The organism is Nocardioides soli (genome assembly GCF_014191495.1).
Classification (GTDB): Bacteria; Actinomycetota; Actinomycetes; order Propionibacteriales; family Nocardioidaceae; genus Nocardioides; species Nocardioides soli.
In genome coordinates, this window is sequence record NZ_JACHWR010000007.1 from 1 (window position 1) to 44,696 (window position 44,696).

The window sequence follows — 44,696 nt, forward strand, 5'->3', positions numbered from 1 at the left end:
GCCCGTCCGGGTCGGCGTGGTCGAGGGGGACCGCGGCGGTGTGGTCGGTGACCCGGTAGCCCGGGACGAGGTAGCGCGCCGGCATCGCCGCAGTCTGTCATGCATACGTGGTATACATACCGAGTATCCATCCGTCACGGGGGCGGATGGCGAACGGGGGAGGCCAGCATGTCGGTGCGGCAGGCGCTGCTCGCGCTGCTGGAGGAGGGGCCGCGCTACGGCTACCAGCTGCGCGCGCAGTTCGAGCAGCGGACGGGTGCGACCTGGCCGCTCAACGTCGGGCAGGTCTACACGACGCTGACCCGGCTCGAGCGCGACGGCCTCGTCGAGGGCGCCGGCGACGACGGCGCGGGGCACGTGGTCTACCGGATCACCGAGGCCGGCAGCGACGAGGTGGCGACCTGGTTCACGACGCCGGTCGAGCGCGCCCAGCCGCCGCGCGACGAGCTGGCGATCAAGCTCGCGCTGGCCGTCACCGTGCCGGGGGTCGACGTCGGGACGGTCATCCAGCAGCAGCGCACGGCGACGATGTCCGCGCTCCAGGACTACACCCGGCTCAAGCGCCGGGCCGCCGACGGGCAGTCGCGCGAGGACCTCGCGTGGACGCTGGTGCTGGACTCGCTGGTCTTCGGCGCCGAGGCCGAGATCCGGTGGCTCGACCACTGCGAGGCGCGCCTGCGGCGCGCCCAGCTGGAGCGGCCGGAGGCCGCCCCAGCGACGCCGGCCGCCGTCGAGCGGGAGGCGTCGCGATGACCGCGAGCGTGACCATCGAGCAGGCGCAGCGCCTGCGCGAGGCCGAGACGCGCTGGCTGCGGCAGAGCGCCGACCGGCTCCGCGCCGCCCATGCCCGACCCGCCGCGGCGCGGACCGAGCGCCAGGAGGACGAGTCGTGACCGCCGTGCTCCAGCTGCGAGAGGTGACCCGGGTGCACGGTGCGGGCGAGACCGAGGTGCACGCGCTCCGGTCGGTCTCCTTCGCCGCCCATCCCGGCGAGCTGGTCGCGGTGATGGGCCCGTCGGGCTCGGGCAAGTCGACGCTGCTCACCCTGGCCGGCGGCCTGGACACGCCGACCGCCGGCACGGTGACGGTCGAGGGCCAGGACCTCGCCGCGCTCGGCGCCGCCGGCCGCGCGCGGGCCCGGCGTACGTCGATCGGCTTCGTCTTCCAGGACTTCAACCTGATCCCCGCCCTCACCGCGGTCGAGAACGTCGCCCTCCCGCTCGAGCTCGACGGCGTCCGCAGTCGGACCGCCCGGGCCACCGCGCGGCGGGCGCTCGAGGAGGTCGGCATCGCCGACCTCGCCGACCGGTTCCCCGACCACATGTCCGGCGGCCAGCAGCAGCGGGTCGCGATCGCCCGCGCGGTCGTCGGCGACCGGCGGCTGATCCTGGCCGACGAGCCGACCGGCGCGCTCGACAGCGAGACCGGCGAGAGCATCCTGCGGCTGCTCCGCGCGCGCTGTGACGCGGGCGCGGCCGGCGTACTCGTCACCCACGAGGCGCGGCACGCCGCCTGGGCGGACCGGGTCGTCTTCCTGCGCGACGGCGTCGTCGTCGACGAGACCGGCGCCGACCGGGCCGACGCGCTGCTCGACGCGGGCGCCACGCAGTGAGCGGGCTGACCTCCTGGCGACTGGCGCTCCGCCTCGCCGGGCGCGACGCCCTGCGTCACCGGGGCCGCTCGGTGCTCGTGCTCGTGATGATCGCCCTGCCCGTGCTGGCGGTGACGGCCGCGGACGTGATCATCCGGACCCAGGACGTCAGCAGTGTCGAGGGGCTCGACCGGCGGCTCGGGTCGGCCGACGCCCAGCTCGAGGTGCCGGCGGGCGGGGCGCCGGTGCTCCAGGCCTTCGACCCGCTCGACGGCAACACTTCGACGGGTGGGGCCGACCGCGTCCCGACCGCGCAGCAGCTGGCCGACGCCCTGGGAGGAGCCCGGCTCGTCGAGCAGCGCGAGGGCGACCTCCTGGTCCGCACCGAGGACGGCGTGACGTACGCCGCCGGCACCGAGGTCGACCTGCGGGACCCGATGACCGACGGCCTCTTCGAGCTCGCCTCCGGCCGGTGGCCGGCCGTCGACGACGAGGCGGTCGTCAACCAGGCGATGCTCGATCGGGGTTACGCCGTGGGCGACCGCCTCGACCTGGTCGTCGACGGCGCGCCGTCGCCCGTCATCGTCGGCGTGGCGGAGTCCACGGCCTCGCGCGGCTACCCGCTGGCGGCCGGTCGGCTCGGCAGCCTCGGCATCGAGGTCAGCCGCGCCGCGTGGGGCATGGGGCCGGCGTACCTCGCCGCCGGTGGCCCGGTCTCGTGGGAGACGGTGCAGGAGCTCAACGCCCTCGGCGCGACGGTGCTGTCGCGGGCGGTGCTCACCGATCCGCCACCCGACTCGGAGATCCCGGACGAGATCCGTGGCTGGAGCGGCGGCACCGACGACGCGATGATCGCGGTCATCGTGCTGGTCGTGGCGATGGCCCTACTGGAGGTCGTGCTCCTCGCCGGCCCGGCGTTCGCCGTCACGGCCCGACGCCAGTCGCGCACGCTGGCCCTGATGGCCGCCAGCGGCGGCACCCCCGCCCAGAGCCGCCGGGTGGTCGTCGGCGGTGGTGTCGTGCTCGGTGTGGTCGCCGCGGTGAGCGGCGTCCTGCTCGGCATCGCGGTCGGCTGGCTGCTCGTGCCCGTGGTGCAGCACTGGTCGAGCGAACGGTTCGGTCCGTTCGACGTGCCGTGGCCGCACCTCGTGGGCATCATGCTCTTCGGTCTCGTCAGCGCCGTGCTGGCCGCCGTGGTGCCGGCCTGGATCGCATCCCGCCAGGACGTCGTGGCGGTGCTGGCCGGACGCCGTGCCGACCGACGCCCGTCGCTGCGGTCGCCGCTCCTCGGCGTCGGCCTGCTCGGCGCCGGGATCGCCGGCTCGGCGTACGGCGCCACCTCGGCGTCGAGCGGCGAGTTCACGATCGCCGCCTCGGCGGTCGTCGCGGTGCTCGGGATGATCCTGCTGGTCCCGGTCGTCGTCGTGGCCCTGGCCCGGCTGGCCGGCCGGCTGCCGCTGTCGCCGCGCTACGCCACGCGCGACGCGGCGCGGCACCGTACCCGCACGGTGCCCGCGGTGGCCGCCGTGGCCGCGACGGTCGCCGGGGTGGTCGCGCTCGGCATCGGCGTGACCAGCGACGAGGCGGAGAACCGCGGCACCTACCAGGCGATGCTGCCGATGGGCGACGGCGCCGTCACCGCCCCAGGGCTGACCGATGAGCAGTGGTCGCGCCTCCAGGACACCGTCGCCGGCAAGCTGCCCGGCGCCGACCTCACGCCGATCGTGGGTGTCCCCGAGAGCTCCCCGATCGCCGACCCCGAGGCGCGGTCCTACTACGTCGAGGCGCACCTGCCCGGCAAGCGCGACGGCGAGCCGCTGCTCGACGGGTGGGGGTCGTCGTACGGCTCGTCGATCCTCGCGGGGGACCGGCTGCCGTCGATCGTCCGTGGCATCTCCCTCGGTGACCGCGACCGCGCCGACGCGGCGCTCGCGACGGGCCGGGCGGTGATCTTCACCGACCACCCGGTCGACGCCGGCGAGGTCGTCCTGCGCGCCTCGTGGTGGACGCCCGGCGATGGCGACGAGCTGCCGCCGGTGACCGTGCCGGCGGCGTTCGTGTCGTACACCGGGACCGACCGGGTCGCGACGATGGTGCTGCCGCACGACGTCCTCCGGCAGCTCGACGTGCCGACCGCGAGGGTCGGGCTGGCGGTCGGCGGCGTCGGGATCTCCGCCGAGAGCGAGCGCGCCGTCGCCGACGCCGCGCGGTCCGTCACGAGCGACGCCGGGTTCTACGTCGAGCGGGGCTACCAGATGCCCGACGAGACGATGATCGCGCAGCTGGTGCTCGCCGGTCTCGGCGGCGTGCTGATGCTCGGCGGCACGCTGACCGCGACCTTCCTGGCCCTCTCCGACGCGCGTCCGGACCTCGCCACGCTCGCCTCCGTCGGCGCCTCGCCGCGGCGACGGCGCTCGATCGCCGCGTCGTACGCGCTCGTGATCGGCTTCGTCGGTGCCACCCTCGGCGCCCTGGTGGGCTTCATTCCGGGCATCGCGGTCAGCTACCCGCTCACCCGCGGCTACGCCGAGGTCCGCGCGCACTACCTCGACATCCCCTGGCTGATGATCCTCGGCCTGGTCGTGGCGCTGCCCCTCCTCACCGCCGCCATCGTCGGGCTCTGCGCCCGGTCCCGACTGCCCCTGGTCACCCGGGTCGACTGAGCCTGGCCGGGTCGGCCGGGGTCGGCCGGGGTCGGTCGGGATCGGTCGGGGTCGGTCGGGGTTGTGGAGACGTCGGGATAGTCCGTCACGTTCTGGTTGCCGTCACCGGCGATCCGCATCCGGAACGTGACGGACTATCCCGGTCGGTCCCACCTTCAATAAAAAGTCAGGCTTGACTGTTTGTTAGTACGCCGAGCATGCTGGGCGGCATGCCGACCACGACCCGCGTGCCCCAGGAGGAGCGGACCCGGGTGATGCGGGCGCGGCTGCTCGAGGCCACGATCGAGTGCCTGGTGGAGCGCGGGTTCGCGGGAACGTCGACCACGCTGGTGTCCGAGCGGGCCGGGGTGAGTCGGGGGGCCCAGCTGCACCACTTCCCCACGAAGAACGACCTGGTCGTCGCCGCGGTCGAGCACCTCACCGAGAAGCGGGGCGTCGAGCTCGTCGCGGCGGCGGACGCGCTGCCGGACGGGCCGCGGCACACCCGCGCGGTGCTGGACATGCTGGCCGACCACTTCACCGGGGCCGTCTTCGCGGCGGCGCTGGAGCTCTGGGTCGCGGCCCGTACCGACGCCTCCCTGCTCGCGGCCGTCGAGCCGCTGGAGCAGCGCATCGGCCGCGAGACCCACCGCCTGACGGTCGAGCTGCTCGGTCTCGACGAGTCCATGCCCGGCAACCGCGAGCTGGCCCAGGCCACCCTCGACCTCGTGCGCGGTCTCGGGCTGGCCGACACGATCACCGACGACAGCCGCCGGCGCGCGGCGATCCTCGACCGCTGGGCCGACGTGCTGGACAAGGAGCTCGGATGACCCTCCTCGACGACCTGCTCGCCGACCTCACCGTCGAGGGCGACCGGCTCTGGGCCGCCGTCGCCGGCCTCGACGCCGACGGCTGGGCGACGCCCACCCCCGCTGCCGGGTGGACGGTCGCCACCCAGATCGCCCACCTCGCCTGGACCGACGAGGTCGCCACCGTCGCCGCGACCGACCAGGACGCCTGGGAAGCGATCGTCCTCGATGCGGTCGCGGACCCGATGGGCTACGTCGATGCGCAGGCGCTCGAGGTCGCCCGGCTCGCCCCGGAGGCGCTGCTCGCGCGCTGGGGCGCGGCACGCGACGGGCTGCGGGCGGCGCTGCGCGACCACCCGGCCCGGGAGCGGATGCCGTGGTTCGGCCCGCCGATGTCCCCGGCGTCGATGGCGACCGCGCGGTTCATGGAGACCTGGGCCCACGCGCTCGACGTGTACGCCGCGCTGGGCGTCGACCCCGAGCCGACCGACCGGATTCGGCACGTCGCGCACCTCGGCGTCCGCACCCGGGACTTCGCGTTCGGCGTCCACGCCCTCGAGCCGCCGGCCGGGGAGTTCCGCACCGACCTCGTGGCCCCCTCGGGTGACCAGTGGTCGTGGGGACCCGAGGACGCCGCCCAGACCGTCACCGGGAGCGCGTGGGACTTCTGCCTGCTGGTCACCCAGCGGGTGCATCGCGACGACACCGACCTCGTCGCGACCGGCGCCGACGCCGAGCGGTGGCTGACGATCGCGCAGGCGTTCGCCGGCCCGGCGGGCGAAGGGCGGCCGCCGCGGTGAGGATCGGCAACTGCTCGGGCTTCTACGGTGACCGGCTCCCCGCGATGCGGGAGATGCTGGAGGGACGCCAGGAGGATGGGCAGAGTCTGGACTACCTGACCGGCGACTACCTCGCCGAGCTGACCATGCTGATCCTCGGCAGGGACACGATGAAGGACCCGTCGCTGGGCTACGCGAAGACCTTCGTGCGCCAGGTCGAGGACTGCCTGGGCCTGGCGCTGGAGCGCGGCGTCCGGATCGTCAGCAACGCGGGCGGGCTCAACCCGGCGGGCCTCGCCGACCGGCTCCGCGAGGTCGCGCGCGGGCTGGGCCTCGACCCGGCGATCGCGCACGTCGAGGGCGACGACGTCCGGTCGCTCGGCTTCCCGAACGCACTGACCGCCAACGCCTACCTCGGCGGCTTCGGCATCGCGGCCGCGCTCCTCGCAGGGGCCGACGTCGTCGTCACCGGTCGCGTCACCGACGCCAGCCTGGTGGTCGGACCCGCCGTCGCCCATCACGGGTGGACGCCCACGTCGTACGACGAGCTGGCCGGCGCCGTCGTGGCCGGACACGTGCTGGAGTGCGGCTGCCAGGCCACCGGCGGCAACTTCTCCGGCTTCACGACGCTCCCGAACCGAGACCTGCCTCTCGGCTTCCCGCTCGCCGAGATAGCCGCCGACGGCGGCAGCGTGATCACCAAGCACCCCGGCACCGGCGGGGCGGTCACCGTCGACACGGTCACCGCGCAGCTGCTCTACGAGATCCAGTCGACCCGCTACCTCAACCCCGACGTCACCACTCGCCTCGACAGCGTCGAGCTGAGCCAGGTCGGCCCCGACCGCGTCTCGATCAGCGGGGCACGCGGCGAGCCGCCGCCGGAGCGGCTCAAGGTCTGCGTCAACGAGCTGGGCGGCTTCCGCAACACGGTCGAGCTCGTGCTCACCGGGCTCGACATCGACGCCAAGGCCGACTGGGTGCGCGACCAGCTCGATCCGGCGCTGGTCGCGGCCGAGGTGAGCTGGACCCGCACCGCGCTGCCGTCCGTCGACGCCGACACCGAGGAGGGCGCGTCGGCGCTGCTGCGCTGCACGGTGAAGGACCCGACGCCCGACCCGGTCGGCCGTGCCTTCACCGGCGCGGCGGTCGAGCTCGCGCTCGCGTCGTACCCCGGCTTCACGATGACCGCGCCGCCGGCCGCGCCCGCGCCGTACGGCATCTACCGCGCGGAGTACGTCGACCGCTCGGCCGTCACCCACACGGTGGTGCACGGGGACGGACGTCGCGAGGTCGTCGCGGACCCGACCGCCTTCGGCGAGGCCGACCACCGCGGTGGCCTGCGTCCGTCGCCCTACCCGGCGCCCACCGACTCGCTGACCCGCCGCGCACCGCTCGGGTCGTTCGTGCACGCCCGCTCGGGCGACAAGGGCGGCGATGCCAACCTCGGCCTCTGGGTGATGCACGACGGGTCCGACAAGTATGACGCGCGGGTCACGTGGCTGACGAAGCTGATCACGCCGCGCAAGGTGCGCGAGCTGGTGCCGGAGGCGGCCGATCTCGTCGTCGAGGTGCACGTGCTGCCCAACCTGGGTGGTGTCAACGTGCTGATCCGCGGGCTGCTCGGCGAGGGCGTCGCCGCGTCGACGCGCTTCGACCCGCAGGCCAAGGGGCTCGGCGAGTGGGTGCGCTCGCGCATGGTCAACATCGAGGAGCGGCTGCTGTGAGTGGTTTCGAGGCTCGCTTCGCTCGCACCTCAACCACCGAGTTGAACGAGCTGGGTGCCGAGTTCGTCCGCCGCGAGGTCGCGCCGCACCTCCAGGAGTGGGAGGACGCCGGCGAGGTCCCGCGGTCGGTCCACCTCGCGGCAGCGAAGCAGGGCCTGCTCGGCCTGTCGTTCCCCGAGGACGTCGGCGGCGAGGGCGGCGACGTCCTCGACACGGTCGACCTCCAGGAGGGGATGCTGTCAGCGGGGGCGTCGAGCGGCTTCCTGGCCGCGCTCTTCACCGGCGGCATCGCACTGCCGCACATCGCCTCGTCCGGCAACGCGGACCTGGTCGACCGCTTCGTCCGCCCGACCCTGGCCGGCGAGATGATCGGCGCGCTCGGCATCACCGAGCCCGGCGGCGGCTCCGACGTCGGCGGCATCCGCACCACCGCCGTCCGCCAAAAATCGACACAGGGCGACGAGTACGTGGTCAACGGAGCCAAGACCTTCATCACCAGCGGGGTGCGCGCCGACTTCGTCACCACGGCCGTGCGCACCGGTGGCCCGGGCGCGGAAGGTGTCAGCCTGCTCGTCGTCGAGAAGGGCACGCCCGGCTTCACCGTCGACCGGTCGCTGCGCAAGATGGGCTGGCACTGCTCCGACACCGCCGAGCTGTCGTTCGTCGACGCGCGGGTGCCGGCCGCCAACCTCGTGGGCGAGGAGGGCACCGGCTTCGCCCAGATCGCCCAGCAGTTCGTGGTCGAGCGGCTCGCGCTGGCGGTGCACGCCTACGGCATCGCCGGCCGCTCGCTCGACCTCACCGCGGCGTACTGCCGCGACCGCGACACCTTCGGCAAACCGCTCATCGCTCGGCAGGTGGTGCGGCACAAGCTCGTCGAGATGCGGCGGCAGGTCGAGGTCGCGCGCACCTACACGCGTGAGGTCGCCCGTCGGCACGCCGCCGGGGAGCAGGTCGTCGCCGAGGCCTGCCTGGCGAAGCAGACCGCGGTCGACTGCGCGACGTACGTCTGCGACCAGGCCGTCCAGCTGCACGGCGGGACGGGATACCTGCACGGGACCGAGGTCGAGCGGCACTACCGCGACGCCCGGATCCTGCCGATCGGAGGAGGGGCCAGCGAAGTGCTGACCGATCTCGCAGCCAAGCTGCTGGGCTACGCATGACCTCGACCGGCGGAGGGGACCGATGACGAATCGCGAGGCGATGCTGGACAAGCTCGCCGAGCTCGACGCCGAGCACGCCAAGGCCGTCGCCGGCGGCGGGCCGAAGTACGTCGACCGCCACCACGCCCGCGGCAAGCTGCTGCCCCGCGAGCGGATCGAGCTGCTCGTCGACGAGGGCTCGGCGTTCCTCGAGCTGTCGCCGTTGGCCGGCTGGGGCTCGGACTTCACCGTCGGTGCCTCGGTCGTCACCGGCATCGGCGTGGTCGAGGGCGTCGAGTGCATGATCACCGCCAACGACCCGACGGTGAAGGGCGGCGCCTCCAACCCCTGGACGGTGAAGAAGATCTTCCGCGCCGCGCAGATCGCCGAGGAGAACGGGCTCCCGACGATCTCGCTCGTCGAGTCCGGCGGCGCCGACCTGCCCACCCAGAAGGAGATCTTCATCCCGGGCGGCAGGCTCTTCCGCGACCTCACCCGAGCGTCCGCGCGCAAGGAGCAGACGATCGCGCTGGTGTTCGGCAACTCGACCGCCGGCGGCGCCTACGTGCCCGGCATGTCCGACTACACGGTGATGGTGCGCGAGCAGGCCAAGGTGTTCCTGGGCGGCCCGCCGCTGGTGAAGATGGCGACCGGCGAGGAGTCCGACGACGAGTCGCTCGGCGGGGCGGAGATGCACGCCCGGATCAGCGGCCTCGCCGACTACCTGGCCGAGGACGAGCGGGACGCGATCCGGATCGGCCGGCGGATCGTCGCGCGGCTGAACTGGCGCAAGGCCGCCGCCGGGACGTCATACGGACGGAGCAAAGGGACACACTCACCGTATGACGTCCCGGCGTACGCCGAGCCGGACGAGGACCCGGAGGGTCTGCTCGACCTGATCCCGAGCGACCTCAGGGAGCCGTTCGACCCGCGCGAGGTGATCCGCCGCATCTGCGATGGCGTCTCGAACACGAACGGCGCGGTCTTCGACGAGTTCAAGCCGCTCTACGGCACCTCGCTCGTGACCGGCTGGGCCAAGCTGCACGGCCGGCCGATCGGCATCCTCGCCAACGCGCAGGGCGTGCTCTTCTCCGAGGAGGCGCAGAAGGCGACGCAGTTCATCCAGCTCGCCAACCAGACGGACACCCCGCTGCTCTTCCTGCACAACACGACCGGCTACATGGTCGGCCAGGAGTACGAGCAGGGCGGCATCATCAAGCACGGCGCGATGATGATCAACGCGGTCAGCAACTCGACCGTCCCGCACCTCACGGTGATCATGGGCGCGTCGTACGGCGCCGGCAACTACGGCATGAACGGCCGCGCCTACGACCCGCGCTTCCTCTTCACCTGGCCGTCCGCGAAGTCCGCGGTCATGGGCCCGGCCCAGCTCGCCGGGGTCCTCTCGATCGTCGCGCGCGCCGCCGCCGAGTCGCGCGGCACGGAGTACGACGAGGAGGCCGACGCCGGCATGCGCGCCTTCGTCGAGCAGTCGGTCGAGGAGCAGTCGCTGCCGTTCTTCCTGTCCGGGATGGTCTACGACGACGGCGTCATCGACCCGCGCGACACCCGCACGGTCCTCGGCATCTGCCTGTCCGTCATCGAGAACAAGCCCGTCGTGGGCACCGACCGATTCGGGGTGTTCCGGCCGTGACCCGACGAACCATCACTCGCCTGCTGGTGACCAATCGCGCCGAGATCGCCTCGCGCGTCTTCCGCACCTGCCGCGCGCTCGGCATCGAGACCGTCGCCGTCCACTCCGATGTCGACGCCGACCTGCCCTACGTGCGCGAGGCCGACGCCGCGGTGCGCCTCCCCGGCGACGCGCCGTCGGAGACCTACCTCCGTGCCGACCTCGTCATCGAGGCGGCGAGGAGGTCGGGGGCCGACGCGATCCACCCCGGTTACGGCTTCCTCTCGGAGAACGCCGACTTCGCCCGGGCGGTCATCGACGCCGGCCTGATCTGGGTGGGCCCGTCGCCGGAGTCGATCGAGGCGATGGGCTCGAAGATCGAGGCGAAGCGGATCATGAAGGCCGCCGGCGTTCCGGTGCTCGAGGCGCCGGCGCAGACCACGGAGGCCGACCTGCCGCTGCTCGTGAAGGCGTCGGCCGGTGGCGGCGGGCGCGGCATGCGCGTCGTCCGTCGCCTCGAGGACCTCGCCGGCGAGGTCGCCAAGGCAGAGGCCGAGGCGCTGTCGGCGTTCGGCGACGGGACCGTCTTCGTCGAGCCGTACGTCGAGCGCGGTCGCCACGTCGAGGTCCAGGTCGTCGACTCGGTCGTGTACGGCGAGCGCGACTGCTCGCTCCAGCGCCGCCACCAGAAGGTGGTCGAGGAGGCGCCGGCGCCGAACCTCCCTGACGAGGTCCGCACCGCGCTGCACCAAGCCGCCCGCAGGGCGGCCGAGGCGGTGCGGTACCGCGGCGCCGGCACCGTCGAGTTCCTCTACGACCCGGCGACCGAGCGGTTCTTCTTCCTGGAGATGAACACCCGGCTCCAGGTCGAGCACCCGGTCACCGAGCTGGTCCACGACGTCGATCTCGTCCACCTGCAGCTCCGCTCGGCCGAGGCGAGCTGGTTCATGGGCTGGACCGATCCGCCGGAAGGCCACGCGATCGAGGTCCGCCTGTACGCCGAGGACCCCGGCGCCGACTACCAGCCGCAGAGCGGCCGGCTCGACGCGTTCGAGATCCCGCTCGAGGACGGCGTCCGGGTCGACGCCGGCTTCGAGTCCGGCAGCGTGGTGTCGACGCACTACGACGCCATGCTCGCCAAGGTGATCGCGCACGCCGACTCCCGCGAGGCCGCCGCCCGCAAGCTCGCCGGCGTGCTGTCCCGCGCGAAGATCCACGGGCTGGTGACCAACCGGGACCTGCTGGTCGCGGTCCTGCGCGACGAGCGGTTCCTCGCTGGAGAGGTCAGCACGGACTTCCTGGGTGGTTTCGAGACAGGCGCTAGCGCGCCTTCCTCGACCACCGCCTCGGCCGTGGCGGCGGCGATCGCGCTGGCGGAGCGGGCCCAGGCGGCACGGACCGTGCAGCGCGGCATCCCCGTCGCCTGGCGCAACGTGGTCTCGCAGCCCCAGCGCACGGTGTTCGAGGAGGCGACGGTCGACTGGCTGGCTTGTCGTGGAGTGGGCGCCTACCGGGTCGACGGCCACGAGGTGGTCGCCGCGAGTCCCGACAGCGTCACCCTGGAGACCGACGGCGTGCGCACGACGTACGCCGTCGCGGTCCACGGCGACGCGGTCTACGTGGACAGCTCCCGCGGACACGTCCGGCTGACCCGGGTGCCGCGCTTCGTCGACCCGGCCGAGCAGGTCGCGAGCGGCAGCCTGCTGGCGCCGATGCCCGGGACGGTCGTCAGCGTGGCGGTCGAGGCGGGCCAGCGGGTCGAGTCCGGGCAGCCGGTGCTGGTGCTCGAGGCGATGAAGATGCAGCACCCGGTCGCTGCGCCGCACGCCGGCACGGTGACCGAGATCGACGTGAAGCCCGGGGCGCAGGTCGCCGCCGGGGAGGTCCTGGCAGTGGTGGAGGAAGAGGAGCAGGCGTGAGCAGCTTCAGCGAGTCCGAGGAGCGTCAGGAGCTCCGCAAGGCCGTCGCCCGGCTGGCCGGGAAGTACGGCCGCGAGTGGTTCACCGCGAAGGCCCGCAGCGGCGAGAAGACCACCGAGCTCTGGTTGGAGATCGGCCGCAACGGCTACCTCGGCATCAATATCCCGGAGGAGTACGGCGGCGGGGGCGGCGGCATCGGCGACATCGCGGCGGTGTGCGAGGAGCTCGCCGCCCAGGGCTGCCCGCTGCTGCTCATGGTCGTCAGCCCCGCGATCTGCGGCACGATCATCACCCGCTACGGCACCGACGAGCAGAAGCGCCGCTGGCTGCCGGGCATCTGCGACGGCACCTCGACGATGGCCTTCGCGATCACCGAGCCCGACGCCGGCACCAACACCCACAACATCACCACCACCGCCCGCAGGGACGGCGACGAGTGGGTGCTCAACGGCCGCAAGATCTACATCTCCGGCGTCGACGAGGCCGACCACGTGCTCGTCGTCGCCCGGGCCGAGGCTCTGACATCGGATGGGCAGAAGACCGGCAAGGTGAAGCCGGTGCTCTTCGTGGTGCCGACCGATGTCGAGGGCTTCGAGTACCGGCACATCCCGATGGAGATCGTCAGCCCCGAGCTGCAGTTCCAGGTGTTCATCGACGATGTCCGACTGCCCGGCGACGCGCTGGTCGGCGACGAGGACGGCGGGCTGGTGCAGCTCTTCGCGGGGCTCAACCCCGAGCGGATCATGGCCGCGTCGTTCTCCACCGGCCTGGCCCGCTACGCGATCGACAAGGCGGCGGCGTACGCGAAGGAGCGCACGGTCTTCCGGGGCGCCATCGGCTCCCACCAGGCCATCGCGCACCCCCTCGCCGAGGTGCACATCGAGACCGAGATGGCCCGGCTGATGACCCAGAAGGCGGCCGCGCTCTACGACGCCGGCGACGACATGGGTGCCGGCGAGGCCGCCAACATGGCCAAGTACGCCGCCGCCGAGGCCGCCTGCCGCGCCGCCGACGTCGCCGTGCAGACCCACGGCGGCAACGGCATCACCCAGGAGTACGGCGTGGCCGGGCTGCTGGTCGCCACCCGGGCCGGCCGGATCGCCCCGGTGAGCCGCGAGATGATCCTCAACTTCGTGGCGATGCACTCCCTGGGGCTGCCCAAGTCCTACTGAGCACGCTGGGATAGTCCGTCACGTTCCGGTTGCCCGTTCCCCGGATCGACAACCGGAACGTGACGGACTATGCCTCCAGGCGGCTTGCCATGATCGAACAGATGTTCGATCATGGAGCGTGGCGCGGATCCGGAGCAGCGAGGCGGGTACGGCGGGCATCCTGCACGCCGATCTCGACTCGTTCTTCGCCTCGGTCGAGCAGCGCGACGACCCGCGGCTGCGGGGCCGCCCGGTCATCGTCGGCGGCGGCGTGGTGCTGGCGGCCAGCTACGAGGCGAAGGCCTGCGGCGTCCGCTCGGCGATGGGAGGGCGGCAGGCGATGCGGCTGTGCCCCGAAGCGTTGGTGGTGCCGCCGCGGTTCTCGGCGTACGTCGAGGCGAGCCGCCGGGTCTTCGCGATCTTCGAGGACACCACCCCGCTGGTCGAGGGGCTCTCGATCGACGAGGCGTTCCTCGACGTCGGCGGCCTGCTCCGGCTGGTGGGGCCACCCGAGCAGGTCGGCGCCGACCTGCGCCGCCGGGTGCGCGACGAGGTCGGGCTGCCGATCTCGGTCGGCATCGCCCGCACGAAGTACCTCGCCAAGGTGGCCAGCGCGGTCTCCAAGCCCGACGGCCTGCTGCGGGTGCCGCCGGACGCCGAGCGCGAGTTCCTGCATCCGCTGCCCGTCGAGCGGCTGTGGGGTGTCGGGAAGGTGACCGCGGCCAAGCTGCACGCCGACGGCATCCGCACGATCGGCGAGCTGGCCCGGCGCGAGGAGCTCGAGCTGACGATGCGCGTCGGCGCGGCGGCCGGTCGACACCTGTGGGCGCTGGCCAACCTGCGCGACCCGCGGCCCGTCGAGGTCGGGCGCCGACGGCGCTCGATCGGCTCGCAGTGCGCGATCGGCCGGGCCGGCCGACCGAAGGGCCGCGACGAGCTCGACGCGCTGCTGGCCGGGCTCGTCGACCGGGTCGCGCGCCGGTTGCGCGGCGGCGAGCGGATCGGTCGGACCTTCACGCTGCGGCTCCGCTTCGACGACTTCACCCGCGCCACCCGCTCGACGACGATCCCGCACTCGACCGCGGCGACCGCCTCCTGGCTCGAGACCGGCCGCCGTCTGCTCGAGGCGGCCTGGCCGCTGATCGAGGAGCGCGGCTGCACGCTGCTCGGCATCACCATCTCCGGGCTCGTCGACGCCCACGGGGCCGAGCAGCTCGAGCTGCCGCTGTTCGCCCAGGAGGCGGCGTCCGGCAGCCTCGACGTCGCGCTCGACCGGGTCCGTTCGCGGTACGGCGGCAGCGCCGTCACCCGGGGCAGCCTGGTGGGTCGGCGCACCGGACTGGAGATGCCGACCCTGCCCGACCACGTACCGCCCCGGAGTCCGGTCCGACACGCCGGGTGACCCGGCGACCGCACCGGCCACCTCACCACCGTGGGCGCCGAACCCCGATAGCGTGGCCCGGTGGCCAAGGTCGTCGACGCTGCCGATCGCGCCCAGCGTCGGTGGTCGGTGCTGGGCTACCCGATCGCGGTGATCTACAAGTACTTCGACGATCAGGGCAACTATCTCGCCGCGATCATCACCTACTACGCGTTCATCGCGATCTTCCCGCTCCTGCTGCTCGGCTCGTCGATCCTCGGCTTCTTCCTCCAGGACAACCCCGAGCTGCAGCAGGACCTGCTCGACACGGCCCTGGCGCAGTTCCCGATCATCGGCGACCAGCTCGGCCGTCCCGGCGGGCTGCAGGGGTCGACCGAGGCGATTGTGATCGGTGGTCTGGTCGCCCTCTACGGTGCGCTCGGGCTCGGCCAGGCGCTGCAGAACGCGCTCAACATCGCCTGGTCGGTGCCGCGCAACAGCCGGCCCAACCCGGTGCTGCTCCGGCTCAAGAGCCTCTTCCTGCTGCTGACGGCCGGCGTCGCGGTGCTCGCGGTCTCGGTGCTCTCGACGCTCGCGGCCAACACCGAGGTCTTCGGTGAGACCGTCTCGTCGTACCGCTGGCCGATCACGGTGGCGACGATCGTCATCAACACCCTGGTGCTGACCGCGCTCTTCCGGGTGGGCGCGGCGCGCAGTCACAGCATCTGGACCGGCTCGGTCCCCGGCGCCGTCACGGCGTCGCTGCTGTGGATCGGGCTGCAGAAGGTCGGCACGCTCTACGTCACCAACGTGCTCACCGAGACCAGTGCGATGAACCAGACCTTCGGCCTGGTCCTCGGCCTGATCGGCATCATCTGGCTCACCGCGGTGATCGGCGTGCTCGGCATCGAGGTCAATGTGGTGCTGGAGCGTCGCCTCTGGCCGCGCGCGCTGCTCACGCCGTTCACCGACCGGGTCGAGCTCACGGAGGCCGACCGGCGCGCCTACACGAGCTATGCGAGAGCCCAGCGCCACAAGGGCTTCGAGACCGTCGAGGTCACCTTCACCGACACCCAGAAGCTCCGGCTGCGCAGCGCCGAGGTCGAGGACGACCAGGCCGACCACGTGCCGTAGCGGGCCGCTGGGTCAGCGCAGCCGCTCCCGCAGCGCTCCCAGCACGTCGCCGTCGAGACCCAGCCCGTCGCGCAGGTAGCCGTCGACCGAGCCGTACAGCTCCGCGACCGCGTCGTACGCCGACCCCAGGAACGACGCGTCGACGACCATCGTCGGCTCGTAGACGGCGACCTTGTCGGCGCCCAGGTGCTCGGCGATCAGCGCGAGATACTTCTCGCGGGTCGTCGAGGAGACCTCGTTGGTGAGCAGGTAGTCCGCCACGATCGTGTCGCGGTCGACCCCGGCGATCTCCAGCAGCAGCACCGCGGCCCAACCGGTGCGGTCCTTGCCCGCGGTGCAGTGGAAGAGCTGTGGCGCCGACCGCGTCGCGAGGTCGCCGAGCAGGGCGGCGTACGACGCGCGCGCGTCGGGCGAGCGGACGAACGCGTCGTACACCTGCCGCATCACGCGGGTCGCCGCATCGGCGTCCGCGAGCCCCGACACCAGCTCCATGGGGATGCCCGACACCTCGACGTGGTGCCAGACGGCGCCCGGCACGTCGACGTCGGGGTGCGCGTCGACCTCCATCTGGCTGCGCAGGTCGTGGATCCGGGTGATCCCGAGCCCGGCGAGGACGCCCGCGTCGGCCTCGGTCAGCTGCAGCTCGTTGGAGCGGTAGAAGACACCCCGGCGGACCCGGCGCCCGTCCGTCGTCGGATAGCCCGCACCCGTGCCGGCCACGTCGCGGAAGTTGTCGGCGGAGGCCAGGCGGGTCAGCCGTCGCGGGACGGACTCCTCGCCGGTCAGCGGGTCGCTCACCCGGCGAGCATAGGTGGCCCGGCCGGGTGTCCGCGCTGGTCGCTCAGCGCAGCGGCACGAACCGGTAGTGGCCGTGCCGGGTGATCTCGGGCGCCCCGGACGAGGTGTCCACCAGGAGCATCTCGCCGGCGACCGGCACGACCATCCGACCCCCCTCGCCCAGCTGGGCGACGAGCGGCCCGGGCAGCTGTCGGGCCTCGGCCGAGACCAGGATCCGGTCGTACGGCGCGCCGCCCGGGTCGCCCAGCACACCGACCCGGGCCGGCTCGATCCGGGCCCACGGCCAGTCGCCCCGGCCGAGATTGGACCGGCCGAAGTCCACCAGGTCGGGCTCGATCTCCAGCCCGAGCACCTCGCCGGCCGGGCCGGTCAGCTCCGCCAGCAGCCCGGTGGTCCACCCCGAGCCCGAGCCGACGTCGAGCACCCGGTGGCCCGCACGCACGTCGAGCAGGCGCAGCATCGCCGCGACCGTGCGCGGCTGGGAGTTGGTCTGCCCGTGCCCGATCGCGATCGGTCCGTCGTACGACGTCCGGGAGCGCTCGCTCGCCGGCAGGAACCAGGCGCGAGGCACGGCCTCGAACGCGGCGGCCACCCGGACGGCGTCCATCACTCGAGTGTGGCACGAGTGATGGACGCCGCCCGTCGGGGGAGTGGGGCATGGCCGGTGGTGGGCTAGCGGACGCGGGTCTTGATCTTGGTGGCCTTCTTGGTGTGGGTGGTGGTGGTGGGGAGGGTGATGGTGTAGGTGGTCTTGGTTCCTCGGGGTTGGTTCTTGAGGGTGAGGACGGCCTTGCCGTTCTTGAGGGTGGCGGTGGCGATGGGTTTCTTGGCGGCCTTCTTGGTCTTCTTGGTGGCGCCCTTGGGTGCGGCGCGGCGGATGGTGATCTTTCCGGTGAGTGCGGTGGTGGGGATGCCGGGTGCGGTGGCGGTGATGGTGATGCGGACCTTGCCTCTGCCGGGTGTCTTGACCTTGGTCTTGAGCGTGGGGGTGGTCTTGGCGATCGGGGTGGTGGGGGTGCTGGTGGCGGTGGCGGGGGTGTGGCCGGGGTGGGTGCCGGTGGTGGTGACGGTGATGCGTCGGGCGGCGTCGGCGGTGCCTGGTTGGTAGGTGGTGTTGGTGGCGCCGGGGATGGGTTGGCCGTTGCGGTGCCATTGGTAGGTGATGGTGGGGGTGGTGCCGGTGGGGGTGCCGGCGTAGGTGGGTGGGGTGGCGGTGAGGGTCTGTCCGATGCGGGGGGTGCCGGTGATGGTGGGGAGGCCGGTGACGGTGACCGCACGACCCGACGCACCCGGATCCGAACCAGGACCCGGACCCGGGCCCGGGATGGGCTCCGCCTGGATCAGCACGCCGTCGGAGGCGGCTCGCACCCAGCCCGACGCCAGCTCGGTCGGCGCCAGCGTCTCGTACGGCGTGAGCGTGGCGTGGGTCTCGTAGTGGATCCGGGCGCCGACGTCCTCGGCGGTGAGCACGTAGGAGGTGCTGCCGACCGAGTGCGTGGCGCCGTCCTGATCGTCGCCGATCGGCTCGCCGTCGCGGTACCAGACGTGCCGGACCTGCTGCGGCTGCACGGAGAACTCCGCCGGGCGGGCGGTCAGGGTCTGCCCGACCCACGGGCTGCCGACGACGGTCGGTCGGTCGACGACCGTGAGCTCCGGCTCCGGCTCGGGCTCGGGTTCCGGCTCCGGCCGGGGGAGGACCCGCAGGTCACCGGTGGAGACCCGGGTCCACGGGCCGTCACCGATCCGGGCGCGGCTCTCGTAGCGGATCCGAGACCCGACGTACTGGTCGGCGAGGGTGAACTCCGGCACCGTGATCGCGTCGACCAGCACGTCGTTGACGTACCACGCGTGGTGGACCGTCGCCGAGCTCGGGACGAACGTCGCGGGCTGCGCCGTCAGCGTCCGTCCCGCCTGCGGCACACCGTCGAGTGTCGGCTGGGCGGTCACCCGGGTGCGGGTGTACGGCACGGTCACCTCGGCGGTGGAGACCAGCGAGGGGTACCCGGTCCGGCGCGGCCAGGTCTGGTACTGGAGGACGGCGCCCTCGTCCTCCGGTCGCACTTGGTACGTCGTCGTCGTGTTCCCGGTCGCGAGGCCGTCGCGGAGCCAGCGATGATCGGCGCCCGTGGCGGACGGGATGTAGGTGGCCGGGGTGCCGGTCAGCAGCTCGCCGGCGCGGGGCTCGCCCGAGATCCTGGCCGCGGTATCGACCCGGAACGTCTGGGTCACGTCGAAGGAGATGGTCTGTGAGGTCGTGTTGCCCGCGACGTCTGCTGCTTCGACGACCAGGCTGCGCCGGCCCACCTGGTCGGTGATGATCGGCTGGTTCCGGGCGGTCGGACGAGAGCTGCAGGAGGCGATCCCGGAGCGCTCCTCGTGGCAGGTGAAGTCCGCCAGGACCGTCTGATCGAGGTGGTAGGTGCCGTTGGGTCGCAGCTGACCCGGGAAGGCGATCGTCGGCGGCGTCCGGTCGATGCCGACCCAGAAGGTCTTCGTCGTGTGCAGGTATCCGCGGTCCACGGCGTGGACCGTGATCTGGTACGACCCCTCGTCGTGGAACGCCAGGACGGTGGTGGCGGCCAGCTGCCGCCGGCCCTGGCTGACCGTGTCCTTCTTGATCTCGTAGTAGGAGGACTCGAAGTCCATGCCGCTGCTGCCCACGTCGCGCACACCGATGCGTGCCTCGATCGACGTGTTGTACCAGTCGCCCGGGCCAGGGGTCGGTCGGGAGATCGAGATCTCCGGTGGGCTGGTGTCCTCGGGAAGGTCGGCCTGCACGGTCGGAGCCGTTCCGAGTGCCGCGCCGATGCTGAGGAGGGCGACGAGCAGGCCGGCGACGGTCCGTCGGGAGGCGGGGGCGAGCATCGAGTGGTCTTCGCTTTCTGGGGGACGAACGGCGGAAGGGCCGCCGCACGGGGGTGCGGCGGCCCTTCCACGGTGGTGTCCCGACGGCCCGGGCGGGTAGGTGTGTCGGTCCCGACTGTCCGGCGGGCCGGGCCGGTTATCGGACGCGGGTCTTGATCTTGGTGGCCTTCTTGGTGTGGGCGGTGGTGGTGGGGAGGGTGATGGTGTAGGTGGTCTTGGTTCCTCGGGGTTGGTTCTTGAGGGTGAGGACGGCCTTGCCGTTCTTGAGGGTGGCGGTGGCGATGGGTTTCTTGGCGGCCTTCTTGGTTTTCTTGGTGGCGCCCTTGGGTGCGGCGCGGCGGATGGTGATCTTTCCGGTGAGTGCGGTGGTGGGGATGCCGGGTGCGGTGGCGGTGATGGTGATGCGGACCTTGCCTCTGCCGGGTGTCTTGACCTTGGTCTTGAGCGTGGGGGTGGTCTTGGCGATCGGGGTGGTGGGGGTGCTGGTGGCGGTGGCGGGGGTGTGGCCGGGGTGGGTGCCGGTGGTGGTGACGGTGATGCGTCGGGCGGCGTCGGCGGTGCCTGGTTGGTAGGTGGTGTTGGTGGCGCCGGGGATGGGTTGGCCGTTGCGGTGCCATTGGTAGGTGATGGTGGGGGTGGTGCCGGTGGGGGTGCCGGCGTAGGTGGGTGGGGTGGCGGTGAGGGTCTGTCCGATGCGGGGGGTGCCGGTGATGGTGGGGAGGCCGGTGACGGTGACCGTGCCACCCGACGCACCCGGATCCGGAGGTGGGGGACCGGCCGGCGTCTCGATGGTGATCCCGGTGGTCGACGCGGGCAGCCAGTCGGCACCCTCGTGGAGCCTGGCCTGGGTCTCGTAGCGGATCGTGTGGCCGGCGTCGCCGGCGGCCACGACGTAGGTCAGACCGGTGGCGCCGTCGATCCGCTGCTCCTGACCACTGCCGGATCGGTACCAGACGTGGCGGACCTGGAGCTGGTTCGCGGGGCGGTTGAACCCGGCCGCGGTGGCGGTCAGGGTCTCGCCCACCCGTGGAGTGCCCGTCAGGGTCGGAGCCGAGGCGACCTCGAGGGCCGGACCGGGGCCGGGCTGATCGCCGATGGTGACGCCCTCGGTCGCGGCGCTGACCATCGGACCGCCGTTGAGGCTGGCGCGGATCTCGTAGTGGACGACGTGACCCGCGTCGTCGGCGGTCGTCTCGTACTCCGTGCCGTCGGCGCCGTCGATCTCCTCCTCCACGCCGGCACCGTCGGTGCGGTACCACGTGTGGTCGATCTGCGTGGGCGGGAGGTTGAAGCCCGTCGGAGACGCGGTGAGCGTCTCACCGACCTCGGGGACGCCGCTCAGGACGGGTGGCGTCGTGATCCTGAGCACCGGGTCGGGGTCGGGCTCGGCCGGGATCTCGACCGGGTCCGAGGCCGCGTGCGTCCAGGCGTCGGTGCCGAGGCGGCCGCTGGCCCGGAAGTAGATCCTGGAGCCGGCGTCGGCCGCGGTCACGACGTAGCTGGTGGTGGTCGCGCCCGCGATGAGGTTGGTCTGCTCGACGCCGTCCTCGTCGACCGTGATCCGGAACCAGGCGTGCTGCCACTCGCTCGGCGTGGGATCGAACCTGGCGTCGGAGCCGGTCAGGGTGCCGCCGACCTCGGCGGTTCCGGCGATCTTGGGGCGGCTGACCACGTCCATGTCCGAGCTGACGTGGACGGTCCTCGAGAACGCCCGGGTCCACGGCAGACTCTCGTCGTCGGGTCGGTAGGTCGCCTCGGTCGCGTAGCGGATCAGCTTGCCGGCATCGGCGGCGGTCAGCTCGTAGAGCGCGGACGTGGCGCCCGCGATGCGCTCGTGCTGCTCCACCCCCTCCTCGTCGATCGAGACGTAGAACCACGCGTGCCGGACCGCGGCGGGGTTGGTCGCGAAGGTGGCGCGGCTGCCCGTCAGCGTGCGTCCGACGCGCGGCGTACCGGCCAGGGTCGGCCAGACCGAGACGTCGACATCGGTGCTGATCAGGACCTCGGGAGCGGCGGCGCTGACCGGCTGGTCGCCCCGGTGCTGAACGGCCTCGGTCTCGTAGTGGATCCGGGTGCCGGCGTCGACGGCCCGCAGATCGTAGGTGGTGTCGGTGGCGCCGGGGATGCGCCGGCCGTCGCGGTACCAGACGTGGTGGGACTCCTCCGGAGCCGGCTGGAACGTCGCCGGCGTCGCGGTCAAGGTGTGGCCGACCCGGGTGGTGCCGGTGAAGCTGGGCGCGACGTCGAGCTCCATGACCGGGGTGATCTCGATGACCGCGGACCGGGCGGGCGTCCAGTTCGTGCCGTCGTGGGTGGCGAGGGCCGCGTAGTGGATCGGCTTGCCGGCGTCCGCGGGGGTGAGCCGGTAGGTCATCGTGTCCGCGCCGTCGATCTGCTGCCCGTCGCGGAACCACGCGTGCCGTCGGCCGACGGTGTCGCCGAGGAACGTGGCCTCCTGGGTGACCCGCAACGTGTGGTCGACACGCGGGGTGCCGGTCACGACCGGCAGGCCGACGACCTCCACGTCGGTGCTGACCGGGACCGGCTCGGACGGTGCCGAGAGCCACGGGTCGTCCTCGTGGAGCCGGGCCTGGAGCTCGTAGCGCAGGGTCTTGCCGGCGTCGGCCGAGACCAGCTCGTACGTCGACTCGTCGGCGCCGGGGATGACCTGGCTGCCGCGCACCCACACGTGCCGGGTGTGCTGCGGGTCGGGGGTGAAGTCGACCGGGGTCGAGTCGGAGGTGAGCGTGTGCCCGACGACGCGGGCACCGGTCACGGTCGGTGCTCCCGAGACCCGGAGGACGGGCGCCACGTCGACGGCCTCGGTGGCGGACCGGGTCCAGGGATGGTCGTCGTGGTACCGGGCCTGGGTCTCGTAGTGGACGGGCTTGCCCGCGTCCTCGAGCGTGAGCTTGTAGCGGCTGCCGGTCGCCCCCTCGATCGGCTGCCCGTCGCGGAACCACACGTGCCGGGTGCTGGGGTTGCCGCGGAACGTGGCCGCGGTGGCCTCCAGCGTCTGGTCGACCCGCGGTGCGCCCTCGATGCTCGGCCCGGTCAGGACGTCCGCCGTCGTGGCGATGTCGGTGCCCGCGGTGGCGGAGCTCGTCCACGACCCCGACTGTCCGTTGAAGGATGCCCGGGTCTCGTAGCGGATCTGCCGGCCGGCGTCGGCGGCGACCAGCTCGTACGTCGTGCCGGTGGCGCGGGCGATCACGTCGTTCCCGCGGTACCAGACGTGCTGGACGTGAGGTGTGGTCTGGTGGAACGTGGCCGCCGTGGCGGTGAGCTCGTGGCCCACGCGCGGGGTGCCGGCGACGGTGGCCTGGGTCCGGACCTCGGGGGCGGCCGGGATGGTGACGGAGGCACTGGTCACCGTGCGCGGCCGGTAGTTGTCGCGCTTCGCGGTGACCTCGACCCGGATCGGGTGGCCGGCGTCGGCCGGGGTGACCGCGTAGTTGCGGCCGGTGGCGCCGGGGACGCCGATGTTGCCGCGGAACCACTGGTAGGTCGGCTGGTTCACGCCCGGATCCGGCGTGAAGCTCACGTTCGTCGCGCTCAGGGTGCTGTCGACCTTCGGGGTGCCGGTGATGGTCGGGGTCGTGGCGGTGAAGAGACCCAGCACGCGATAGGCGATCGACTTCGTCTGTGCGTTGTCGACGTTGTCGACGGCGCGCACCCATCCGGCGTACAGGCCGGGAGTGCTCGTGCTGATGCGGGTGCCGTTGGGGACCCATCCCTCGCAGGAGCGCAGGCCGGAGGTGCTGCGGCCCGCGATGTTGTCGTGGCAGCCGAAGTTGGCGGTCACGACGGTGCCGGTATCGAACTCGGCACCATCGACCAGCGGGCCGTCGATGCTGATGGTGGGCGGGGTCCTGTCGATGCCGACCCAGTCGGTGGCGCGGCTGCTCTCGAGCTTCTGGTTCTCCGCCCAGACCTCGAGGTCGGTCCGGCCCTCGTTGGTCAGTCGGATGGGCTCCTCGAGGTAGGCGTGCGGAACGTGATGGGCGCCGCTGAGCCGGTAGCCGGAGGCGTCGGTGTTGATGCCGATCCCGTTGACGTCCAGCTGGATCGCGACGTTGCCGCTGTACCAGTGGTTGTTCCAGCTCGCGGGTCGGCTGATGTTGATGATCGGGGCGGCTTCGGCGGGGGCGGGGATGGTGGCCAGGCCCGCGCCGACGACGACGGCGAGCCCGCCGAACGCGAGGCGGTGGAGGGTGGAGCGTCCCGTGCGCGATCGGCGGTTGCGGCGATCGGTGGCGACCGGCCCGGTTCCGGTGGGGAAGGACATGACTGCTTCGCTCTCTGGTCAGACGACGTCGGCATGACGAAGGGGCCATCCGCGTGGGTGCGGTGGCCCTTCCACGGTGGTGTCCCGACGGCCCGGATGAGCAGGTGTGTCGGTCCCGAATGTCCGGCGGCCGGGCCCGGGCGGGCCCCGGGAGCCGCGGGTCGCGCCCTGCCGCCTACGGCCGCGGGCCGCGCTCCTCGGGGCGGCGTACGCCGACGCCCTCGTCGAGAGCCAGGGCGACCAGCCCGCCGCGGTCGACGACGCCGACCTTCGCGAAGATCGAGTAGAGGTAGTTGCGCACGGTCTTGCTGCTGAGTGCCAGGACCCGCGCGATCGTGGGGTTGTCGTAGCCGCGCGAGACCAGCTCGAGGACGTCGCGCTCGCGCTCGGTGAGCTCGGCGAAGGAGCCGCCGCGGGCGTTGCGGGCGGTGACCAGGTGGTCCATGGCGCGTGCGGCGACCTCGGGCCCGAGCACCAGCGTCCCGGCGGCGACGGAGCGGATCGCCCGCTCGACCTCGTCGGGGTCGGCGCCCTTCACGAGGTAGCCGCGGGCGCCGGCGCGGATCGCGGCGAAGAGCGACTCGTCGTCCGCGGACCCGGTGACCACCAGCACCGCGGTGTCGGGCCGATGGCCGAGGATCTCGCGGGTGGCCGCGGCGCCGCTGTCTCCGTCGAGGTCGAGGTCCATGACGACCACGTCGGGGGACCGCGCGACCACCAGCTCGACGGCCGCTCGGTGGCTGTCGGCCTCGCCGACGACCTCCACGCCGGGCAGCTCCTCCAGGAGGGCGGTCATCCCGATCCGGAAGACGGGGTGGTCGTCGACGACCGCCACCCGGGTCGGGGCGCCGGCGTGGGGTGGGCCGGCGCTCACGGGAGCTCCAAGCCGATGCGCGTGCCGCTACCCTCGCCACCGGGCCCGATCTCGAGCCGGCCGCCCAGCTCCTCGGCGCGCTCGCGCATCGAGGTCAGGCCGATGCCGCGGCCGCGGTCGGAGGCGATGCCGCCGCCGTCGTCGACCACCTCGAGCAGGGTGGCGCCGCCGGCGGTGGTGGACACGCTCACGTCCACCGACGACGCGTTCGCGTGCCGGTGTGCGTTGAGGAGCGCCTCGGCCGCCACGTGGTAGCAGGCGACGAGGCGCGGCGCGTCGAGGTCGCCGAGGCCGCTGGTGTCCACCCGCACCCGGAGGCCGTCCCCGGAGAACCTGGCGGCGAGCACGCTCAGGGCACCCCGCAGGTCGCCGTCCTCGAGCTCGGCGGGCAGCAGCGAGTGGGCGAGCCGGCGGACGCCGTCCGATCGGCGGGTGATCTCGGTGCGCAGGTCGTCGATGAGCCGGCCCGCGGCCTCCGGGTCGTGCTGCAGGCGCCGCTGGGCGGCGGCGAGTCCGAGCCCTACGCCGGCGAGCATCGGCCCCATGCCGTCGTGCAGCTCGCGGCGGATCCGTCGTTGCGCCTCGGTGTGCACCTGGCCCAGGCGCTCCGAGGCGACCCGCAGCCGGAGCTCCGCCTGGGCCAGGTCGAGGGTCATCGCCACCAGGTCGGTGAGCCGGTACGCCGTTCGCCGGGCCCGGAGCGTGATCGGGCCGCCGGCCGGACCCTGCAGGACCAGCTCGCCGACCCGGCGTCCGCGCACCACGAGGTCGTAGGTGATCGTCGGATCGTCCGGACGGAGCCCGCCCGCGGCCACCTCGACCTCGGGGTCGCCGTTCGCCCGGATCACCGTCGCCCCGAGGCGTAGGGCGTGCCTCAGCTCGTGCGCCACCCGTTCGAGCGCGTCGGTGGCGCTCTCGGTGTGCAGGTCGGCCGCCAGTGCGGTCCGGAGCGCTTCGGGGTCGGCCGCCGCGCCGTGCACCAGCAGGTCGACCCGGTGCTGCAGCCAGCGCCGCAACGGGTCGACGAGGAGGGCGAGCACCGCGACGGCGGCGGCGCCGATCACGCGGTCGTCGATCGGCAGCGCCTGGCTCACCAGCCCCACCACGCCGACGTAGGCCGCGACCACGATGGCGGAGAGCAGTCCTCGGACGGCCACGCGCGGCACGACCGGGCCGACCGGCTGGTCCCAGGTCCGCAGCGTGAGCACGACGACGCTGAGGACCAGCACCATCTGGGCGGCCGCCAGCACCGCCAGCGCGACCGCGTCGACCAGGTCGTGGAGCTGCAGGTTGAGCACGCCCACGGACACGAACAGGACCGGGACGGCGACCGTCAGCAGCCGCACGGCCCGGACGCCGGCGGTCACCTCGTGGCGGCTGCGACGGAGCAGCTCGAGCAGCGCGAGGAGGCCGACCACGGCGCACACGACGGCCGCGGGAAGGCCGACGACGGCGAGGGCGCGTCCGAGGCGACTGTCGACGGCGAGCGGGTTCGCGGGGGCTCCGGGCTGCTGGACGATGACGCCGCTCAGCACGATCACGACGGTGGCGACCATCCCGGTGACCGCCAGCGATCGATCGCGCGGCGGGAGCGGACCGTTGCGCAGGAACCACGGCAGGACGGCGATCGCGAGGAAGCCGCCGGGTGCGGCGAGCCAGGTCGAGGCGTGCGCCGCCAGCCCGACGCCCGGCCAGCCGTGTCCGGCGGCGAGGAAGCTCCATCCGAGGGCGGCGACCGCCCCGGCGAGGAGGAGCGCGATCAGCCCGAGGATCGGGCCGACCGGATGACTGCTGCGGGCGATGACGAGCGCCCCGCCGGCGCCGGTCGTCACCGCCGCGAAGACGTAGCAGGCGAAGAAGTGGACGTCGTGGTACCACCCGGCGGAGGCGTCGAACGCGCGTGGCGCCAGCGCGACCATGGTCAGCGCGGCGGTGGCCAGGACGCCGGTGACCCCTCCGACCGCGGCGCCGGCGAAGCGGCGCACCGTGGTCTGCTCGCTGGGCGTCATGCTGGAGATCCGGGGTCCCGCGCGGCAGGGACCGCGATCCGCGTCGCGCGGGACATGGAGGCGGGTCGGAGCTACTCGCTCGCGAACGTGACCGTGAAGCCGCCGTCCTTGGCGTCGACCTGGAAGTAGACGTCGCTGGAGGAGCCGGTGAGCATGTCGCGACCGAGTCCAGAGGGGTCCTCGCGGCTGGTCTCGTAGCCGGCGTCGCCCAGGGCGCCCTCGTACGCGTCGAGGATCTCGGACGGCGCGGCCGAGGACACGTAGTTGGCGTTCTGCTCGGTGTTCGTCGACGAGGTGCCGCAGAGGACGGCGTCGTCGATCGGCTCGGGCCAGTCGGCGGGCATCTTGTCGACGCTGTCGATGTCCGGCTCGCCGAAGGTGCCGATGTGCACGGTGAAGCACTCCTCGGGGATCCCGAACTCCTCGGCCGCGTCGCCGAGGTCGGTCGTGTCGCCCCCGCCCGCGTCCTGGCTGGAGTCGGGAGTGCTGCCCGGCTGGTCGTCGTCGCCCCCGCAGCCGCTCAGGGTCATCAGCGCGATGACCGCTGCAGCGGCGAGAGCGGTCGTGCGGGAGGTCGTGCGCATGGTCGTGGGTCTCCTCTCCCCGGGGTGTCGGGGATCGATGTCGGTCGGTACGACGCCACGGTGCCGCGCCCGGCGACCCCACCGGCAGTGACCGGAGTCCCGGTTGGCCGGGCGATTGGGGTCCAGCCCGTGTTGATCGACTCCGCGCCTGCTACGCGATGCGCTGGACGCACGCTGACGGCGTTGCCGTCGCTCGGAGTACGAACGGGTATGCCGGTCGCTCCGGCGCCTTGCGATGCACGCACCCGAGCACGGGCCACCCCCGAGGAACTTCCAGCGACGACCACTAGCCTCGATCTTTCACGTAGTCGTGACTGAGTACGGCGTGTAACGCACGGAAGTGCCTGTCCTGCGAGGGATTCTTGGGCTTGTCGAAGGTCCAAGGAAGCCAAGCGGAAAGGCACTCCGTAGGTGAAGGTTATCCCGGCTGGTTCTGGTCTTCGTGTCGAGTGCGGGGGCGAGTCGCTGATCTCGTCGGCGGGCGCGGCGATTTTGTTGTCGACGGCCCGTGTGAGCGGGCTGGCAACGGCATTGGCGGATGGGTTGGCGCCGTGGCGCTCGAGCAGGTCGACGCACGACCCGGGCAAGACGGTGCTGGATCTGGCGGTTGCGATCGCGTTGGGTGGCGACTGCCTGGCCGACATCGGCGTGGTCCGGGCCCAGCCGGAGCTGTTCGGGTCGGTGGCCTCCGACCCGACGGTCAGCCGCCTCATCGAGGCCTTGGCTGAGCGACCTGAGGAAGCGATCGCGGCGATCCGGGCCGCTCGTGCGGTTGCTCGCGATCGAGTGTGGGCGCAGCGCACGCCCTTCGCCGATGAGGAGCAGGTGGTGGTCGATCTTGATGCCACCCTGATCGGGGCGCACTCGGAAAAGGAGGGTGCGACGCCGAACTTCAAGCGCGGGTTCGGGTTCCACCCGATGCTCGCCTTCGTCGACCACGGTCAGGGTGGCTCCGGTGAGCCGTTGGCGGCGATGCTGCGGCCGGGGAAGGCGGCCGCCAACGACGCCGCTGACCAGATCAGGGTCCTCGATGAGGCCCTCGCCCAACTCCCCGAGCACCTGCGGTCGCGGGTGCTGGTGCGTGGTGACACCGGCTCGGGGGTCCACGCGTTCGTGTGGCACGTCCACAACTTGGGTCTGGAGTACTCGGTGGGCGTCTACGGTCGTCAGCCCGTTCTCGACGCCCTCGCGGTGCTGCCGAAGCAGGCGTGGCGCAGGGCACTCGATGCCGACGGACGGCCGCGTGAGGGCGCTCAGGTCGCCGAGCTGACTCGGTGGCTGCCGACCACGTTCACGGGCTGGCCGCCCGGGATGCGGGTGATCGCCCGCCGCGAGCGGCCCCACCCAGGAGCCCAGTTGCGGATCACCGATCACGAGGGCTGGCGGATCACGGTGTTCGCCACCAACACCAAGAGCGGCCGGCTGGCTGATCTCGAGGTCACCCACCGGCTCCGGGCCCGCGCCGAGGACCGCATCCGCGCCCTGAAGGACACCGGGGCGACCAACCTCCCGCTGCAGGGGTTCGACAAGAACCAGCTCTGGCTCGAGCTGACCCAGCTCGCCGCCGAACTCATGACCTGGACCCAGGTCCTGGCCTGGCACGGACAACCAGCGCGGGTCTGGGAACCCAAACGGATCCGACTGCGACTCCTCGCGGTCGCCGGCCGGGTGATCACCACCGGCCGACGTCGGATCCTGCGCCTGTCGCGGCGATGGCCCTGGGCTGACCTCGTCCTCGGCGGACACCGCCGACTCGCCGCCCTCACCTGAACACCCGCCCAGCCCGAACGACCAGGACCTCGGAGAACCGGCAAGAGGGCCGGCGATTCACCGCGCCAGCGGCCACCAAAGCCCATCAGCTCAGCACGACACCCGATCCACCGACGTCATGAAAGATCGAGGCTAGTCATCTAGCCCGAGCGTCGTGGCGGGAGGGGAACGAACATCGAGGTGCGGGCGGCGTACTCCGGATAGCCGGGCCGCTTCATCATGGTCTTCTCGAGCAGGCGGGCGCCGGTGATCCAGACCAGCCAGACCGTCATGGCGATGGGCGAGAGCGCGCTGACGAGGCCGGGTAGCCAGCCGGAGGCGAGGCCGCCGGCGAGCCAGATGCCCCACCAGACGCAGGCGTCGCCGAAGTAGTTCGGGTGCCGGGTCCACGCCCAGAGGCCGCGATCCATCACGGGTCGACGGTCGGGGTCGGCGCGGTACGCCGTGAGCTGGGCGTCGCCGATGCTCTCGAAGAGCACGCCGACGACCCAGACGGCGACGCCGATCCAGACCGTCCAGGCCCGATCGAGGCCGGCGACCGCCGCTGCCTGGAGCGGCAGCGAGACCAGCCAGACCGCGGCGCCCTGCACCAGGAAGACCTTGCGCACGGCGACCCCGATGCCGACCTCGTCGAGCGTGCCGCCGAGCAGCTCGCGGTAGCGCGGGTCCTCGCCGCGGCCGCGGGACCGCATGAAGATGTGCGACGACAGCCGCCCGGCCCACACGCCGACGAGCAGCACGAGCAGCCACGACTGCCAGGAGCCGGACACGGCGGCGCACCCGACCGCGGTCCCGAGCAGGGCGATGCCCCAGGCGGTGTCGACCACCGAGACCCGGCCGGCCCGGGTGGCGGCGTACGCCGCCGCGGTCATCACGATCGCCGCGGTGAGCAGGGACAGGCCGGCGACGAGGAGGAGGTCAGTCACGGGTGCGCTCCATCAGGATCTGGTCGACTCCCATCCTGCCGTCCCGGAAGGCCATCGAGCCGCCCACGAGGTAGAGCCGCCAGACCCGCACGACCTCCTCGCCGACGAGGTCGGTGAGCCGGTCGACGTTCGCCTCGAGACGGGCGAGCCAGTCGGCGACCGTGCGCACGTAGTGCTCACGCAGGGACTGGACCTGACGCACCTCGAGTCCGCCGACCTCGAGGTGTGCCACCGTCTCGCCCAGGGGGCGCATGTGCATGTCGGGGGCGATGAACGACTCGATGAACGGGCCGCCTCCCGGATGCCTGCCCCGCCTGGACATCTGCTGGACCAGCACCCGCCCGCCGGGCCGCACGGCCCGGTGCAGTGCGGCGGCGTACGCCGGGTAGCGGTGCTCGCCGACGTGTTCGCCCATCTCGAGCGAGACCACGGCGTCGAAGCTCGTCTCGGGGACATCGCGGTAGTCCTGGAGGCGTACCTCGACCCGGTCGGCCAGGCCGCGCTCGGCGACGCGCTGCTCGACGAACGCGCGCTGCTCGCCCGCGATGGTGACGCCGACGACCGAGGCGCCGTAATGCTCCGCCGCGTGCAGCGAGACCGACCCCCACCCGCACCCGACGTCGAGCACGCGCATCCCGGCCTCGAGGTCGAGCTTGGTGCAGACCAGGTCGAGCTTGGCCCGCTGCGCCTCCTCGAGCGTCTCGGACCCGGTCGCGAAGTAGGCGCAGGAGTAGGCCATCGACGGATCGAGGATCAGTTCGTAGAACTCGTTGGAGAGGTCGTAGTGGTCACGGGCAACCCGCACGCTCCGCTGCGAGCGAGGCGCCCGCGGGGGTACGCCGAGCGCGCCGACCGACAGGGCCGCGCGAAGCGCGCGCAGCAGGGCGCCGGGGGCCGGGCGACGGGGCAGGCCGCGCTCGCGCGCGACCGCGAAGGCGTAGGTGAGCGCCTCGTCCAGGTCGCCGGGGACGTCGAGCTCACCGGTGACGTAGGCCTGGGCGGCGCCGAGCTCGCCCGGGTGACGGAGCAGCCGGCGTACGGCGTCCGGCGAGCGCAGCTCGAGCACCGGTGCGTCCACGGGGCCGGCGGTGGACCCGTCCCACGCGATCAACCGGACCGGCAGCTCGCCGCCGACGAAGGGCTCGACCGCCTCGGCCAGTGTCGTCGCGACGGCCATCAGGCCTCCCCGGTCAGCAGCAGCTGCTGCACGTCGAGGTAGCCGGAGGCGAAGCCGGCCCGTGAGTAGCAGAGGTAGAAGTGCCACATCCGCAGGAACGTCTCGTCGAAGCCCAACGCGCGCACGTCGTCGGCGCGGGCCAGGAATGTCTCGTCCCATCGCCGCAGCGTCTCGGCGTAGTCGGGTCCGAAGGACAACCGGTCGGTCACCCGCAGCGACGTGTGCGTCGCGGTCAGCTCGTCGACGACCCGGGCCGACGGCAGGAAGCCGCCGGGGAAGATGTACTTGTTGATCCAGGTGTAGCCGCCCCGCGTGGCGAGCATCCGGTCGTGGGGCATCAGGATCGCCTGGAGGCCGACGCGGCCGCCGGGGGCGAGGAGCCGGTCGAGGGTGGTGAAGTAGGTCGGCCAGTACTCGTGCCCGACGGCCTCGATCATCTCGACGGAGAGCACGACGTCGTGCTCGCCGGTCGCGTCCCGGTAATCGCAGAGGTCGACCTCGACGCGGTCGGCGTGGCCGGCCATCGCAATGCGCTTGCGCGCCAGGACCTGCTGCTCGCTCGAGAGCGTGATCGACCGGACGACGGCGCCGCGTGCCGCGGCTCGGATCGCCAGCTCGCCCCAGCCGGTGCCGATCTCGAGCACGCGGGTGCCCGGTCCCACGCCGGTCAGATCGAGGAGCCGGTCGATCTTGCGCCGCTGCGCCGTACCGAGCTCGGTCGAGGTGTCGAAGAGCGCCGACGAGTAGCTCATCGTCTCGTCGAGGAAGAGGCCGAAGAGGTTGTTGGACAGGTCGTAGTGGTGCGCGACCAGGTCGCGGGCATGGTCCCGGGAGGCCCGGTGCGCCGTCGGCGTCCGGTGCTGCGTCAGCCCGCGCAGCCGCTGGAGCGGGCGGGGCACGAGGTCGGCCACGTGGGACGCGAGGACCGTGAGGAAGCCGGTCAGGTCGTCGGAGTCCCAGGCGCCGGTGAGGTACGCCTCTCCGAAGCCGATCAGCCCGTCCCGGCCGAGCCGGGCGAAGAGCTCGTCGGGCCGGTGCACCGTGATCGCGTCGTCGGACAACGGCAGCCGGGTCATGGCGGACCGGAAGAGCCGACGGGCGACGGCCGCCGAGACCGCCGTACGAGGTCCGCCCGGCACGGCTTCGAGGCCGGGCCAGGCGTGGGTGGGGCGGGTCGGTGCGAGGGTCACCGGACTCCCTCCTGGTGGTGGTCGGGGCGAGGGCGGATCGGCAGCCGGCGCAGCCAGAGCGCGATCCCGTGGAGGCGGATCAGCGCGGCGCCCCGAAGCGCCGCCGGAGCGGCGCGCCACGCGCGATGGGTGGTGCGGTACCCCGACAGCGAGGCGCTGAACGTCGCACCGTCGTCGGTCCGCAAGGTGACGGCCACGTGCAGGCGCCGATCCGGGACCGGCACGGCGAGCTGGTAGCTGCCGTCGATCCCGTGGAACGGCGACACGTACATCGCCTTGGGCGTCGTCGCGCCACCCCGCTCGTCGGGGTGCACCAGGTAGGCGTGCCGGTCGCCGTAGGTGTTGTGCACCTCGACGACCACGCACGGATCCTGATGTTCCGGCCGGACCCAGAAGACGCTGATCGGGTTGAAGCAGTAGCCGAGCGCGCGCGGGTGCGCGGCCATCAGCACCCGTCCGCGGCCGAGCTCGACGTCGTGCCGCGTCAGGAAGCGGCTCAGGTTCTCCCGGATGGAGAGGCCCGGGTCGCCGAGGTGGTCGCGCGCCTCGAAGCGACCGAGCACGCCGTGGTCGGGCAGGTCGTCGAGGTCGACCAGCCAGGTGTGCGAGCGGTGCGTGAACGACCGCTTCACCGGCGTACGCCGGGTGTGCCGGATGGTCGTCGCGTAAACGCCCGTCACGGTGGTTTCGAGGCTCGTCGCTGACGCTCCTCGCACCTCAACCACCGTGTCGGTGGTTGAGGAAGGCGCGCCAGCGCCTGCCCTTCGAGACGGTTGCTGCGCAACCTCCTCAGGAACCATCTCGAAACCACCATCACCCCACGACAGCCCCAGCCGTTCGACAGCCGCCAACCCGGACCGCGCGCCGTCCTCGTGGAATCCCCAGCCGTGGTAGGCGCCGGCGAACGCGACCCGGTCGGTGTCGATGCCCGGCAGCCGGCGCTGCGCGGCGACGGAGGCCGGGCTGTAGAGCGGGTGCTCGTACTCCATCCGGTCGATCACGGCCGCGGGGTCGACCAGGCCCTCGCCGCCGAGGGTGACGAGGTAGTGCGTGTCGGTCGGCAGCCGCTGGAGCCGGGTCAGGTCGTAGGTGACGGTGACGTGGTCGCGTGCGTCGGCGGGCCGGCGGAAGTTCCACGACGCGCGGGCGCGCTCGGCCCGGGGCAGCAGCGACATGTCGGTGTGCAGCAGCGCGACGTTGGCCGAGTAGGGGATCGCGCCCAGCACCTCGCGCTGGGCCACGGTCGGCTCGGCGAGCATCGCCAGCGCCTGGCCGGGATGGGTGGCGACCACGACGGCGTCGTACGTCGCGACCGCGCCGTTGCCGTCGGTCACCTCGACGCCGGTCGGCGTCTCGAGCACCGACGTCACCTTCGTCCCGGTGCGCACCTCGGCGATCGACGCGGCCACCCGCTCGACGTAGGTGCGCGAGCCGCCGGTGACGGTGCGCCACCGCGGCGAGCCGAGCACGCCGAGCATGCCGTGGTGCTCCAGGAACGTGAAGAGGTAGCGCGCCGGGTAGTCCAGCGCCACCGCCGGGTCGCACGACCACACCGAGGCGACGAGCGGCTCCATGAAGTGCCGCCGGAAGTACGCCGGGAAGCGGTGCCGGTCGAGGAACTCCCGCAAGGTGAGGTCGTCGTCGGCGCGGGGCAGCAGGCGCCGGGCGTGGCGGTGGAAGCGCGGGATCTCGATGAGCATCCGCAGGTACGCCGGCCGGGCGGCGTTGCGGCCCGCCGGGAAGAGCCCGCGTGGGCCGAGCGCGCCGGCGTACTCCAGCCCGGTTACGTCGTCGCGCACCGAGAGCGACATCTCCGACGGCTGCGTCTCGACACCGAGCTCGCGGAAGAGCCGGAGCAGGGTCGGGTAGGTGCGCTCGTTGTGGACGATGAAGCCGGTGTCGATGCCGAGGCCGTCCGCCCCCTCGGCCACCAGGTGGGTGTCGGCGTGGCCGCCCAGCCGGTCGTCGGCCTCGTAGAGGGTCACCGACGCCGACCGGGACGCGACGTACGCCGCGGTCAGGCCGGCGACGCCGGACCCGACCACGGCGACGGTGTGGGGTGCGCTCATGCGTCGGACCGGCCGAAGTCGAAGAGCGCGATCGGGTCGGTCGTCGGCGCCGTCGAGCCGCCCGCCGGCTCCACGGTGATGCCGGCGCCGGTGGCGGTGGCCGCGTCGCCGCTGAGCAGCACCGTCTGGTCCTCCTTCACCGGCATCACGCCGGCCGACACCATGCCCTCGCCGGGCTGGTCCAGCCAGAGCTGGTAGACCTTGCCCTGCGGCGGCGGCGGCATCTTGCTCGTGACGATGACGGCCCGGCCGACCGAGTCGGAGTGGGTCACGGTCGCCGAAGCGCCACCGGGGAAGTCGAGCGACGTGCTGAGCGCGTCGGCCGCGTCGAGCACCGACTGGGCGGTCGGCGGCTGCTGCTGGGAGGTCTCGTCCGCCCAGGGCTGCTGCCAGGCGACGGCGCCGGCGCCGACGAGCACGACCGCGGCGGCGGCCGCCACCAGCAGCCGGACCCGACGGTGGCGCGGCCTCGGTACCGGGGTCTCCGGCGGGAGTGGGCGGACCGTTGCGATCCCGGCGAGCACCCGGTCGCGCAGCGCGGCCGGCGGCTCGTTCGCGGTGGTCTCGGCGAGCAGGGTCGCGGCCTCGCGAAGGCCGGCGACCTCGGCGCGGCAGTCCGCGCACTCGGCGAGGTGGCGCTCGAACGCCACCCGCTCGAGGTCGTCGAGCGCATCGACGGCGTACGCGCCGGACAGGGCGTGGATCTCGGTCATGAGCCGACCCCCAGGGCGTCGCGGAGACGGATCAGTCCGTCGCGGATTCGGGTCTTGGCGGTGCCGACCGGCAGGTCGAGCATGGTCGCCACCTCCGTGTGGGTGTAGCCACCCAGGTAGGCGAGACCGACGGCCTCGCGCTGCACCTCGGTGAGGGCCGCCATCGCACTGCGGACCCGACGGGCCTCGAGCGAGGCCTGCGCGGCCTCCGCGGTCACGTCGTGGTCGACCGGCTGGTGCTGGTGGTGGTAGGTCGTGTCGCGGCGGGTCGACGCCTCGGCCGACCGGACCCGGTCCACCGCGGTGCGATGGGTGATCATCAGCAGCCACGAGAGCGCGCTGCCGCGGCCGGGGTCGAAGCGGCTCGCCGTCCGCCAGATCTCCAGGAACGCCTCCTGGGTGACCTCCTCGGCCTGGGCCGGGTCGCGGACCACACGGAGGGCGAGCCCGTAGGCCCGGGCGGCCGTGGCGTCGTACAGACGGGCGAACGCCACTTCGTCGGCCCGGCCGGCCCGCCGCAGCAGGTCGGCCAGGTCCGGCGGGGCGTCAGACGAGTCATCGTCTGGCGAGGCGCCGGACCCCACTGGTCGGAGGTGCTCCATGGTCGGTCAGTGCCCCCTCGTCAGCCCATCGAACCCGGCATCAGGACCGAGTCGATGACGTAGACGGTGGCGTTGGCGGTCGGGATGTTGCCACAGAGGACCTTCGCCGAGTCGGCGCCGACGGTGAAGTCCTCGCCCGAGCCCTCGACCACGACCTTCTCGCCCTCGAGCGTCTGGTGCGATCCGGCGAGCTGGTCGGGAGTGAGCTGGCCCGGGACGACGTGGTAGGTCAGGATCTCGGTGAGCGTCGCCTTGTCGGACATGACGGCGTTCAGGTCCTTCTTCGGGATCTTCGCGAACGCGTCGTCGGTGGGTGCGAACACCGTGACGCCGTCGGCCGAGTTGAGCGTGTCGACGAGCCCGGCCTTGTCGACGGCCGCCACGAGCGTCGTGAGCAGCGGGTTGCCGCTCGCGGCGGTCGCGACGGGCTCGGTGGCCATGCCGTCGAAGGAGCCCGCGCCGTCGCTGGGGATCGAGGAGCAGCCGGCACCGAAGGTCTGGGCGCCGGCGTCCATGGCGTCCCCGGAGCTCATGTCGTCCGAGGGCGACTGGCTCATGTCGCCGGACGGGCTCTCCCTCATTGAGCTCGAGCTGTCGGAGGCGGTGTCGTCCCCGGAGTCGTCGCTGCTGCAGGCGGCCAGCCCGAGGGCGGTGGTCAGCGCCAGCACGGCGATGCCGGAGGTGCGTCGGAGGGAGCGGTTCATGATCGGGTGCCTTCCCGTTGCGGTCTGGTCGGGAAGGCATTCGGCGCCCCCTCCGAAACGGATTGGTCCGCTTCCCGGCGGCCTGGTGGTGGTTTCGAGGCTCGCTCCGCTCGCGCCTCAATCACCGTGTCGGTGGTTGAGGTGCGAGGGCCGCCAGGCCCGAGCCTCGAAACCACCACCGACGATCGCGCGCCTACCCGACGTTGACCACGATCTCCTGGATGCCGCTGGAGCCGTCGGGGAAGGGCGTGGCGCGGTCGGCGGTCTGCACGGTGCCGTCGCCGGCGATCGCGCGGCAGGCGATCGTGTGCCGGCCGGTCTCGGCGGTCCAGGGCAGGTACCACTGCCGCCAGTAGTCGGCGCCGAGTGAGGGGCCCAGCCGGGCCCGCTGCCAGTCGCCGCCGTCGACACGCACCTCCACCCGCTCGACGCCGCCCTGGTGCTGCGCCCAGGCGATGCCGCCGATGACGGTCCGGCCGGGGCCGACGGTCGAGAGCGGCTTCGGGGTGTCCACGCGGCTCGAGAGCTTGATCGGGGCATCGGTCGCCCAGTCGCGGTCGGTCCAGTAGGCGTCCTGCTCGGCGTACGTCGTCAGTGTCATCCGGGTGATCCACTTGCACGCACCGACGAACCCGTAGAGGCCGGGCACCACCATCCGGGCCGGGAAGCCGTGCTCGCGAGGCAACGACCTGCCGTTCATGCCGACCGCGATCATCGCGTCGCGGCCGTCGGTCGCCACCGACAGCGGGGTGCTGATCGTCATGCCGTCGACGTCGGTCGACAGGATCTGGTCCGCCGACGTGTCGCCGATGCCGGCCCGCTCCAGCAGGTCGGTGAGCCGTACGCCGAGCCAGCGCGCGCCGCCGACGTACCGCCCGCCGACCTCGTTCGAGACGCAGGTCAGCGTGATGTCGCGCTCGATCAGCGGCATCGCCAGCAGGTCGTCGAAGGTGAAGCTGACCTCCCGGGCGACGTCGCCGTCGATGGTGAGCGTCCAGTCGCCGGCGTCGACGATCGGCAGCGAGAGACGGGTGTCGACGCGGTAGAAGTCGCCGGTCGGCGTGCGGAGCGGGGTGATGCCCGGGACCCGGTCGTCCAGCGTCCTCGGGAACGGCGGCGCCGGGTCGGTCGTCGCCGGCAGGTCCACCGACGTCGTTCGGGTGCGGTACGACGTGATCCAGCGCCCCGCGCCGCCCATCACCACGCCGGCGGCGGCGAGCGAACCGGCCGCGACCAGGAGGCCGCGCCGGCTCGGACCGGTGCCGCCGGACCGCACACGGACGCGGGTCGAGGTCAGCCACCACAGCCACCACAGCGACCCGACGCCGACGACGCCGGCGACCACGCTGGGCAGCACGTCCGAGACCGGGGAGCCGGGGCGGCCGAGCGCGGCGCCGACGGGAATCGCCACCAGCCCGACCAGCAGGCCCGTGCCGTACCCGAGCCGGCGCCGGGAGAGGAGGCCGCCGACCGCCGCGAGCACGACGACCCCGACCATGACCGAGCCCACGAGCACGGTCTTGTCGTGGACGCCGAAGTGCTTGATCGCCCACTCCTGCAGGGGCGTCGGCGTCAGGTCGATGACCGTCGATCCGACCACGAGCACGGGCGACGACGCGGGTGCGGTGAGCGCCGCGACCAGGTGTCCGGCGGCGACGCCGACGAGCACGGCCAGGACGCCGAACCCGGAGTACAGCGGTCGGTTCCCCATGGAGGAGGTTCGGAGCGGCCCGGCCGTTGGATGGCCGCGGCCGGACCCGAGAGACCTGCCGCACACCGCATGCAAGATTTCCTCAAGCCGCCGCCCACCCGCGTGGGTGAACCCTACGGTCGCTGGTTGAACACTGCCCGGGTCACGGGCGGCGCACACAGCTGGGGGGCTGGCACATGTCACTGTCGCGCGCACGAATGCGGGCCGCACGACCATCTCGAGCACGCCGAGGCGGTACCGCCGCGGTGGCCCTCGGGTTGACCGCGGGCCTGTTCGCGCTCCTGCCGACCGCGCCCGCGGTGGCCACCGGCGGCGGTGGTGGTGGCGGTGGTACGGCGAGCTTCGTCTGCGCCAGCGACACCGTCTACAGCATCGACCAGGGCTCCCACGCGATCAGCAAGATCACGCCGTCGACCGGCGCGGCATCGTCGAACGGGTCGTTCGACGCCGGCTCCGGCGACGCCGTGAACGCACTCGCGCTGCCCGGCGGCGGCGGTCGGTACGCCTACGCGTTCAACCGCTCCGACAACCAGGTGCTGCGCTTCGACGCCGCCACCGGCGACACCGACTCCTACCACCAGCCGTCGAACGACAACGCCAGCAGCGTGATCGCGGGCGCGATCAACCCGGCCACGGGGATCTACTACTACGCGGCCGGTGGCGACCCGTGGAGGCTCTACGCCTTCAACACCGGCACGAACACCTCGATCGGCCGGGTCGGCACGATCTCCGACCTGTCCGTGAACGGCGACATGGCCTTCGACGCCGTCGGCAACCTGTACGTCGTCAGCAACGCGAGCAACACCGCCGCCGGCACGCTGGCCCGGGTCAACGGCCCGCTCCCGACCACCGCGGGCAGCACGACCCTCGCCGCTACCAAGCTCGCCACGCTCCCGGGCAATTCGGGTCAGTACGCGTCGATGGCATTCGACGGCTCCGGTGACCTGGTGATCGGCACCGGCTCGGGCAAGGTGCTGCGGGTCAACCCGTCGAGCGGCGTGCTGATCTCGACGAAGGACACCAACCGCCAGCTCTCCGACATGGCGTCCTGCTCGAGCCCGAGCACCGCGAACGCCAACGTCAACCTGCCGTCGGGCCGGCACGGCTCCGGCGACCAGTTCACCGTGACGATCACCGGCAACGGGGTGTCGAGCGGCAATACCGGCACCACCACCGGCAGCGACTCCGGCCTGCAGGGCAACCCCGCCGAGGTCGCCGGTCCCGTCGTCGTGGTGCCCGGCAAGACCTACACGATCACCCAGACCGCGGCCGGTGGCACCGACCTCAACGACTACACGACGACCTGGAAGTGCGTGTCGGGCGTCAGCGGCACCACGATCGCCAGCGGCGCCGGCAACTCCGGCACGTTCACCGTGCCGGCCTCGGCGGGCAGCACGATCACCTGCACGTTCACCGATCTCCCGCGCCTGCCGGCGATCGAGCTCGACAAGACCGCGGGCGCGCTGGTCGACACCGACGGCAACGGCCCGGACGCCGGCGACACCGTCACCTATGGCTTCAAGGTCACCAACACCGGCAACATCGTGCTCGACCCGGTGACCGTCGCGGACCCGAAGCTCGGCGCGATCACCTGCCCGTCCGGGCCGCTCGCGGTCGGCGCGTCGATCACCTGCACGCCGAAGACGTACGCCGTGTCGCAGTCCGAGGTCGACGCCGGGCGCGTCGACAACACCGCGACCGCCACGGGCATCGGCTCGAACGGCGTGCGCGTCACCGACACCGACTCGGTGACCGTGCCGGTGACGCCGCGGCCCGCCATCGAGCTGGACAAGACGGCCGGACCGGTGGTCGACGCCGACGACAACGGACCCGATGCCGGCGACACCATCACCTACGGCTTCACCGTGACGAACACCGGCAACGTGACCCTCGACCCGGTGACGCTGGTTGACCTGATGCTGGCCGACGCGATGCTCGGCGGTGCGATCGCCTGCGGCACCGGGGCGCTGGCGCCGGGGGCGTCGCGGACCTGCACCTCGCAGACCTACGAGCTGACCCAGGCCGACGTGAACGCCGGCAAGGTCGCGAACACCGCCACCGCGACCGGCACCCCGCCGTCCGGTCCGGTGGTCACCGACACCGACTCCACCACCACGACGCTGGCCGGTGCCCCGGAGATCGCCCTCGACAAGACCGCGAGCACGATCGTCGACGGTGACGGCAACGGTCCCGATGCGGGAGACACGATCACGTTCGGCTTCGAGGTCACCAACACGGGCACCGTCACGCTCGACCCGGTGGCCATCACCGACCCGATGCTCGGCGGAGCGATCGCCTGCGGCACCGGGGCGCTGGCGCCGGGTGCGTCGCGGACCTGCACCTCGCAGACCTACGAGCTGACCCAGGCCGACGTGAACGCCGGCAAGGTCGACAACACCGCCACCGCGACCGGCACCCCGCCGTCCGGCCCGTCGGTCACCGACACCGACGGCACCCACACCCCGGTCACCGGCACTCCGGCGATCACACTGGACAAGATCGCCGGCGCGATCGTCGACGGTGACGGCAACGGCCCCGACCGGGGCGACACGATCGACTACACGTTCGTCGTGACCAACACGGGCACGGTGACCCTGTCGACGGTCGGCGTGAGCGACCCCAAGGCCGGACCGGTCAGCTGCCCGGTCACCACGCTGGCGCCGGGCGCGTCGACGACGTGCACGGCCGCGGCGTACGCGCTGACCCAGGCCGACGTCGACGCCGGCAAGGTCGACAACACCGCCACGGCGACCGGCACTCCGCCGTACGGCCCGAAGGTCACCGACCGCGACTCGACGCACACGCCGGTGCCGCCGCACGCGGCGCTCGAGCTGCTCAAGACCGCGGGCGCGGTCAACGACGTCAACGGCAACGGCCTCGACGACGGCGACACGGTGACCTACCACTTCACGGTCACCAACACCGGCACCGTGACGCTGAGCCTGATCGGCGTCACCGACCCCAAGGTCGGCCCGGTCACCTGCCCGGCGACGTCGCTGGCTCCCGGCGAGTCGCTGGAGTGCGAGCCGCGCACCTACTCGCTGACCCAGGACGACATCGACCACGGCTCGGTGGACAACACCGCGACCGCGACCGGTACGACGCCGTCGGGCGAGACCGTCGAGGACGACGACTCGCGCACCGTGCCGCTGCCGGCCACCGGCGCCATCCAGCTGGTGAAGACGGCGAGCGCCGTCCACGACCTCGACGGCAACGGGCCCGACGAGGGCGACACGATCGAGTACTCGTTCCGCGTCACCAACACCGGCAACGTGCGACTCGACCCGGTGACGGTCTCCGACCCGAAGGTCGGCCCGGTCACCTGCCCGAGCGGTGCCCTCGACCCGGGCGAGTCGTTCGACTGCACCCCGGTGACCTACACCATCACCGCGGCCGACCAGGGCCTCGGCCGCGTGGACAACACCGCCACCGCGACCGGGACGGCGCCCAGCGGCGGCACCGTGCAGGACACCGACTCCACCACGACGCCGGTGCAGCCGACGGTCACCAACGTGAAGGTCACCAAGACCGTCGACCAAGCCGCGCCGCGCGAGGGCGACGTCGTGACCTACACGCTCGCCGTCACCAACACCGGTGCCGCCGCGGCTCGCGACGTGGTCGTCGTGGACGTGCTGCCGGCCGGCGTCACGCTGGTCTCCGCCGACGCGCCGTGCACGACCTCGGGGGTGACGGTCCGCTGTGAGCTGGGCACCGTGCCCGCCGGCCAGACCCGGTCGGTCGACGTCCGGGTGAAGGTCGCGCCGCTGCCGACCTCGGGGGCCGACCACCAGCACCTCTTCGACGTGCAGAAGACCGAGGTGCAGGTGGACGTCGAGCCCGGCGCCCAGGCGACCGGCACGGTCACCTGCCCGAGCGGGTACGTCGTGACCGACGGCTCGGGCCGCGTCGACCACGTCGACCAGGGCACCGGCACGCTCGCCGACGTCGCGATGACCGAGAACCACGCGGTCGGCGACGACGGCTGGACCGCCCGGTTCCTCAACGAGGCGACCGGTCGCGCGCAGGCGAAGGTCTTCGCGGTCTGCGTCGCGCGTGACAGCGAGGTCGTCTCCGGACACCGGCACTCGCTGGTGATCGACGGCCAGCAGTCCGAGACCCGGAGCCTGCCGACCGGCCGCACCACCATCGCGATGGGCTGCGTCTCTGGCCAGGTGCCGATCCAGCCGGGCTACGCGCTCGACGACGCGGCGCCCGTCGTGACGACGTACCCCGACGGCGAGCACGGCTGGACCTTCGCCGTCGACAACCCGGGCGGGGCCTCGGCGGGCACGTTCACGCTCCGCTGTCTCGACGTCCTGGTCGGCTCCGCCCACGGGCACCAGCACCGGCTCGCGCTCGACGAGGTCCGGCAGACCGCCACGGTCCAGCCGGGCGAGGTCGCCGAGGTCACGCTGAGCTGCGCGGCCGACGCCAAGGGCATCGTGGCGGGGTACGACGTGGACCCGGGCCTGGTCGTCCTCGGCAACGACCCGCGGCCGATCGTCCGGGTGTTCAAGCTCTACAACCCGACCGCCGAGCCGCTCGACGCCCGTCTCTACCTGCTCTGCCTGGCCAACCGCACCGAGCGTGGCGCCGACGCGGACGGCACGGTGGTCAACACCGCGACGGTGTCGACGAGCACGACGGAGACCTCCACGACGGACAACGCCTCGAGCGTGACCTTCCAGGTGGACACCTCGCCGGCGAGCACCCCGTCGGCGCCGTCGGCGCCGTCGACGCCGGCCGGGCCGAGCGGCCCGTCGGTGCCGCCCACGGTGATCCCCGGCCTGACCCCGGTGGTGCCGAGGGCACTGGTGGCGCGCGCCGCCGTGACCGCGACCGTCGGCTGCGCGGGCACCACCGCCTGCACCGGCCGGGCCACGCTGGTGGCCGCGAAGCGGGTGAAGGTCCGCGGCACCGTCGTGCGGAAGGGTGCGGTGCTGGCCAAGGCGTCGTACTCCGTCGAGGCGGGCTCGCAGACCAAGCTGCGGCTGGCCAAGACCCGCCTCGGGAAGGTCGCGCTGAAGGGTGCGAAGGTACGCCGCGCCGCCCTGCGCGTCGGCGGCGAGAGCTTCACGGTGCGGCTCCACCGCTGAGCCCGGCCCCGAGCTCGGGCATGCGGCAGGATGAGCCGCATGCCCGAGCTCGTGCACTACCGGGTGGCCGACGCGGTCGCCACCATCACCCTCGACTCCGAGCACAACCGCAACGCGCTCTCCCGCCGGCTGGTCTCCGAGCTGTTCGAGTGCCTGGAGCGGGCCGAGTCGGACGCCGAGGCGACGGTCGTGCTGATCACCTCGGCCGGCCGGGTGTTCTGCTCCGGTGCCGACCTCTCCGAGGCCGCCGACGGCGGCATGGACGAGGGCGCCCGCAGGATCGTCGCGCTGCAGCGGCTGATCGTGAGCATGGACAAGCCGGTCGTGACCCGGCTGGCCGGACCCGTGCGCGCCGGTGGGATCGGCATCGTGGCCGCCTCCGACATCGTGGTCGCGAGCGACGACGCGACGTTCGCGCTGACCGAGGTCAAGCTCGGCCTGGCCGCGGCGATCATCTCGCTCACCGTGCACGCCCGGATGAGCCCCCGAGCGGCGTCCCTGACGACGCTGGGCGGTGAGGTCTTCACCGGCGCCGAGGCCGCGGCGTACGGCCTGGTCACGACGGCCGTGCCCGCCGACCGGCTCGACGAGGAGGTGGGGAGGGTCTGCGCGTCGCTCGCGACCGGGGCGGCCCAGGGCCTGCGCGAGTCCAAGCGCATCCTCAACCGCGACCTGCTCGCCCGGATCGACGCACACGGCGAGGAGATGGCCGAGCTGTCCGCCCGTCTGTTCGCCTCCGACGAGGCGCGTGCCGCGATGACGGCGTTCCTGTCCCGCAAGCGGTAGCCGGCCGGGTAGGCTAGTCGACTCGCTGCAAGAGGGGACAGGCGTGTCGGAAGAGCTGGTCGAGAGGGAGATCGCGACCGAGCAGGGGTTCGTGGACCGGGTCTATCGACAGCTGGAGGTGTCGGCCCGGGCCGCGCAGGAGCTCGCCCGCGAGGGCCACAGCCGGGGCCGGCTCGGTCACGAGGGCGGGCTCGTCGAGCGCGACGCGATGGTGTTCCAGGCCGCGCGCCGGATCGCCCAGCTCGACGCCGCCCACGAGGGCCTGGTCTTCGGCCGCCTCGACATGCTGCCCGACCTCGACCCGGAGCCGCGCTACATCGGCCGCATCGGCCTGCGCGACGACAACCGCGACTCGCTGCTGATCGACTGGCGCGCCCCGGCCGCGGCGGTGTTCTACCAGGCCACCGCGGCCGAGCCGCAGCGCGTCGTACGCCGCCGCGTGCTGCGCGCCGCCGGCCGCACGGTCGTGGGCGTCGAGGACGAGCTGCTCGACGCCGAGGTCGAGACCGACCTCCCGATCGTCGGCGAGGGCGCGCTGATGGCCCAGCTCTCGCGGGCCCGCGACCGCTCCATGCACTCGATCGTCGCGACCATCCAGGCCGAGCAGGACCGGGCGATCCGGGCGCCCGGCCGCGGCGTCGTCTCGATCT

At 72.7% G+C, this 44,696-nt stretch carries 31 protein-coding genes and 1 pseudogene; 17 read left to right on the forward strand and 15 right to left on the reverse strand.

Annotated elements, in window-relative coordinates; all coding sequences use genetic code 11:
* Positions 1 to 168: 168 nt before the first annotated feature.
* The 13 genes from FHU40_RS25810 to FHU40_RS25870 all read left to right on the forward strand — a co-directional run bounded on the left by FHU40_RS25810 (position 169) and on the right by FHU40_RS25870 (position 15,884).
* On the forward strand, positions 169 to 753 hold the full coding sequence (locus FHU40_RS25810; RefSeq protein WP_183595391.1) for a PadR family transcriptional regulator: 585 nt from the start codon (positions 169 to 171) through the stop codon (positions 751 to 753).
* Positions 750 to 893 carry a hypothetical protein gene (locus FHU40_RS28680; protein ID WP_183595392.1) on the forward strand — a complete coding sequence of 48 codons (144 nt, stop codon included), beginning with the start codon at positions 750 to 752 and terminating at the stop codon, positions 891 to 893. Before FHU40_RS25810 ends, FHU40_RS28680 begins: the two co-directional genes overlap by 4 nt.
* Positions 890 to 1,612 (forward strand): ABC transporter ATP-binding protein, encoded by a 723-nt coding sequence (locus FHU40_RS25820; protein ID WP_183595393.1) that lies wholly within the window; start codon positions 890 to 892, stop codon positions 1,610 to 1,612. The genes FHU40_RS28680 and FHU40_RS25820 overlap by 4 nt, the downstream gene beginning before the upstream one ends.
* Positions 1,609 to 4,254: an FtsX-like permease family protein gene (locus FHU40_RS25825; RefSeq protein WP_183595394.1), complete on the forward strand. Its 2,646-nt coding sequence runs from the start codon at positions 1,609 to 1,611 to the stop codon at positions 4,252 to 4,254. The genes FHU40_RS25820 and FHU40_RS25825 overlap by 4 nt, the downstream gene beginning before the upstream one ends.
* A gap of 209 nt (positions 4,255 to 4,463) precedes the next feature.
* A complete protein-coding gene (locus tag FHU40_RS25830; protein WP_221200320.1) occupies positions 4,464 to 5,063 on the forward strand; it encodes a TetR/AcrR family transcriptional regulator in 600 nt (199 codons plus the stop codon).
* On the forward strand, positions 5,060 to 5,842 hold the full coding sequence (locus tag FHU40_RS25835; RefSeq protein ID WP_183595395.1) for a TIGR03084 family metal-binding protein: 783 nt from the start codon (positions 5,060 to 5,062) through the stop codon (positions 5,840 to 5,842). Before FHU40_RS25830 ends, FHU40_RS25835 begins: the two co-directional genes overlap by 4 nt.
* Positions 5,839 to 7,545, forward strand: coding sequence for an acyclic terpene utilization AtuA family protein (locus FHU40_RS25840; RefSeq protein WP_343058056.1), 1,707 nt, complete (start codon positions 5,839 to 5,841; stop codon positions 7,543 to 7,545). Before FHU40_RS25835 ends, FHU40_RS25840 begins: the two co-directional genes overlap by 4 nt.
* On the forward strand, positions 7,542 to 8,708 hold the full coding sequence (locus tag FHU40_RS25845) for an acyl-CoA dehydrogenase family protein (RefSeq protein ID WP_343058057.1): 1,167 nt from the start codon (positions 7,542 to 7,544) through the stop codon (positions 8,706 to 8,708). The genes FHU40_RS25840 and FHU40_RS25845 overlap by 4 nt, the downstream gene beginning before the upstream one ends.
* Before the next feature lie 22 nt (positions 8,709 to 8,730).
* The gene (locus tag FHU40_RS25850; protein WP_183595396.1) at positions 8,731 to 10,341 is read left to right on the forward strand and encodes an acyl-CoA carboxylase subunit beta; all 1,611 of its coding nucleotides are present in this window, start codon (positions 8,731 to 8,733) and stop codon (positions 10,339 to 10,341) included.
* Complete coding sequence (locus FHU40_RS25855; protein WP_183595397.1) at positions 10,338 to 12,239, forward strand: ATP-binding protein; 1,902 nt, start codon at positions 10,338 to 10,340, stop codon at positions 12,237 to 12,239. The genes FHU40_RS25850 and FHU40_RS25855 overlap by 4 nt, the downstream gene beginning before the upstream one ends.
* The gene (locus FHU40_RS25860; RefSeq protein WP_183595398.1) at positions 12,236 to 13,411 is read left to right on the forward strand and encodes an acyl-CoA dehydrogenase family protein; all 1,176 of its coding nucleotides are present in this window, start codon (positions 12,236 to 12,238) and stop codon (positions 13,409 to 13,411) included. Before FHU40_RS25855 ends, FHU40_RS25860 begins: the two co-directional genes overlap by 4 nt.
* A gap of 118 nt (positions 13,412 to 13,529) precedes the next feature.
* A complete protein-coding gene (gene dinB / locus FHU40_RS25865; RefSeq protein ID WP_252274861.1) occupies positions 13,530 to 14,792 on the forward strand; it encodes a DNA polymerase IV in 1,263 nt (420 codons plus the stop codon).
* 60 nt (positions 14,793 to 14,852) lie between these two features.
* On the forward strand, positions 14,853 to 15,884 hold the full coding sequence (locus tag FHU40_RS25870) for a YhjD/YihY/BrkB family envelope integrity protein (RefSeq protein WP_183595399.1): 1,032 nt from the start codon (positions 14,853 to 14,855) through the stop codon (positions 15,882 to 15,884).
* Between the two features lie 12 nt (positions 15,885 to 15,896).
* On the opposite strand, the gene FHU40_RS25875 is transcribed toward FHU40_RS25870, so the two are convergent.
* From FHU40_RS25875 to FHU40_RS25905, 7 genes are all read right to left on the reverse strand, one after another.
* Positions 15,897 to 16,682 carry a tyrosine-protein phosphatase gene (locus FHU40_RS25875; RefSeq protein WP_183595400.1) on the reverse strand — a complete coding sequence of 262 codons (786 nt, stop codon included), beginning with the start codon at positions 16,680 to 16,682 and terminating at the stop codon, positions 15,897 to 15,899.
* Positions 16,683 to 16,725: 43 nt separating this feature from the next.
* Positions 16,726 to 17,289, reverse strand: coding sequence for a protein-L-isoaspartate O-methyltransferase family protein (locus FHU40_RS25880; RefSeq protein ID WP_183595401.1), 564 nt, complete (start codon positions 17,287 to 17,289; stop codon positions 16,726 to 16,728).
* Positions 17,290 to 17,354: 65 nt separating this feature from the next.
* A complete protein-coding gene (locus FHU40_RS25885; protein WP_183595402.1) occupies positions 17,355 to 19,547 on the reverse strand; it encodes a hypothetical protein in 2,193 nt (730 codons plus the stop codon).
* 136 nt (positions 19,548 to 19,683) lie between these two features.
* Positions 19,684 to 23,835, reverse strand: coding sequence for a hypothetical protein (locus FHU40_RS25890; RefSeq protein ID WP_183595403.1), 4,152 nt, complete (start codon positions 23,833 to 23,835; stop codon positions 19,684 to 19,686).
* 175 nt (positions 23,836 to 24,010) lie between these two features.
* Positions 24,011 to 24,709: a response regulator gene (locus FHU40_RS29805; protein WP_183595404.1), complete on the reverse strand. Its 699-nt coding sequence runs from the start codon at positions 24,707 to 24,709 to the stop codon at positions 24,011 to 24,013.
* Entirely contained in the window at positions 24,706 to 26,718 is a 2,013-nt protein-coding gene (locus tag FHU40_RS25900; protein ID WP_183595405.1) for a sensor histidine kinase, read from the reverse strand. Before FHU40_RS25900 ends, FHU40_RS29805 begins: the two co-directional genes overlap by 4 nt.
* Before the next feature lie 71 nt (positions 26,719 to 26,789).
* Positions 26,790 to 27,302, reverse strand: coding sequence for a hypothetical protein (locus FHU40_RS25905; RefSeq protein ID WP_183595406.1), 513 nt, complete (start codon positions 27,300 to 27,302; stop codon positions 26,790 to 26,792).
* A gap of 411 nt (positions 27,303 to 27,713) precedes the next feature.
* On the opposite strand from FHU40_RS25905, the gene FHU40_RS25910 reads away from it, so the two are divergent.
* Positions 27,714 to 29,072: an IS1380 family transposase gene (locus tag FHU40_RS25910; RefSeq protein ID WP_183590707.1), complete on the forward strand. Its 1,359-nt coding sequence runs from the start codon at positions 27,714 to 27,716 to the stop codon at positions 29,070 to 29,072.
* Between the two features lie 140 nt (positions 29,073 to 29,212).
* On the opposite strand, the gene FHU40_RS25915 is transcribed toward FHU40_RS25910, so the two are convergent.
* From FHU40_RS25915 to FHU40_RS25950, 8 genes are all read right to left on the reverse strand, one after another.
* Positions 29,213 to 29,998, reverse strand: coding sequence for a DUF1295 domain-containing protein (locus FHU40_RS25915; protein ID WP_343058058.1), 786 nt, complete (start codon positions 29,996 to 29,998; stop codon positions 29,213 to 29,215).
* Positions 29,991 to 31,175, reverse strand: a complete 1,185-nt coding sequence (locus FHU40_RS25920; protein WP_183595407.1) for an SAM-dependent methyltransferase — start codon at positions 31,173 to 31,175, stop codon at positions 29,991 to 29,993. The genes FHU40_RS25915 and FHU40_RS25920 overlap by 8 nt, the downstream gene beginning before the upstream one ends.
* Positions 31,175 to 32,365 carry a class I SAM-dependent methyltransferase gene (locus FHU40_RS25925; RefSeq protein WP_343058059.1) on the reverse strand — a complete coding sequence of 397 codons (1,191 nt, stop codon included), beginning with the start codon at positions 32,363 to 32,365 and terminating at the stop codon, positions 31,175 to 31,177. Before FHU40_RS25925 ends, FHU40_RS25920 begins: the two co-directional genes overlap by 1 nt.
* A complete protein-coding gene (locus FHU40_RS25930) occupies positions 32,362 to 34,434 on the reverse strand; it encodes an FAD-dependent oxidoreductase (RefSeq protein WP_183595408.1) in 2,073 nt (690 codons plus the stop codon). Before FHU40_RS25930 ends, FHU40_RS25925 begins: the two co-directional genes overlap by 4 nt.
* On the reverse strand, positions 34,431 to 35,147 hold the full coding sequence (locus FHU40_RS25935; protein ID WP_183595409.1) for an anti-sigma factor: 717 nt from the start codon (positions 35,145 to 35,147) through the stop codon (positions 34,431 to 34,433). The genes FHU40_RS25930 and FHU40_RS25935 overlap by 4 nt, the downstream gene beginning before the upstream one ends.
* A complete protein-coding gene (gene sigK, locus FHU40_RS25940; RefSeq protein WP_183595410.1) occupies positions 35,144 to 35,749 on the reverse strand; it encodes an ECF RNA polymerase sigma factor SigK in 606 nt (201 codons plus the stop codon). Before sigK ends, FHU40_RS25935 begins: the two co-directional genes overlap by 4 nt.
* A gap of 20 nt (positions 35,750 to 35,769) precedes the next feature.
* Complete coding sequence (locus FHU40_RS25945; RefSeq protein WP_183595411.1) at positions 35,770 to 36,453, reverse strand: fasciclin domain-containing protein; 684 nt, start codon at positions 36,451 to 36,453, stop codon at positions 35,770 to 35,772.
* 193 nt (positions 36,454 to 36,646) lie between these two features.
* A complete protein-coding gene (locus FHU40_RS25950; RefSeq protein ID WP_183595412.1) occupies positions 36,647 to 38,164 on the reverse strand; it encodes a molybdopterin-dependent oxidoreductase in 1,518 nt (505 codons plus the stop codon).
* 245 nt (positions 38,165 to 38,409) lie between these two features.
* On the opposite strand from FHU40_RS25950, the gene FHU40_RS25955 reads away from it, so the two are divergent.
* From FHU40_RS25955 to FHU40_RS25965, 3 genes and pseudogenes are all read left to right on the forward strand, one after another.
* Positions 38,410 to 43,260, forward strand: a complete 4,851-nt coding sequence (locus FHU40_RS25955; protein ID WP_183595413.1) for a DUF7507 domain-containing protein — start codon at positions 38,410 to 38,412, stop codon at positions 43,258 to 43,260.
* Positions 43,261 to 43,299: 39 nt separating this feature from the next.
* Entirely contained in the window at positions 43,300 to 44,046 is a 747-nt protein-coding gene (locus FHU40_RS25960) for an enoyl-CoA hydratase-related protein (RefSeq protein ID WP_343058032.1), read from the forward strand.
* Between the two features lie 43 nt (positions 44,047 to 44,089).
* Positions 44,090 to 44,696: pseudogene (locus FHU40_RS25965) on the forward strand (HelD family protein); the annotation flags it as partial.

Bases quoted from the DNA above. Each gene is read 5' to 3' on its own strand.
- FHU40_RS25810 (WP_183595391.1), top strand. From the start codon at position 169: ATGTCGGTGCGGCAGGCGCTGCTCGCGCTGCTGGAGGAGGGGCCGCGC.
- FHU40_RS28680 (WP_183595392.1), top strand. From the start codon at position 750: ATGACCGCGAGCGTGACCATCGAGCAGGCGCAGCGCCTGCGCGAGGCC.
- FHU40_RS25830 (WP_221200320.1), top strand. From the start codon at position 4,464: ATGCCGACCACGACCCGCGTGCCCCAGGAGGAGCGGACCCGGGTGATG.
- FHU40_RS25835 (WP_183595395.1), top strand. From the start codon at position 5,060: ATGACCCTCCTCGACGACCTGCTCGCCGACCTCACCGTCGAGGGCGAC.
- FHU40_RS25850 (WP_183595396.1), top strand. From the start codon at position 8,731: ATGACGAATCGCGAGGCGATGCTGGACAAGCTCGCCGAGCTCGACGCC.
- FHU40_RS25880 (WP_183595401.1), bottom strand. From the start codon at position 17,289: ATGGACGCCGTCCGGGTGGCCGCCGCGTTCGAGGCCGTGCCTCGCGCC.
- FHU40_RS25885 (WP_183595402.1), bottom strand. From the start codon at position 19,547: ATGCTCGCCCCCGCCTCCCGACGGACCGTCGCCGGCCTGCTCGTCGCC.
- FHU40_RS25890 (WP_183595403.1), bottom strand. From the start codon at position 23,835: ATGTCCTTCCCCACCGGAACCGGGCCGGTCGCCACCGATCGCCGCAAC.
- FHU40_RS25900 (WP_183595405.1), bottom strand. From the start codon at position 26,718: ATGACGCCCAGCGAGCAGACCACGGTGCGCCGCTTCGCCGGCGCCGCG.
- FHU40_RS25905 (WP_183595406.1), bottom strand. From the start codon at position 27,302: ATGCGCACGACCTCCCGCACGACCGCTCTCGCCGCTGCAGCGGTCATC.
- FHU40_RS25920 (WP_183595407.1), bottom strand. From the start codon at position 31,175: ATGGCCGTCGCGACGACACTGGCCGAGGCGGTCGAGCCCTTCGTCGGC.
- FHU40_RS25930 (WP_183595408.1), bottom strand. From the start codon at position 34,434: ATGAGCGCACCCCACACCGTCGCCGTGGTCGGGTCCGGCGTCGCCGGC.
- FHU40_RS25935 (WP_183595409.1), bottom strand. From the start codon at position 35,147: ATGACCGAGATCCACGCCCTGTCCGGCGCGTACGCCGTCGATGCGCTC.
- sigK (WP_183595410.1), bottom strand. From the start codon at position 35,749: ATGGAGCACCTCCGACCAGTGGGGTCCGGCGCCTCGCCAGACGATGAC.
- FHU40_RS25945 (WP_183595411.1), bottom strand. From the start codon at position 36,453: ATGAACCGCTCCCTCCGACGCACCTCCGGCATCGCCGTGCTGGCGCTG.
- FHU40_RS25950 (WP_183595412.1), bottom strand. From the start codon at position 38,164: ATGGGGAACCGACCGCTGTACTCCGGGTTCGGCGTCCTGGCCGTGCTC.
- FHU40_RS25960 (WP_343058032.1), top strand. From the start codon at position 43,300: ATGCCCGAGCTCGTGCACTACCGGGTGGCCGACGCGGTCGCCACCATC.